Source organism: Vibrio sp. PNB23_22_6 (genome assembly GCF_052877535.1).
The window spans coordinates 1-57,671 of record NZ_JBNFXP010000024.1 but is presented as its reverse complement, the minus strand read 5'-3'; the positions used below and the strand labels follow the sequence as shown (position 1 = coordinate 57,671).

Annotated in this window: 48 protein-coding genes, 1 tRNA gene and 1 pseudogene (1 of these 50 running past the window's edge); 36 read left to right on the top strand and 14 right to left on the bottom strand. The window is 44.1% G+C overall.

Annotated features, from left to right (window positions below; all coding sequences use genetic code 11):
- From ACVA54_RS16430 to ACVA54_RS16395, 8 genes are all read left to right on the top strand, one after another.
- A protein-coding gene (locus tag ACVA54_RS16430; protein ID WP_446645858.1) for a hypothetical protein crosses the window boundary here: on the top strand, positions 1–208 show its end. Its footprint begins 611 nt before the window's first position; the window shows 208 of its 819 coding nt (coding positions 612–819); the start codon falls outside the window, past its left edge; its stop codon occupies positions 206–208.
- Positions 209–543: 335 nt separating this feature from the next.
- A complete protein-coding gene (locus tag ACVA54_RS16425; protein WP_446649758.1) occupies positions 544–3,012 on the top strand; it encodes a DUF3987 domain-containing protein in 2,469 nt (822 codons plus the stop codon).
- 248 nt (positions 3,013–3,260) lie between these two features.
- The gene (locus ACVA54_RS16420; protein WP_446609190.1) at positions 3,261–3,746 is read left to right on the top strand and encodes a hypothetical protein; all 486 of its coding nucleotides are present in this window, start codon (positions 3,261–3,263) and stop codon (positions 3,744–3,746) included.
- 477 nt (positions 3,747–4,223) lie between these two features.
- Positions 4,224–4,463, top strand: a complete 240-nt coding sequence (locus ACVA54_RS16415; RefSeq protein WP_446649757.1) for an HTH-like domain-containing protein — start codon at positions 4,224–4,226, stop codon at positions 4,461–4,463.
- A 31-nt stretch (positions 4,464–4,494) separates the two neighbouring features.
- Positions 4,495–5,457 carry a site-specific DNA-methyltransferase gene (locus tag ACVA54_RS16410; RefSeq protein ID WP_263231500.1) on the top strand — a complete coding sequence of 321 codons (963 nt, stop codon included), beginning with the start codon at positions 4,495–4,497 and terminating at the stop codon, positions 5,455–5,457.
- A 1-nt stretch (position 5,458) separates the two neighbouring features.
- Positions 5,459–7,471, top strand: a complete 2,013-nt coding sequence (locus ACVA54_RS16405; RefSeq protein WP_446649756.1) for an ATP-binding protein — start codon at positions 5,459–5,461, stop codon at positions 7,469–7,471.
- The gene (locus ACVA54_RS16400; RefSeq protein ID WP_446649755.1) at positions 7,471–8,862 is read left to right on the top strand and encodes a hypothetical protein; all 1,392 of its coding nucleotides are present in this window, start codon (positions 7,471–7,473) and stop codon (positions 8,860–8,862) included. The genes ACVA54_RS16405 and ACVA54_RS16400 overlap by 1 nt, the downstream gene beginning before the upstream one ends.
- A gap of 294 nt (positions 8,863–9,156) precedes the next feature.
- Positions 9,157–9,233: transfer RNA gene (locus ACVA54_RS16395), tRNA-Arg, on the top strand.
- A gap of 657 nt (positions 9,234–9,890) precedes the next feature.
- On the opposite strand, the gene ACVA54_RS16390 is transcribed toward ACVA54_RS16395, so the two are convergent.
- Entirely contained in the window at positions 9,891–10,796 is a 906-nt protein-coding gene (locus ACVA54_RS16390; RefSeq protein WP_446649754.1) for a hypothetical protein, read from the bottom strand.
- A gap of 506 nt (positions 10,797–11,302) precedes the next feature.
- Here ACVA54_RS16390 and ACVA54_RS16385 point away from each other — a divergent pair.
- Genes ACVA54_RS16385 through ACVA54_RS16375 form a run of 3 tightly spaced genes read left to right on the top strand, consistent with a single transcriptional unit; the run spans position 11,303 to position 12,726 of the window.
- Positions 11,303–11,890: a hypothetical protein gene (locus tag ACVA54_RS16385; protein ID WP_446619920.1), complete on the top strand. Its 588-nt coding sequence runs from the start codon at positions 11,303–11,305 to the stop codon at positions 11,888–11,890.
- Positions 11,880–12,074: a hypothetical protein gene (locus tag ACVA54_RS16380; RefSeq protein ID WP_446649753.1), complete on the top strand. Its 195-nt coding sequence runs from the start codon at positions 11,880–11,882 to the stop codon at positions 12,072–12,074. The genes ACVA54_RS16385 and ACVA54_RS16380 overlap by 11 nt, the downstream gene beginning before the upstream one ends.
- A complete protein-coding gene (locus tag ACVA54_RS16375) occupies positions 12,067–12,726 on the top strand; it encodes a hypothetical protein (RefSeq protein WP_446580827.1) in 660 nt (219 codons plus the stop codon). Before ACVA54_RS16380 ends, ACVA54_RS16375 begins: the two co-directional genes overlap by 8 nt.
- A gap of 73 nt (positions 12,727–12,799) precedes the next feature.
- Here the strand turns inward: ACVA54_RS16375 and ACVA54_RS16370 are convergent.
- Together ACVA54_RS16370 and ACVA54_RS16365 are read right to left on the bottom strand one after the other, a co-directional pair.
- Positions 12,800–13,597: pseudogene (locus ACVA54_RS16370) on the bottom strand (IS5 family transposase); the annotation flags it as partial.
- 91 nt (positions 13,598–13,688) lie between these two features.
- Positions 13,689–14,729, bottom strand: a complete 1,041-nt coding sequence (locus ACVA54_RS16365; protein ID WP_446580825.1) for a hypothetical protein — start codon at positions 14,727–14,729, stop codon at positions 13,689–13,691.
- A 701-nt stretch (positions 14,730–15,430) separates the two neighbouring features.
- Here ACVA54_RS16365 and ACVA54_RS16360 point away from each other — a divergent pair.
- The gene (locus ACVA54_RS16360; protein ID WP_446649752.1) at positions 15,431–17,122 is read left to right on the top strand and encodes a methyltransferase domain-containing protein; all 1,692 of its coding nucleotides are present in this window, start codon (positions 15,431–15,433) and stop codon (positions 17,120–17,122) included.
- Positions 17,123–17,185: 63 nt separating this feature from the next.
- Here ACVA54_RS16360 and ACVA54_RS16355 read toward each other — a convergent pair whose 3' ends face one another.
- Complete coding sequence (locus ACVA54_RS16355; protein WP_099080343.1) at positions 17,186–18,484, bottom strand: hemolysin family protein; 1,299 nt, start codon at positions 18,482–18,484, stop codon at positions 17,186–17,188.
- 217 nt (positions 18,485–18,701) lie between these two features.
- On the opposite strand from ACVA54_RS16355, the gene ACVA54_RS16350 reads away from it, so the two are divergent.
- The 7 genes from ACVA54_RS16350 to ACVA54_RS16320 all read left to right on the top strand — a co-directional run bounded on the left by ACVA54_RS16350 (position 18,702) and on the right by ACVA54_RS16320 (position 27,359).
- Positions 18,702–19,937: a DEAD/DEAH box helicase gene (locus ACVA54_RS16350; protein WP_099080342.1), complete on the top strand. Its 1,236-nt coding sequence runs from the start codon at positions 18,702–18,704 to the stop codon at positions 19,935–19,937.
- 389 nt (positions 19,938–20,326) lie between these two features.
- Positions 20,327–20,989 (top strand): potassium channel family protein, encoded by a 663-nt coding sequence (locus ACVA54_RS16345; protein WP_119463663.1) that lies wholly within the window; start codon positions 20,327–20,329, stop codon positions 20,987–20,989.
- Positions 20,986–22,353 (top strand): TrkH family potassium uptake protein, encoded by a 1,368-nt coding sequence (locus ACVA54_RS16340; protein WP_446596587.1) that lies wholly within the window; start codon positions 20,986–20,988, stop codon positions 22,351–22,353. The genes ACVA54_RS16345 and ACVA54_RS16340 overlap by 4 nt, the downstream gene beginning before the upstream one ends.
- Positions 22,354–22,562: 209 nt before the next feature.
- A complete protein-coding gene (locus tag ACVA54_RS16335) occupies positions 22,563–24,032 on the top strand; it encodes a protein adenylyltransferase SelO (RefSeq protein ID WP_099080339.1) in 1,470 nt (489 codons plus the stop codon).
- 216 nt (positions 24,033–24,248) lie between these two features.
- On the top strand, positions 24,249–25,247 hold the full coding sequence (locus tag ACVA54_RS16330; protein ID WP_099080338.1) for a TRAP transporter substrate-binding protein: 999 nt from the start codon (positions 24,249–24,251) through the stop codon (positions 25,245–25,247).
- 72 nt (positions 25,248–25,319) lie between these two features.
- A complete protein-coding gene (locus tag ACVA54_RS16325) occupies positions 25,320–25,994 on the top strand; it encodes a TRAP transporter small permease (protein WP_099080337.1) in 675 nt (224 codons plus the stop codon).
- Positions 25,995–25,997: 3 nt separating this feature from the next.
- On the top strand, positions 25,998–27,359 hold the full coding sequence (locus ACVA54_RS16320; RefSeq protein WP_099080336.1) for a TRAP transporter large permease: 1,362 nt from the start codon (positions 25,998–26,000) through the stop codon (positions 27,357–27,359).
- A gap of 37 nt (positions 27,360–27,396) precedes the next feature.
- Here ACVA54_RS16320 and ACVA54_RS16315 read toward each other — a convergent pair whose 3' ends face one another.
- The 3 genes from ACVA54_RS16315 to ACVA54_RS16305 all read right to left on the bottom strand — a co-directional run bounded on the left by ACVA54_RS16315 (position 27,397) and on the right by ACVA54_RS16305 (position 30,803).
- Positions 27,397–27,579, bottom strand: coding sequence for a hypothetical protein (locus ACVA54_RS16315; protein ID WP_099080335.1), 183 nt, complete (start codon positions 27,577–27,579; stop codon positions 27,397–27,399).
- A gap of 76 nt (positions 27,580–27,655) precedes the next feature.
- Complete coding sequence (locus tag ACVA54_RS16310; RefSeq protein ID WP_099080334.1) at positions 27,656–28,993, bottom strand: sigma-54-dependent transcriptional regulator; 1,338 nt, start codon at positions 28,991–28,993, stop codon at positions 27,656–27,658.
- Positions 28,994–28,997: 4 nt separating this feature from the next.
- The gene (locus ACVA54_RS16305) at positions 28,998–30,803 is read right to left on the bottom strand and encodes a sensor histidine kinase (protein ID WP_446641786.1); all 1,806 of its coding nucleotides are present in this window, start codon (positions 30,801–30,803) and stop codon (positions 28,998–29,000) included.
- Positions 30,804–31,326: 523 nt separating this feature from the next.
- On the opposite strand from ACVA54_RS16305, the gene tig reads away from it, so the two are divergent.
- From tig to ACVA54_RS16270, 7 genes are all read left to right on the top strand, one after another.
- Complete coding sequence (gene tig / locus ACVA54_RS16300) at positions 31,327–32,631, top strand: trigger factor (protein ID WP_446641785.1); 1,305 nt, start codon at positions 31,327–31,329, stop codon at positions 32,629–32,631.
- Positions 32,632–32,736: 105 nt separating this feature from the next.
- On the top strand, positions 32,737–33,363 hold the full coding sequence (gene clpP / locus ACVA54_RS16295; RefSeq protein WP_099080331.1) for an ATP-dependent Clp endopeptidase proteolytic subunit ClpP: 627 nt from the start codon (positions 32,737–32,739) through the stop codon (positions 33,361–33,363).
- Between the two features lie 71 nt (positions 33,364–33,434).
- A complete protein-coding gene (clpX, locus tag ACVA54_RS16290) occupies positions 33,435–34,715 on the top strand; it encodes an ATP-dependent protease ATP-binding subunit ClpX (RefSeq protein WP_099080330.1) in 1,281 nt (426 codons plus the stop codon).
- A gap of 130 nt (positions 34,716–34,845) precedes the next feature.
- Positions 34,846–37,197 carry an endopeptidase La gene (gene lon, locus ACVA54_RS16285; protein ID WP_099080329.1) on the top strand — a complete coding sequence of 784 codons (2,352 nt, stop codon included), beginning with the start codon at positions 34,846–34,848 and terminating at the stop codon, positions 37,195–37,197.
- A 190-nt stretch (positions 37,198–37,387) separates the two neighbouring features.
- Complete coding sequence (locus ACVA54_RS16280; RefSeq protein ID WP_099080328.1) at positions 37,388–37,660, top strand: HU family DNA-binding protein; 273 nt, start codon at positions 37,388–37,390, stop codon at positions 37,658–37,660.
- 198 nt (positions 37,661–37,858) lie between these two features.
- On the top strand, positions 37,859–39,718 hold the full coding sequence (ppiD, locus tag ACVA54_RS16275) for a peptidylprolyl isomerase (protein ID WP_099080327.1): 1,860 nt from the start codon (positions 37,859–37,861) through the stop codon (positions 39,716–39,718).
- 147 nt (positions 39,719–39,865) lie between these two features.
- Complete coding sequence (locus tag ACVA54_RS16270) at positions 39,866–40,165, top strand: ComEA family DNA-binding protein (RefSeq protein ID WP_099080326.1); 300 nt, start codon at positions 39,866–39,868, stop codon at positions 40,163–40,165.
- Between the two features lie 127 nt (positions 40,166–40,292).
- On the opposite strand, the gene rrtA is transcribed toward ACVA54_RS16270, so the two are convergent.
- The gene (gene rrtA / locus ACVA54_RS16265; RefSeq protein WP_446617490.1) at positions 40,293–40,844 is read right to left on the bottom strand and encodes a rhombosortase; all 552 of its coding nucleotides are present in this window, start codon (positions 40,842–40,844) and stop codon (positions 40,293–40,295) included.
- A gap of 3 nt (positions 40,845–40,847) precedes the next feature.
- Here rrtA and ACVA54_RS16260 point away from each other — a divergent pair, with 3 nt between their 5' ends.
- Positions 40,848–41,459: a tRNA-uridine aminocarboxypropyltransferase gene (locus tag ACVA54_RS16260; protein WP_099080324.1), complete on the top strand. Its 612-nt coding sequence runs from the start codon at positions 40,848–40,850 to the stop codon at positions 41,457–41,459.
- A gap of 7 nt (positions 41,460–41,466) precedes the next feature.
- Here ACVA54_RS16260 and ACVA54_RS16255 read toward each other — a convergent pair whose 3' ends face one another.
- The 3 genes from ACVA54_RS16255 to ACVA54_RS16245 form a co-directional block, all read right to left on the bottom strand.
- Positions 41,467–42,801: an anti-phage deoxyguanosine triphosphatase gene (locus ACVA54_RS16255; protein WP_446641783.1), complete on the bottom strand. Its 1,335-nt coding sequence runs from the start codon at positions 42,799–42,801 to the stop codon at positions 41,467–41,469.
- Positions 42,802–42,804: 3 nt separating this feature from the next.
- Complete coding sequence (gene yfbR, locus ACVA54_RS16250; RefSeq protein ID WP_099080322.1) at positions 42,805–43,389, bottom strand: 5'-deoxynucleotidase; 585 nt, start codon at positions 43,387–43,389, stop codon at positions 42,805–42,807.
- A gap of 115 nt (positions 43,390–43,504) precedes the next feature.
- Positions 43,505–44,719 carry a pyridoxal phosphate-dependent aminotransferase gene (locus ACVA54_RS16245; RefSeq protein WP_099080321.1) on the bottom strand — a complete coding sequence of 405 codons (1,215 nt, stop codon included), beginning with the start codon at positions 44,717–44,719 and terminating at the stop codon, positions 43,505–43,507.
- Positions 44,720–44,936: 217 nt separating this feature from the next.
- On the opposite strand from ACVA54_RS16245, the gene ACVA54_RS16240 reads away from it, so the two are divergent.
- The 7 genes from ACVA54_RS16240 to ACVA54_RS16210 all read left to right on the top strand — a co-directional run bounded on the left by ACVA54_RS16240 (position 44,937) and on the right by ACVA54_RS16210 (position 52,468).
- The gene (locus ACVA54_RS16240) at positions 44,937–46,244 is read left to right on the top strand and encodes an isochorismate synthase (RefSeq protein WP_446617492.1); all 1,308 of its coding nucleotides are present in this window, start codon (positions 44,937–44,939) and stop codon (positions 46,242–46,244) included.
- Positions 46,241–47,947 carry a 2-succinyl-5-enolpyruvyl-6-hydroxy-3-cyclohexene-1-carboxylic-acid synthase gene (menD, locus tag ACVA54_RS16235; RefSeq protein ID WP_446617493.1) on the top strand — a complete coding sequence of 569 codons (1,707 nt, stop codon included), beginning with the start codon at positions 46,241–46,243 and terminating at the stop codon, positions 47,945–47,947. The genes ACVA54_RS16240 and menD overlap by 4 nt, the downstream gene beginning before the upstream one ends.
- Entirely contained in the window at positions 47,934–48,728 is a 795-nt protein-coding gene (menH, locus tag ACVA54_RS16230) for a 2-succinyl-6-hydroxy-2,4-cyclohexadiene-1-carboxylate synthase (protein ID WP_446644488.1), read from the top strand. The genes menD and menH overlap by 14 nt, the downstream gene beginning before the upstream one ends.
- 26 nt (positions 48,729–48,754) lie before the next feature.
- A complete protein-coding gene (menB, locus tag ACVA54_RS16225; protein ID WP_099080317.1) occupies positions 48,755–49,621 on the top strand; it encodes a 1,4-dihydroxy-2-naphthoyl-CoA synthase in 867 nt (288 codons plus the stop codon).
- A 130-nt stretch (positions 49,622–49,751) separates the two neighbouring features.
- Positions 49,752–50,741 (top strand): o-succinylbenzoate synthase, encoded by a 990-nt coding sequence (menC, locus tag ACVA54_RS16220; protein WP_099080316.1) that lies wholly within the window; start codon positions 49,752–49,754, stop codon positions 50,739–50,741.
- Positions 50,726–52,147, top strand: a complete 1,422-nt coding sequence (gene menE / locus ACVA54_RS16215) for an o-succinylbenzoate--CoA ligase (RefSeq protein WP_446632455.1) — start codon at positions 50,726–50,728, stop codon at positions 52,145–52,147. The genes menC and menE overlap by 16 nt, the downstream gene beginning before the upstream one ends.
- A gap of 120 nt (positions 52,148–52,267) precedes the next feature.
- The gene (locus ACVA54_RS16210) at positions 52,268–52,468 is read left to right on the top strand and encodes a hypothetical protein (protein WP_099080314.1); all 201 of its coding nucleotides are present in this window, start codon (positions 52,268–52,270) and stop codon (positions 52,466–52,468) included.
- Here the strand turns inward: ACVA54_RS16210 and ACVA54_RS16205 are convergent.
- From ACVA54_RS16205 to ACVA54_RS16195, 3 genes are all read right to left on the bottom strand, one after another.
- Positions 52,454–53,359 (bottom strand): YeiH family protein, encoded by a 906-nt coding sequence (locus ACVA54_RS16205; RefSeq protein ID WP_182852604.1) that lies wholly within the window; start codon positions 53,357–53,359, stop codon positions 52,454–52,456. The two genes, ACVA54_RS16210 and ACVA54_RS16205, sit on opposite strands and share 15 nt — an antisense overlap.
- A gap of 160 nt (positions 53,360–53,519) precedes the next feature.
- On the bottom strand, positions 53,520–55,394 hold the full coding sequence (locus ACVA54_RS16200; RefSeq protein ID WP_119463655.1) for an MFS transporter: 1,875 nt from the start codon (positions 55,392–55,394) through the stop codon (positions 53,520–53,522).
- Between the two features lie 14 nt (positions 55,395–55,408).
- A complete protein-coding gene (locus ACVA54_RS16195) occupies positions 55,409–55,999 on the bottom strand; it encodes a TetR/AcrR family transcriptional regulator (RefSeq protein ID WP_099080355.1) in 591 nt (196 codons plus the stop codon).
- 256 nt (positions 56,000–56,255) lie between these two features.
- On the opposite strand from ACVA54_RS16195, the gene ACVA54_RS16190 reads away from it, so the two are divergent.
- Positions 56,256–57,128: a Tim44 domain-containing protein gene (locus ACVA54_RS16190; protein ID WP_099080311.1), complete on the top strand. Its 873-nt coding sequence runs from the start codon at positions 56,256–56,258 to the stop codon at positions 57,126–57,128.
- 272 nt (positions 57,129–57,400) lie between these two features.
- A complete protein-coding gene (locus ACVA54_RS16185) occupies positions 57,401–57,535 on the top strand; it encodes a hypothetical protein (protein ID WP_099080310.1) in 135 nt (44 codons plus the stop codon).
- The last annotated feature ends 136 nt before the right edge of the window (positions 57,536–57,671 follow it).

Here is a 57,671-nt window from a genome sequence, read left to right as displayed (position 1 = left end):
GTTTGGTAAAGAACAGGAAAAAGAAACCACGTACCAGGAGAAGTCACCATTTTACGCAGCCTTAAAAAGTGAGATGCGAAAAGCTGAATTACGGGGTATTGAGACAACAAGCCTTAATGAGTTGGAAGCTCGGATAAAAAATCGTCATCCAGGGCTAAAATCACGTCAGCCGAGAGTAATTGCGCAAACGTTACTAGAGGTTACTTAAACAATATGAATATATGATTTCAAACCCGCCAATTGTGCGGGTTTTTTATTTTTAGGTCATTTTGTATCCATCTCAAGTCATGAGTCAAAGCTCTTGAATTGGTCGATTTTACTTAGAGCTGTCAACAATTGAGCCCATATACGGAAAGGGGTTGAGTGAAGTTGCTAACGCTGGGTTGTCAACAGCTAGTATTGATTGACAATTTCTTTTCTTGTCACTATCTGCCCGTCCGGACAGCACTCTACCGTATTGTAAATATTGAACACATTTAACCAATGCAGTGAACAACGAAATAAATAATTTTGAAACGATGGATCAATAAGAAGGATTCTTTTATGAATTTTAGCTCAGGAAGTACTCTCACGAAGACTAAGGGTTTGAGCGATATGGCTTACGCGGAGCTTTTAGAGCAAGTGCGTAAGCCAGTAAAGTTGACGATGACTTCTCTTCAGTATCAAGAGTTGTCTGTTCAGAACCGTGGTGAGGTGAAGAAAGAACAGCAGTACTTTATTACTAGCCCAGCTCGTTCTCGCAGCGACAATGCAGTAAAGCGTGCTGGCTTGACTGCCATTGTACTGGATTTAGATGCGCCAGAGATGGATATCAACGGTGTGGCAAAGACGTTGCGTGATGTAAATATTCAGTCCTTCTGTATTTACACTTCATTGAGTCACACGGTGCTAAAGCCACGTTTTCGTGTTGTTATTCCATTGTCTGAAATCGCGCAGCCTGAACGTTGGACAATCGTAACCAACTACCTGAACGATGTGCTGTTTCTAGATTCTGATGAATGCAGCAAAACTTTGGCGCAAGCGTGGCTGCTTCCTGTTGTCACCGTAGACGGCGATTATGATCACTTGATTGTGGACGAAGGCACGCCGCTGAAAATTACGGATGAAAGCCACCCGCTCGTTTCTGACGCTGTGGATTTCGATTCATTGAAGCAGGCATCGGAGGCCGCACAACCTGCTTCATCACGAGCCATTCATCTAGGTGAAGGAGAATTGAGCCCGATTGAGGCCTACAATCAAAAGTTTGCTCTACGTGATGTGATGGTGCGCTATGGCTACAAATTTACCTCTAAGTTGCGTGCTATCCATCCTAACAGTCAAAGTGGTTCTGCTGGTGTATACCTGTTCCCTGACAGTGAACGAGCTTTTTCCCATCATGGAAGTGACACGTTACATGGTAAGTCATTTGACGCATTTGACTTGTTTGTGGAGTTTGAACATCAAGGCAATTTTAAGGGGGCGCTTCTGGATGCGAGCAATACCATTTTCACTAGCGAGGGTGTAAGCATTAGTGAGCACAATCGTGCTTTGTTCAAGAGCAAAAAGCAGTACTCCGCGGTACAGAATATTGACTTAGAGTTACTTATTGGTCAACAAACGACAGAGACGCATACTTGTGCTGTATTGCACAACGAAAAATATGATATTGCGCCTCCGCCTGAACACTGTCTGGCGTTTAAAGGCCTTGGTAAGGACATTTTTGATTACATCATGAAAACAGCTATGTACCAACAGCCAACATTCGCTTTAGCTGCAGTACTGATGATTTTCTCTATGCTGAGTGGTGGACGATTGGTGGGAACACAAACGCGTGTTCGCTCAAACATGATGTTTATCTGCGCTGGTGAGACGGGTTGTGGCAAGCAGCACCATATCAACAAAGTTGTAGAGGTACTTGGTTTGACTAATCCTAAATTTAATAAACAGGTACAGAATAAGTTTGCAAGTGGTCCGGCATTTTGGGGGTTCCTAGCTGATTGTCCAGAGGTTCTTCTTCTTGCTGATGAATGTGGTTTCTTATTTGACTCAATTAAGAACAACAAAGGTGACTATATGGCACAGCTCTATGACTGTTTTCTTCAGGGGTATTCTGCAAGTAGTTCGATTATGAAGCCGACGGTTTATGCTGATCGAGAGCGTAACAGTAGCAAGCTGATTGAGCATCCACATATTTGCCTAATGGGTTTTACAACTCCATGTACATTGGGTGGGGCTCTTACACATGAAGATTCTGCTACAGGATTATTACCACGTATTGCACTTTTCCCGGCAGTATTTGATGTACCAGAAAAGCAAATCTACAACCACTTGAAGCTTGACCCACAAGTATTGGAGGGTTTGAAACTGGTGGATAAATTTACGAATTGGCGGGGACATTTACCTTATAGCCGTAAACACCCTCTTCATGTTCCCACAACGGAAGAGGCGGAAGAATTATTGAATCAATTCGGTAAGGAGAATCGAGAAGCTATGCGTGTGGCAGAAAGTATGGAGCGTAGCTTATTGAACCGTGCAGAAGAAAACGCTCGCCGATTTGCTTTGTTGTACTGGATGGACTGTATCCCACCTACAGATGGGGCTGGTAAGTTCGAGCAAGACAACATGATTCAAGTGGAGCATGTTCACAAGGCAATTGACCTTGTTAAGTGGTCGAATGCATACATGTCGGAGTTTATGAGTTCACAGGCAGGTGCAACGGCTACCAGCAAAGAAGTTGACCGTATTGTATCAATGATTAGCCAAGCTAAATACTATGGTGAGACGCGAAAGGGGACCCTCTTTGACCGACACCGTGAGGCTTTGCTTAAAGGCTATATGCCTCATGCTGTTCTCGTTAAATTGGCGAAGAAGTCCTCCAAACATCTCAACGAGATTCTGGAAACGGCAGGCGCGATGGAAGCTATTGGCAAGTTCACCCATCCCGAAACCAAAAAACTTTATTACGGCGATTTGAAAAATGTTCGCACGGGAGAACAAGGAGAACAGAAGGGAACGCTTGTAGCTGAGGCGTGACTAGATTGAACCACTTAGACTCAAAATGTCGAACGTTCCCTTGTTCTCCTTAAACCTATTACCTATTAGTGAGTTAAATGACAATGCTAATCGTTGTTAGATTGAAAATTATCAGGGTATATAGAGAGAACAGGGGAACACAGTATTAAATTGTCCCGTAAGTACCGAGCTTAAAGGGCTCCGGCGTTCTCCCTTTAAGGAGAGAACATTAGGGAACACGAGGAACAACCGTTTCAATGGAAATGAACATGAAAAAATTTGTATTCCGCAACTTGTTGAATGAAAACGTTATCGTCAAAGGAAACTTGATTGCCAAGTACGAGATTAACCTGACAAATATGACGTATGATTATTCCGGGCGCTTGGATGCTGAGGAATTATTTGAATTGTGGTTAGAAGCCGCTCGCAATAAATACCCAGATGGTATGGTGGACATTGTGTGGCTAGTAACTGTTGAGGGACAGCGGTTTAAACCAGAGTTTGTTCCAGGGCAAGAGGGGGTGATAGGAGAGGACTGCTTTCTGTCGTATTTCACTCATCCCGTAAGCGAAGAAACAGGATTACTACTTGATTGGACTAACCTGTCAATAAAGCCCCAAGTTTGGGATGATGACAACCTAGAGGGGCTAGGTTTTATTGAGTACGCTACAGGATGGCAACCGAGTATCTTGCAGGCTCAGGTTAGCATTGATTTCTTAATTGAAGCTGCCAAGAAGAAAGTTGGGGCAGAATAGTAGAACAAAAGCGGCTTGCTGTTATCTAGCTGGCCGCTTTACGACATGAGCATTCGCCATACTAACTCGTATCTGACTCATTTGTGGACAAAACCTCGTTACGAACTTCATATTACAGCGTGAACTCGGATAACCTCAGCTACTATTAAAGTTCTCCAATCACCTACAAAGTCATTGCCAATTTGACTCATCCACTACAGTGAACACAAAGCAAGTTGAGTTAGCCTCAACAGAAGATGAACTAGCACGGACAAAACAAGCTTTGAAGGTTGTTGACCTATCTTCTAAGAAACTGATGGAAAAATAATTGCAAGTGCCTTTATGATCCTACTTGCAAAAAAGCCCCCCAAGAAACACCTACTAAAGAGGTCGATACCTAACCCTTTTCATGTGTGAGTATTGCTTTGACTAAGCTAGCTAATTTATATAAATTAGCTAACTTTATTGGGTTTGAGTGGTATTTTAGAACGGTTGCATATGGGTGAGCGAGAAATATACGAAAAAATTAGAGGTGCGTTGTCAAGCGCGCCAAGAAATCAATATACATCGGAACTTCATTTACAAATGATCAAATACGCTGATGAGTTGAGCAACATAACCGCGAAAGAGTTTTGCGAGGGTGTTGGCATCAAAAGCAGTTTTGGCACAGAGTTCAGTAAGATGAGAAATCTTACACTGAGGCTGAAAGCCGCGGGCCTTGACACGAACCTTATTTAAAAAATTATAAATCAAAGCAGTACACTAAATTATGAAACTATTTTACTCCACAGAACTTGGAAAACTATATTTAGGCGACTCACTTCAAGTCTTAGAGGAAGAAGAGCTTAACCAGTATCGAGGGAAAGTTAACCTTATAGTAACATCTCCTCCCTTTCCTTTGAATAATAAGAAGAAGTACGGAAATGAGATAGGTGAGGCTTACAAGGAGTGGTTTACCAAGTTGACCCCAATATTCAATGAATTATTAGCGGAAGATGGCTCATTAGTTATTGAAATTGGTAATGCCTGGGAACCAGAACGACCAGTTCAATCGACTCTTCATTTAGAATGTTTATTTGAAATGACCAAGCAGGAAGGATCTGATCTACGGCTAATTCAAGAGTTCATATGCTACAACCCAGCAAAATTACCGTCACCAGCGCAATGGGTTACTGTTAATCGGTGGAGAACCGTAGACAGCTATACACATGTATGGTGGTTAGCAAAAACAGACTACCCTAAAGCTGATAATTCTCGTGTACTACGTCCGTATAGCAAGAGTATGCAAAAGTTACTGGAGCGACAGTCGTACAATGCAGGAACAAGACCATCTGAGCATACGATTGGTGAAAAGAGCTTCTTAAAAGACAATGGTGGTAGCATTTCACACAACTTTTTTGAGTTAGAACCTATTGACGACAACCGAGATGTTCGTTTACCACACAATGTAATGTCTTTCTCAAATGTATCGTCAAATGATTTCTTTATTCGAAAGTGTAAAGAATTGGGAGTAAAGCCACATCCAGCAAGAATGAACAAGGGTATAGTGAACTTTTTCATCGATTTTTTAACTGATGACAATGACTTAGTGTTTGATCCATTTGGCGGCAGCAACACCACTGGTTATTGTGCTGAGTTAAAAAATAGAAGATGGTTTGCAGTAGAAGCTGACGAAAAGTATGCAAATCAATCAGAAATTAGATTTTCAGATCCGCAGTTGACAAGGAATTAATATGGATTTAACCAGCTCATTATCAGTAGATATCTTGAAAGAAGGTAGAGATGACGATTTATTTGTCGGACGACCATTTTATCTATCTTATGATGTTGCTCGTATATTGGTGAGTGACGCATGGAAAGCTCAAGTTAAAGGTATTCCTTCAGGAGCTTTTTTGTTGGCATTTTATGATGGCGAAGATGGTGTTGAAGAGGCTGTGTTGTTGCGAGCTTTAAACCAGACGAAGTTACCTACAGATAATGATGTTATCTCATCAATGATTGAGTACTACAAAGATAATTTAGATATCTCTGGCAGAGCTGGTAGTAAGAAAAAAGGAAAACTAGATGAGTTTACTAGATATGAGTTTAGTTTTTCTGGTTTAGAGTGTCGTGTGCTAGGTGTTTTTTATCGCAATCAGGGTGGTCAAATTGAGTTCGGTGCAGATTTAGAAAATTTTTACTCAGCCAATAACTATAGCGTATACAAAGCATCAAATGATGTATTGGAATGTATTGTAAACCAAAGAGACGATGGTGGAGTTGCTGGGCAAAATTCATTCAAGATTGGTGATGTGCGATACTCTTCTAGCAAGCGCCATCAGCAAGAGGGCGGTGAGCAAGTACCTGTTTGGGTAAACCCAAAAGATTTTTTAGGTAAGCGTTCAGCTATGTTTGGTATGACACGTACAGGTAAGTCTAACACCGTTAAGAAGGTTATTGAAGCTACAGAAGAGATATCTCAAAAGGCAAAAACAAGACTTAGCTCCGCCCATGAAAATAGCAATGAGTACGATGCCGATGGCAATCCGTCTTTTCCTGTTGGACAGATTATTTTTGATGTAAACGGTGAGTATGCCAATGCCAACAGGCAGGACTCAGGAACTGCAATTTACGACCTTTACAAAAGTAAAGTAGAGCGTTATAGCGTGCTTGATAAAGAAGGCTTCAAGGTCATGAAGATCAATTTTTATCGAGAAGTTCAAACTGGCTTTGGGTTGATTTGTAGTTACTTTCAAGAGCAGTCGATATCGGGAGACTACGTAAATAACTTTGCTGCGGTAAACTTTGAAGAACCAGAAGATACAAATAAACATGGTTCTGCTTGGACTAGGTATAATCGGTTAAAAGCCGCATACCAGTGTTGTCTTAAGAAAGCAGGTTTTAAACCTGGGAGTTTAAAAACCATTTATTTCGAAGGAAATCAAGCTATTAACGGTTCAATCATTAAAGGTAAAGTGATAGATCCTAGTAAAGGTATTAGTTTAGATGAAGCTTGTTTATGGTTTGAAAAAATGTGGGAGCAGTATGACTCTCTAGTGTTCTTTAATGAATACTTAGCAAAAAAGGGTTATGAATGGGCTAATGATGATTTGAAATCAATGCTTGTTTTTTTAAGCAAGTTTAAGAATCCAGGCAAAAAAAATGAAGTCAGTGGGTACAAAAAACTTAATGTAAGACAGTTATTGAATTTGCATACAGAAGTTCTTGATGAGTCTTTTGAAACAGAAATACCTAAACTTCTGCGTAAAGGTAGTATCGTAATAGTTGATCTGTCTCAAGGTGATCCTGTTGTACAAAGATTGTTTTCTGAGCGTATTTGTCGTTCAACTTTCAACCAGTCAATGCAGCGCTTTATCCAGAACCTACCGAATAATTTTATACAGTTTTATTTCGAGGAAGCCCATAACTTGTTCCCTAAAAAGGACGACAAAGACTTAAGCCAGATCTACAACAGGGTTGCTAAAGAAGGTGCCAAGCTTCAAATCGGTATGATTTACGCAACTCAAGAAGTGAGTTCGATTAGCTCCAACATTCTGAAAAATACTCAAAACTGGTTTATTGCTCACTTGAATAATGTGGATGAGACAAAAGAGTTAGAAAAGTATTATGATTTCAAAGACTTTACAGCCTCATTGATTCGCTTCTCAGCTGGGAATGATAAAGGTTTTGTGCGAATGAAGACTTATTCAAATCCATTTGTTGTTCCTGTTCAGATTGACCGATTTTTGGCGAATAAGGGGTTGTAATGGGGTACGGTGCAAAACGGAATAGACCATATGAATGGGCTAGTAAGGCTCAGCACAGTCACGTAATAAACGATCCTGTGGTTAAAGCAGTGATGGAGCGCTGCAAGTTCCCTTCTTCTAACGAGGAAGCAGTTAGTGATGTACGAGATCTTTCATTCGAGTTACTAACTGGTGTATCCGCTGATATTTCGACAATAATCGCTGTTGATGGTGGATATTCAGAGGTTATTGTTAAAAAGAACTACCCAACATCAAAAGTTGCCTTTTTTCAGTTTGGTGGGCTGGAATTTAGTGTAAAAGACTTGGAAAAGCTTGGTGAAAGTCCATTTATCCACCCTAGAGAAATGGAAAAGTTCAAAAAGCTTGAACGTTTCAAGCTTGCTTTACCAACTAAAGCTGCATCTTTAGACGGTTTGTCGATTTTAGACTCTGTTAGAACAGCAATTATAGAGTTTCTGAATGCACCTAGAGGAGCATCCAGTTATATGGATACTTTGAAGTGGCTGATTTTTCATGAGTTTAAAAATGAAGGAGTCGATAAGGACGGATCTTTAGCGAGTAAAAAATTCACAAACTTACCTTCAAGAAGTGGTAAGGAATATAGTGGAGTTGTAATCAATAAAGCCTCTATTGATTCGAGTGGTTACTTTGAACATGATGGTGAAGTCTTTAATATAGTTGATGTTTTTCGCTTTCATGAAGTGGTTGATGATGAATTAGGCGCTAGTGGCATATTGGGATATCTCACAAACGTCATAGAACATCTAATTATTTTACACTGTATTCGACAAATTGTTGCAAAACGACCAAGTGTGCTAAAGCGCTACTTATTTATCAAAGATGGCCCTTTAGGTCTGTTTGGCCAAACAGCAAGGCTGCATGCTGATATGAGAGAGCTGTGCTGTTATATGATCCCTAAATATGGTTTGAAACTCGTTGGTTTAGAGAAATCTGGCTCTTTTGTTGAACATGCGGAAGAGATAACTATGGGAGAAAGTGCTGCTCTAGAATTAGGTCAAGTACTTCCTCTTCAAAATAACTATATCTACAAGCATATTTTACCAGGTCCATCCACTGAAGAAGAGTTGAATAAGCTCCGTCCTTATTCTGACACATCATACTACAGCGGTAAGCTTATCTATCGAAGTCAAAGCGATCGTACTTGGGTTATGACTTTACCTACAGCTAAAGCAGAAGATTATTATGATCTAAGTAGAAGCTCATTTAGTAACCTAGACGAGATATTAAGCACCGTTGATAAGCTGAAATGTGACATGTACGACAATGCAATTATTCCTATAGCATTGGCTAATCAGCTAGTTTCTCTGGCGAATCACCCAAGCTCTAGAATGCTAGAGAAATTCGCTAGTAACACGATGACGAAGGAATAGATGTTAGATTAATTAGTGCAACAGCTTGTTGCACTAATTAATCTAATGATGGTTTCTTGCCTTCTAAACACGTCTTGGGGCAAAGGTAAGCTATCACGCAAGTTGCGTGACGCAGCCTGCGTGATGGATTTGTAACGCTAAATGGGGCAAATCTGAGTTGGGCTAGTTAAGTCCTGCGTGTGTCACACCAAGCGATATTACTATGCAAACCTAAGAAACAAATCTTATGGCGAGTTGAAAACTCAGGCACAGTCTTGTACGATTCGTACCGCGTGACTGTGCTCACGGTAGAAAGCGCCCTTAGCTCAGCTGGATAGAGCACGTCCCTTCTAAGGATGTGGTCGCAGGTTCGAATCCTGCAGGGCGTGCCATTTATTTAGAAACCCCGATAGCTCAATGAGTTATCGGGGTTTTGTCGTTTTTGGCAATCATAGTCACGTTTATAGTCTAGTAAGCAATTTACTCAAACGTGCCTCAACTTAGTTGTGACAGAAACTAAGTTGTGTGATGTCACCCCTCCTTACCCTGAGCGATAGCACAATCGTTTTTCTATCATCTTGTTAGGCACTTCATGAATGGACCTAGATTCAGTTCTGTATGTTAATGAATTGCGTTAATGGTTATGCCGACTTCTCCTTGATATTGATTAACTTACATTGAATACCAACAGAATCTTCTCTATCAAATCGACGTTAGGGGCAAAATACTCTTATACAGAAGTAAAACGATCAAAACCTGTAAATGATACAAGTTGATACGGTACGTATTCATGGATAACTTTTGTTGTATAAAAATAGATGCATATCACATTTTGTGAAGTCACTTGAAAAAACAGAGAAATGTTTAAATTTGAGTGAAATTCTTCAAAGCTTGGATAGAAATTAAGGCTTTAGGTGCACATTATAGCTAGTGACGGTTGGGTAGCGCTTTATCTTTTTCTGAATTTTTAATTCAAATCTACAAGGAGGAAGTAGTGGTAAGTAAAGTAGTACTTTTAAAAATTGAAGACATTCTTCAAATGCTCAACGTTAGTCGCACGACATTTTGGCGTATACGCAAAGAGAACGACTTTCCTGAACTTCATCATGTGCTTGATCCACTTCGTCATCATTCACACAAAAACTGCCTTCAGGCATGACAGTGTCTAAAAACTGAATGGAGACATTGGAATAGGTAAGATAATCTACTAAATCATGTGGATTTGCAGAGTAAGTAAACCGCTCTGTCTCTAAACGCACATAGTTACGCAGAAATATCCGTGACGTAACCCACCCCTCATCGGATTTAGGATCAAAACGCCCAAAGCGGTTGAACGGGTCATACTCATGAAAAATATTAAAAAAGTACTGAGTACAACCTGTATTGTCACGACTAGGTTTCACCTTGCTTAACAATGGGTTTAAGCTTGTTCCTAGAAGATTACGGTTAACCAAATAGAGAAGGTGACTCTCATTCGATATCATCCATAAAGAATCGAGCCTTAATTCATTTTGTGTGAAACTATAAGATTTATCCGTGTCCTCATCAGTAATTCCTTTATCATAAAGGCTTGCTAACATGTCATGCATAGCCGCTGTACTTAAGGAATGGGCCAATACATGGACTTTCTGTTCACTGCTGCGTGTTGCTATAGCTTCTGTAAATTCTTTTGCTAGCTTTAATCTAACTCTTGGTCCATGCAGACCAGCATAAAGAAGAACATCCAAAATATGGGTAGTGAAAAATGTGTCTTTATCAATACGTGATTCAAGGGAGGCCATTTGCTGTATAAAAGAAGCGGGTAAATGTGCGTGGGTTTTAAAGTATGCACTGATTGGTTCATTTGCCTTTTTAATGCGTTCTTTTTCTGCATTAAAAATTTCGTCATAACCTATAGCAATAACCTTAACATGGTCTTCAAAATTGAGATCTTTCGCTGAGGGATAACGACTCAAAGCTATATTAGCTGCTTTTATAACTTTGTTTTTTGTGGCGCATAGCAGTATGCGTTCCCATACCGTGAGTTACTATGAGAATAGGATTGTTCATACATTCCTCCAGTCAAGTCAACAGAGTTGATGCTGTCGCTGGGAATGTGATTACTAATTCTGTTATCTATACACCAACGATGCATAAAGTTTAATATAGCATCAAACTTATAATGGGTAGGTATTTTTTGAAAATTAGTTGAGAAATACTCTCTCTACAAATATTAAAATTGGCTAAACGATTGAATAATATGGTAAATAATCGACTAAAATGATGGAAGACAATGAAAATAAAGTTGAAATTGTCTAGTGGCTTTTACTGGTATTGATTTTTATCAGTAAGTTATGGACGTGTCTTAATGTAACGATTTTTTGTGACAATGTTCTGAATGTAACTTTAAAACTCAAATTTTTGCACATCTGTCTGACTGTGCTATTTATTAATGATTAGTTGATTCAAGTACAGGCGCTGTATGTACAGAAGAGTTTCCTCGAAGAAATATCACCCTATCTACGACTTTATTAACTCAAACTTTTTTGTAACAGTTGTAGGAGGGTTTTTTCTATGGTTAGTATCAACTGGTTGGCAAGAAAATATTGAGGAACAAAAAGAAAAATCATTGAAATTACAACAAATATATCAACAAAGAATGATATTTATTGAAGATTTTTCTCAGAATTTTATTTATAAGGTTACCTTATTGCGAGATTATAAAGTTAGAGAGGCTTGGATATCGAAAAATGTTAAAAAAAATGAAAAATTTCATGACGGAAGAAGTTATAACGAAACGGTAAAATTATATGAGAAGTATCTAGATGCCTATCTAAAACAAACGTCAATGTCATCTTATAACGCTAAAATAATGGCCTTGTATTCAAACTCTAAGGTGGTTTCTCAGATGAAGTTGCTTGGCGATTACATTGATGAAATAATTTCAGCACATCCTGATGTTGCTGATAAAATTATAAAGAAAAATGTGAATGAAATTGAAATTATATATGGAGATATTTTGGGTGATATTATTTATATTACTTTAAAAGGAGAAATGGATGATAAGTAAGATTATTTACATTATATTAGTGTTTTTTCTTAGTTTTACTTTTATTGGATGTGGCACTTTTGGTGAAAAGGTTCCTCTTTACCCATATGAAGTCAGTTCTGATAATTCTGATAATTCTGATAATTCTGATGATTCTGATAATTCTGATAATTCTGATGAAATTAAGGAAGATATTTATGAATAAAAAATTTCATCTGATAGATAATAATTATGAATTCGACTGTTCAAAAAGAAAGGTAATGTTAGGATTTTTATCAACTTTTGGAATTACAGCTTGCAGTGGTCATAAATTTATCAGTTTTACAGCATTGATAGATCCTTACAAATGTACTTTTGGCAATATTCATACGCAAAGTAGAATAAATTATCGCTTTGAGAGGTTAGATTTAAAAGAGCAGCAAGGTCGAGAGCTATGCTGGGCGGCAGCGGTACAGTCCGTTTATTTATTTAAAGGAAAAAGAATTTCTCAAAAAAATGTGGTGACAAAAGTTAGAGGGACTGTTAATGAAAGAGGGTATGGAGCTGCATCCTTATCTGAAATATTAGATGCTTTTGGGGGGAATACATATTCATGGCATGTTAGTAATGGTGTTAGTGAAAGTATTGTATCAGACTTGATGTCAGGGAATGTATTATTGCTGGGGCTTCGTGGTGACGAATACTATGATGGTCATATTATTGTGGTCTATGGAGCAGAATACGCTTTTGGCTATGATGGTAGGGTGTATATTGAAGGTCTATGGATTTGGGACCCATCCGATGGGTTCTATGTGCTTAATGGGTGTAGTATTCTGGAAAATATAGAGTTTTCCTTACACCCTATAATAGCAGGTTAGTGTAATATAATTAAAGTGTCCATATATGATCAAATCAGCTTGAGGGTCAACGACGCCATAATTTGACTAATCGTTAGTTTCTAACAGGCATATCTAGTCCTATGACTTTATTTATAGCTTTGACATTTGCCATGATTTCTCCCACTTCAGCGTTGTAACATCTCAAGCTCAATTTACCGCAGGATAGTCCTTTATATCGAGACATTGCAGTCTCAGATATTGAGCGATAGTGGTAATCAGACTCAGATTTCCAGTCCGTTATTGTGCCGTTTTTAAGAGCCTCTACAGCTTCATTTCTGGGATGCCCATCTTCCCAAAGCGCCGCATTCTTTCGAGGCGGTATCAACGGAGTACAACCCTTATTTTTAAGAGTCTCATGGCAATTATTTGTATCATATGCTCCATCAGCAGATACGGTATGGATCTTTCTACGTAAAGGGTTGAGTAATGTTGGCAGCACTTCGCTATCGCCAACACTTACAAGACTAACTTCTGCACTAATGGCTTCATGAGTTTCTACATCAACTGCTAAGTGCAGTTTGCGCCAAGTTCTGCGTTTTTCGGCGCCGTGCTTTTTCACCTTCCATTCGCCCTCGCTAAAAACTTTGAGACCAGTCGAGTCAATGGCTATATGACGAATAGCTCCTCTGGATTTATTGCGATATTTGACCTGAACTGTCTTCGAGCGTTTGCTGGTACAGGTGTAGTCAGGGGACGTTAGTGGAACATCCAATAGCTCAAAGATAGAGTCGATAAAACCTTGAAGAGCACGCAATGGTAGAGAGAATATCCCCTTAATCATCAAGGCAGTTTCAATCGCTGTATCAGAATACTGGAAGCCTCTACCACGCTCACCATGATGGGTTTTGCATCGAGATAGCGTTTTGGTTCATCCTGCCTCCCATATAATGTGATATTAATGATGATGTTGGAATTATTAATTTTATCTTTGTTTAGAGAAATTACTTTTCTAACTTATTCACTAATTGACCATGCGCATGGGTAAAGTCTTCGGTGCCATAACTAATATCTGTATAATTGAAAACATCTTGATCAAAAGTGATATTAGCCCATCCATAGTCTGATGTTTCAATTATTTCCCCTGTCTCATGATTGATATGCTCGTTATCGAACCAAGTTACATCCAAATAGAGTCTGCGACCATCTACGAGAGTGATAACATTCCAGCTATGATTTGGCGAAGCCCACTCTTCTACTGAAGACACGTACTCAAGCTCTAGTACTTTTGCCATCACCTCACTTGAGTAACCTGAACAAACCGCATACCGTTTTCCTGGTGTGCGTGAAGGCTTAGCACCTTGATAGGCGCTGAAATTAGTCCAATCATACTCAATCTCATTACTTAGTTGCTTAGCAAAATTTATGACCTCAGCGTAAGCTGGGTCGTTTTCCAACAAATATTCAGCGAGTAACTTCATGTCATAACTGCTCTTAAAAGATCTATAGTTAGAATGAGTGCCACTGCCGGAGAGCTGTCCACCTGAATAGTAAGCGTTTTTACCCCATGTTTTACGCTGTCCTGCCCCTTGGTAACCTTGAGCAACGGTATAACTCGCTTCAAAACGTACCACGTTGCCATCTTCACTCCACCATGCTTTAAGGTGAGGTTCAAGTGCCCATAGAGGTTCCATACGTGATGGGGAGAATTGTTTGTTTGTTATCCAGTCACGTACTTCTTGAGGAAACTGACCAATATTGGCTCCGTAGTAAATAATTTCAGGCGGACTAATATCCCCCAACGCTGGTGTTTCTGCGACTTCGGCATCGGGTTCTTCAAACCGAGAGTTTTGTTCTGGAGAGTCAGGATCAATGTTGTAGGTCTCATTTTGTTGTGGTTGCGATATATAAGCCGGACCAACAGTTAGATCTTCACTAGAATCCAGATGTGTAGAAGGAGTTTGAGAAGGCAGCATAGTCACCATTTGTTGTGAGCAAGCAGTTAATCCAAATATATATAGTAGTGATGTAAATCTTTTTTTCATTACCAAAATCTCTAATAAAATAGGTGAACTTACCGTTCAGAATTGCAAAACGACTCACTCAATTTTCCTCTTGTTGATTTAATTGTAGGTAAAGGCAAATTATACGATGTCTTAATTTCAAGAGATTCAGTGAGAACCCGCCTAATACTGATACCCGCAGATTGCAGCGCATTGCGAAAAGTGCAGTCGGTATCCCAATAACAGATGACGCAAGTTTCGCGCACTTTATGCCGAGCTAAATGACAACGATAGCCAACTTGGCCTCTTGCTAAATATGCTCTCAGACTCTGAAATTATATCTACGATGGCAGAACTGCACTTAGAAGAATAAGGCAACAAGTGGCGTAGTCTATTAAGGGGAAACTTGGTTACGCCTTAGTGACATTAACGAGCGAAAACTCGGTATAAATTGAGTAGACAGTATCAACTGTAGTAATTTAAATTTTGATCATTTGTTATTGATTTTTAACGATAAGTTAGCCAGAGTTTAGCTTTGAGTAAGGTGATGAATAGGCGTTAGGAATCCTGCAGGGCGTGCCATTTATTTAGAAGCCCCGATAGCTCAATGAGCTATCGGGGTTTTGTCGTTTTTGGTCACCATACTTTTTAGCGTAACGTTCCCTACAACTTTTGCACTACCTTCTAGTCTTTGCAATCAATAGCACTTACTATGTGTTTAGTTTAATTGCAGTCTTACCTTTATGTCCTCAACTTCTAGTTTCTATAACCAAAATGCGAGCTCATTAGCGGAGCAATACAACTCGACAACATTCGAAAAAGTGCATGCGGAATGGTCAGCCTTTTGGCCTCATTCTGGCGACCGTGTCCTAGATGTTGGGGCGGGTTCTGGCCGAGATGCTAAGTGGATGTCAGTGCAAGGCTGTGAAGTCATTGCTATTGAGCCAGCCGCGGCTTTGCTGCAGCAAGGAAAGTCTTTGACGGGAGATGCTGTTACTTGGCTAGATGATGCGTTACCAGTACTTGAGAAGACGACGAATCTGGGACTGCGTTTTGACCTGATTTTGGTTAGCGCAGTCTGGATGCATCTTACAACCTCTCATCGTGAGCGTGCCTTTCGTAAGCTCTCCAACTTGCTAGCGCCCAACGGACGGTTGGTGATTAGTCTTCGTCATGGCGAGTTTACTGATGGGCGAAAAGCTTACCCAGTCTCCGTTCAAGAGTTAGAACAACTTTCAAAGAACAGTGCTCTTATGGTGAGGCACATATCTGACAGTGACGATCAGCTCAAACGAGATAATGTGTACTGGCAAACTGTCGTGATGTCTTTACCTGATGATGGCTCAGGTGACCTAAACAAAGTGCGTCATATCATTGTTAATGATTCAAAATCCGCCACTTATAAGTTAGCGTTACTGAGAACCTTATTGCGTATTGCTGACGCACACTCAGGAGCAGTGATTGATCGGACTGATGGCAGGGTTGCGATTCCTCTTGGGTTGGTTGGTCTGTATTGGATTCGTCAGTTTAAGCGTCTCATCGACAAAGAAAATATTCAGCAAAGTTCCAATGCATCAAAAGGGCTTGGTTTTATTAAGCCTGATGGTTGGGGGAAGCTTTTTCACTTGAGCCCTGATGATTTAGCGATTGGTACTGCTTTCTTTGGGGATGATGTAGTGGCTTTAGACAAAGCGATCAAAGACAGCTTAAAAACCATAAAAGACGGGCCAGTGACTTACACTTATCAAGGTGATAAATCGAACCCGTATTTCGAAATGGTTCGTTCCTCGAAGAAGCATAAAGACTCGATCGTTATTGATGGGACTTTTCTTGAAAGCTATGGCCAATTTGTTCTTGATGAGAGTTTGTGGGATTGCTTTAGGCTCTATCACTCTTGGATTGAGCCGCTGGTGGTTAACCAATGGATTCTTGAAATGCAGCGTTTCAGCTCAAACCAAGAACGAGGAATCACACTACAAACGTATCACGATTGTTTGGTTTGGATTGATAAAGACCACGACACTCGCACCGTGCGCAAGAGGGTAGAAGAATTGCGCTCTAGTCAATCTGAGATAATCAGTGTTTGGAGCGGTCGTAAGTTACGCAATGAATATCACGTCGATCATTGTTTGCCTTTTGCATATTGGCCGAACAATGATAAATGGAATCTTCTACCAACCTCTAAAACGGAAAATTTAAACAAGCGTGATCGGCTTCCTGCAGTGTCTCGATTGAATACCTCAAAGCAACGCATTTTGGATTGGTGGGAGTTGGCATGGGGTGAATCAGGCACCCTAAACCAGTCGTTTTTTACTGAAGCATCGTTGTCTTTACCTAACATCCCAGCCTCTTGTCAGGATTTTGAACAGGTATTTGAGGCTATGGGATTACAAATTCGTGGTGTGAAAAGCCGACTTTGTATTGCCGAGTGGTGATTGTTTAGCCGAAATATGTTCTTCCTCGATAATAGAATAGCCTCCAGTACGGAGGCTATTCTATCAGTGCTCAAGCTCCGCCTCTTTCACTGGCTCAGTTTCGGTTACTCTTACCTGTATGATGCGGTGGTTTCGTACGTGCAGTACCTCAAAGCGCCACTCTTGGTATACGACTATCTCTCCTTGTTTGGGTACTCGGCCAAGCAACCAGGTAAGCAAACCATTAAGTGTCTGGAAGCCTTCACTTTCTTCCCCTTCAATGTGACTAAGCGCGAGCTTGTGCTTCAGTTCATTGAGAGGGATTAATGCGTCCATTAGCCAACTGCCGTCTTTTTGTTTCTTCGCCCAAATTTGCTGGGGTGCCATGCCCAGTTCTCCCGCGATGGATTTCAGCAAATCATAGTGGGTCACCAAGCCTTGTACATCCCCATACTCATCAACGATAAAGACCATTTCGGTGCTGGTTTGCTGCATATGATTAAGCAATGGTAGGCCTTTCATGGATTCAGGGACAAAAAGTGGCCTTTTGACGAGCTTACCCAGACGAGTGATGGAGAGGTGATCGTATTCATCCAGCAGGGCTTTGGAGGAAATGGTGCCAATGATTTTGTCGAGCCCACCTTTGCATACCGGCCAAACGGAGTGTTGAGTTTGGCGCAAATGTTTGAGAATAGAGTCTATCGGTTGATCCACATCGAGAAAGTGAATGTCACATCTTGGTGTCATCAACGATAGAGCGAGGCGGTCATTCAGTAGCAGTAAATTTCTTATCATCAGTTGTTCTTGAGGCTCAATCGCACCGGATTCTGATCCTTCGCTGACTACGGCAAAGATATCTTCTTCTGTTACCGCCTCACTATTGCCATTTTGACCGAATAACATGAGCAAGGCGTCGGTGGAACGGGTCAGAAGTATCACAAATGGGGTGGTGAGCTTGGCTAGCCAATGAATAGGGTAGGCAACGATAATGGCGATGTGCTCAGCGTTGTTTTGGGCAAAGCGCTTCGGAACCAGCTCGCCAATGACAATCGCAAAGTAGGTAATGAGGATAACAACCGTAGAGGTGGCAAGCACGGTCGCGATTTCGCTCTCCAGCCCTTGGGCAACGAGCCAGTGCTCAAAAGGAACAGATAATGTGGCTTCTCCAAAGATCCCGCTAAGAATGCCTATCACAGTGATGCCGATTTGAATCGTAGAGAGAAATAGCGTTGGATTGTTTTTTAGTTGCAGGGCGAGACGAGCAGGCGAGCTGTGTTCAGCAATCTTTTTTAGGCGGCCACTTTTGGCGGTGACTAACGCAATTTCAGACATGGCAAACACGCCATTGAGCGCGATCAATCCAACGAGTAGTAAAATGTCCATGATTTTTCCAGTAATCTACACCTCATCAGCATAGCGAGGTTCGGGAATCAGAAACGTGAAGTCGCGAATACATCATCACGCTGCAACAATAGAATGCCTTATTAATAGGATAGAATTTGTTTATTGAATGTGGGGGATGAAGTGCAGAGGAATGGTTCTGTTACTTAGTACGGATTCTGATACACTACGCGCCCATTTCCTCTGTTGAGACGTTTCTATGCCATTTTCTAAGCTTGGTTTAAGCACACCAATCACTGATGCAGTGTTGGCGCTGGGTTATGAAAAACCGACTTCTATCCAACAAAAAGCCATTCCAATTGTTCTGCGTGGTAGCAATCTGATTGCGGCAGCGCAAACGGGCACCGGTAAAACGGCGAGCTTTGTATTGCCGATTTTAGAAAAACTCAGTAAAGGGGAAACGCAACGTAAAAAGCGTGCACGCGCGATCATCTTAACCCCAACGCGTGAGCTCGCACTTCAGGTTCATCAGAGCATTGAAGCGTACGGTAAGAACTTACCACTTCGTTCAATGGCGATGTTTGGTGGTGTGGATTACGCCCCGCAAAAACAAGCACTGATTGAAGGCGTTGATATTGTCGTAAGTACACCTGGTCGTTTGATTGACCTTTATGGCCAGCGCGCCATTCACTTTGATGAAGTGGAAATGCTGGTGCTGGATGAAGCGGACAAGATGCTGGATATGGGCTTCATCGATGCGATTGATAAGATCGTTGATTGTTTGCCTGAGGACGTGCAAAGTCTGCTGTTTTCTGCAACGTTATCGAATCCAGTTCGCGATTTGGCCAAGAACGCGATTGTCGACCCAGAAGAAATCACGATTGCTAAGCACAGCGCATCGAAATCAAACATCAAGCAATGGATCACCACCGTCGATAAAGACATGAAATCGTCGTTATTGAGCCACATGCTGACTCAGAACAACTGGTCGCAAGTGTTGGTGTTTATCGAAACTAAACACGGTGCGGCGAAGCTGGTTACTCAGCTAGAAAAGCGTGGCATTGTGGCAGAAGCCTTCCACAGTGGTCGCAACCAACGTGTTCGCCAAGAGTTGATTGAGCAATTTAAAGCGGGTGAAATTCAATACCTAGTGGCAACAGGCGTGGCGGCGCGCGGTATTGATATTGATAACTTACCAGTGGTCATCAACTACGATTTGCCTTTCCCTGCGGATGAATATGTACACCGTATTGGTCGTACCGGACGTGCTGGTGCGCAAGGTGAAGCCATTTCATTGGTATCAAAAGACGATTTCAAAAATCTATGCATGATTGAAAGCCGCCTTGGCCACCTGCTAGAGCGTGTGGAAATCGAAGGCTTTGCACCAAGAAAACCAGTACCGATTTCGATCCTGAACTACGTACCGAAGAACAAACGCAAGCCACAAGATCAGCGTTCTCGTCGCGACAACGATGAAAAGCCTAACGCGAACTAGTTCCGTGTGAATCCCTTTCGTTGAGATCTCAAATAAAAACAAGCCGCATTTCGATGCGGTTTTTTTATTTGCAATCTATCCCTTACTCTTAGCAATGGTTGCTGCGTAACAAGCTGGGAGCTTACGTATCCGAATTAACACCAATTTATGTGCGGACTTTTCGGTCACATTGATGAGTTCGGCAACGGTCTAACTGTGAGGCGACTGGGTATTTTGTTGATTTAGCAGCGGTTAACTATGAAAAAATTGTCATTGTGTCTTACGCTGTAGAAAGAATGTGCGGAAAGTTTGAGTTAATCTTTTGTCAATTTCTTGTCGTCTTGTTTGCCGATGATAGGGAATAGGCACAGACTTTCGCGCCTGCTATTAAACGCATAAACGAGGCATGAATGAAAACGGGTTATAAGCAATTTGCGGTAATAGGTCTGGGGCGTTTCGGCTTGGCTGTATGTAAAGAACTGCAAGATTCCGGCTCTCAAGTTTTAGCAGTAGACATTAACGAAGATCGAGTGAAAGAAGCCGCCAGTTTTGTGAGCCAAGCGCTCGTGGCTAACTGTACTCATGAAGAGACGGTTGCGGAACTAAAGCTGGATGATTATGACATGGTTATGATCGCCATTGGTGCTGATGTTAATGCCAGCATCCTCGCCACCTTGATTGCCAAAGAGGCAGGGGTGAAATCGGTTTGGGTGAAAGCCAATGATCGCTTTCAAGCCCGCGTTTTGCAGAAGATTGGCGCAGATCACATCATTATGCCAGAGCGTGATATGGGTATTCGAGTTGCGCGTAAAATGCTTGATCAACGTGTATTGGAATTTCACCCACTAGGCAGTGGACTCGCCATGACAGAGTTTGTGATTGGCTCACGGTGGATGGGAAAAACGTTAGGCGAATTGGCGCTGTTTAAAGAGGAAGGTGTACAGGTGCTGGGCTTTAAACGTGGTCCAGAAATTACCAAAGCGCCAGAATTGAGTACGATGCTTGAAATCGGCGACTTGATCATCGTGGTTGGCCCACAAGACAAATTAGCGAGCAAGCTGCGATCATTATGAAGCACTTTTATCAGAGAGGTGTCTTTTACGTCCCAGAGAGCAAACGAGATAAAGCGAAAGGCAGCGAGCCGCGCATTATATTGCTGAGTTTTCTTGGTGTGCTATTACCATCGGCGGTGCTGTTGACATTGCCCGTATTCTCCGTGACTGGGTTGTCCATGACGGATGCGCTATTTACCGCAACCTCTGCGATCAGTGTGACGGGGTTAGGTGTTGTCGATACGGGACAGCACTTTACGTTGGCGGGCAAAATTTTGCTAATGTGCTTGATGCAAATTGGTGGATTGGGCCAAATGACGTTATCTGCGGTTTTGCTCTATATGTTTGGAGTACGTCTAAGTTTGCGTCAACAAGGTCTGGCGAAAGAAGCGTTAGGGCAAGATCGCCAAGTTAACTTACGTCGATTGGTAAAAAGTATCGTTACCTTTGCTTTGGTGGCTGAGATGATAGGCTTCCTCTTTCTTTCATTCCGCTGGGTTCCAGAAATGGGATGGCAGACGGGGATGTTCTACGCGCTTTTCCACTCTATCTCGGCGTTTAACAATGCAGGGTTTGCACTGTTTTCTGACAATATGATGAGCTTTGTGAATGACCCTGTGGTTATCTTCACACTTGCGGGGCTGTTTATCTTCGGTGGCTTAGGCTTTACCGTTATTGGTGATTTGTGGCTGCATTGGCGTCGTGGCTTTCACTTTTTGCAATTACACACAAAGATTATGCTGATCGCGACACCAGTGCTGCTTATTGTTGGTACGCTATTGTTCTGGCTTCTGGAAAGACATAATCCCAACACGATGGAATCTCTACCGATAGCAGGGAAATGGTTAGCGGCGTTTTTTCAATCAGCAAGTGCACGTACTGCGGGCTTTAATAGCGTAGATCTTGCACAGTTCACTCAACCAGCCTTGCTGGTGATGATTGTGCTCATGTTGATTGGCGCAGGCTCAACCTCAACCGGCGGTGGTATCAAGGTCTCTACTTTTGCTGTTGCGTTTATAGCGACGTGGGCATTTCTTCGCCAGAAGAAACACGTGGTGATCTTCAAACGTACCGTGAACTGGTCAACGGTGACTAAATCGCTGGCGATCATTGTTGTCAGTGGCGCGATTCTTACCACCGCGATGTTTTTGCTGATGATCACCGAAAAGGCCGCTTTTGATAAAGTGATGTTTGAAACTATATCGGCATTTGCCACAGTAGGGTTAACGGCGGGGTTAACTGCAGAGTTGTCGGAGCCCGGTAAATACATCATGATTGTGGTGATGATCATCGGACGTATCGGGCCTCTCACGCTTGCTTACATGCTAGCTCGTCCTGAACCGACGTTGATCAAGTACCCAGAGGACAATGTGCTAACTGGTTAATCTTTTTAACAACACAATGATCTTTTATTAGTAATGCGAGTTTCTCTACGCGTAAAGAGTAGAGAAACTCGCATTGTCATTATTTATCATTACGTTTCTTATCTACTTCTATGCAAAAAATACGCAATACCCATGAACAATTCATGGCTGAAAGTGGCGTTATACACGGCGTATACTCATAAACAGGAAGTTGTGCTTAAGGAATCATTATGTCCATCTGGGAAGGGGTCAATTTCACCCATCGCTTCAGTGAGCTGCCGTCTGCATTTTTTACTCGCGTTGCGCCACAGCCTTTAGACAATCCGCGTTGGGTCGTTTGGAATCGTGATTTGGCTTTGCAGTTTGGTTTGCCAAGACAAGCCGATGATGAATTGTTGAATGTGTTTGCCGGGCAAAGAGAATTTGGATCTTTTGCTCCGCTAGCCATGAAATATGCAGGCCATCAATTTGGCGTTTACAACCCAGATTTGGGCGATGGGCGCGGTTTGCTTTTGGCTGAAATTCAGCACCAAGATGGCACTTGGTTTGATATTCATTTAAAAGGGGCAGGGCTGACGCCGTATTCCCGCATGGGTGATGGTCGGGCGGTGCTACGCTCTACTATTCGTGAATATTTGTGTAGCGAGGCCATGGCGGGTTTGAGTATTCCGACCACCAGAGCGCTCGGTATGATGGACAGTAACACGCCGGTTTATCGTGAGAAGATGGAATACGGCGCTCTGTTGATCCGCATAGCAGAAACGCATATCCGCTTTGGTCATTTCGAGCATTTTTTCTATACCAATCAATTGGCCGAGCAAAAACTGTTGGCTGACAAAGTCATTGAGTGGTATTTCCCAGAGTGCGTTCAAACCGAAAAGCCGTATGCAGCGATGTTTGAGGCTATCGTGGATAAAACCGCTGTAATGATTGCGTTTTGGCAAGCCTACGGTTTTGCTCATGGCGTCATGAATACCGATAACATGTCGATTCTCGGGCAAACCTTTGATTATGGTCCGTTTGGTTTCCTTGACGATTACGATCCAAACTACATTTGTAACCATTCAGATTACCAAGGACGTTACGCATTTGATCAACAGCCGAGAGTTGCACTTTGGAATCTGTCCGCATTGGCGCATGCGTTATCTCCGCTAGTGGAGCGAGAAGATCTAGAAGCCGCATTGGGGCAATTTGAAGTTCGTTTAAGTCAGAAGTTCAGCGAACTGATGCGCGCCAAACTTGGGCTTCATACCAAGGTGGATGAAGATGGACGTTTGTTTGAGGCGATGTTTGAACTCTTAAATCAAAACAAGACCGACTACACTCGTTTTTTCCGCGAGCTTTCTTATCTTGATACCCAAGCGCCCCAAGCGGTGGTCGATTTATGTATTGATCGAGATGCGGCGAGCGCATGGGTAGATTTGTACCTTGCACGTTGTGAGTTGGAAGTGGATCAGCAAGGTGAAGTGGTAACAAGTGAGCAGCGCTGTGAGCGAATGCGTCGGGTCAATCCGAAATACATTCTGCGTAACTACTTGGCTCAGTTGGCTATCGACAAAGCAGAAATTGGGGACTTCACCGAAATAAATCGCCTCGCGGAGATTTTAAAGCACCCTTTCGATGAACACCCAGAGTTTGATGATTACGCCAAGTTGCCACCAGAATGGGGCAAGAAAATGGAAATCAGCTGCTCTTCTTAAATGGGTCATTTTCCACCCATCACTCAGGTTTGTATGGGTGGGTTTTACCCCTCTGAATTCCCATTCTTTATCTCTATGAATATAAGTGCATGATATTTATGATTTAAATGAATTGGTCTGTTACTTGCTCCTTGTCATACATCCGTACCCATCACCCTCTACCCATTTTAGGTACTCATGGAAAGGATGGGATGTGATTCAACAAGGAGAATAATAATGTTTAAGCCTCTAACCCTTTTGTCTGTATCCGCTCTTGCTGTCACCAGTTTTAACGCTGCTGCAAACTGTGATCCGGGTGAAACCGTGATTAAGTTCAGTCACGTAACCAACACCGACAAACACCCGAAAGGCATTGCTGCTTCGCTACTGGAAAAACGTGTTAACGAAGAGATGAACGGCAAAGTTTGTATGCAGGTTTTTCCAAACTCGACCCTTTACGATGACAACAAAGTGCTGGAAGCGCTGCTTAATGGGGATGTTCAACTCGCTGCCCCTTCTCTTTCTAAGTTTGAGAAATTCACCAAGAAGTACCGCATCTTTGACCTTCCATTCCTGTTTGAAGATGTGGCAGCGGTCGACCGTTTCCAAAACTCAGAATCAGGTGAAAAGCTAAAGAACGCGATGAAACGTCGTGGATTGCAGGGCTTGGCGTTCTGGCATAACGGCATGAAGCAGATGTCAGCAAACAAACCGTTGATGTTGCCAAGTGACGCAGAAGGCTTGAAGTTCCGCGTGCAAGCATCGGACGTTTTGGTTGCCCAGTTCGAGCAGCTTGGCGCAAACCCACAAAAAATGTCGTTTAAAGAAGTGTATGGCGGCTTGCAAACCAAGGTTATCGATGGTCAGGAGAACACTTGGTCAAACATCTACGGTAAGAAGTTCTTCGAAGTGCAAGACGGCATTACAGAAACTAACCACGGCATTCTCGATTATCTAGTCGTAACATCGAACGATTTCTGGAAAAAACTACCAGACGATCAACGTGAGCAACTCAATACCATCATTCAAGAAGTCACCGCGCAACGTAATGCGGAATCGACCGAAGTTAACCTTGCTAATAAGAACAACATCATTGAAGCGGGGGGTGTGGTTCGTACTCTGACACCTGAGCAACGCCAAGAGTGGGTGACGGCCCTTCAACCGGTATGGAAGAAGTTTGAGAAAGACATTGGTACGGATCTTATTGATGCCGCTTTAGCATCTAACCAACAGTAACAACATTATTGGCCCTCACGTACTTCGAGATGGGAGAGGGCCATTCTTTCCCAATAATGATGTGATGTAATTATGGAACAGACTTTTTTTGCCAAGGCAGGGCGAATCACGGATGCCATTGAAGAAACGCTGATTGCTTTCTTTCTTGGTGCGATGACGCTGCTCACTTTTGCCAATGTAATTTTTCGTTATGTCTTCAACGACAATATTCTATGGGCGTTAGAACTTACCGTATTCATGTTTGCGTGGATGGTGTTGGTGGGGGCATCTTACGGTGTGAAAAAACATTTTCATATTGGTGTTGATGTGATCATCAATATGGTGTCGGAGCGTAAACGTAAGATTTTTGCACTTCTAGCCGCTGCTTGCTGTTTGGCGTTTTCCGTTCTACTTCTGATTGGTTCTTGGAACTATTGGTATCCGTTTGCAACAGAACGCGCATGGTATGAAACCGACGATATTCCAATGCCAGAGATGTTTCAGTTCTTAGCAGATTGGCTCAATGAAGGCGAACGCTATGAGAAACTGCCACGCTTTATCCCTTATTTTGCGCTGCCACTTGGCATGGCGCTACTAACGTTCCGTTTTGTGCAAATTACTTGGCAAATCGCCACGGGCAAACTCGACCGTTTGATTGCTGGCCATGAAGCGGAAGAAGAGCTGGAAACGCTGAAAGAAGCACTTAGCGAAGCCGCCGATCCGATGCCAAGCGGTTCGTCTTCAAAATCCAACAGTAAGGAGCAATAAATCATGGATATTCTGTTGTTATTCTTGATGGTTATTGGCTTCATGCTGATTGGTGTGCCAATTGCCGTCTCGCTGGGCCTTGCCAGTATTCTTTTCCTGTTGATGCACTCGGACGCCTCTTTGGCTTCGGTGGCCCAAACGTTGTTTAATGCCTTTGCTGGTCACTACACGCTGTTAGCGATCCCTTTCTTTATTTTGGCTTCAAGCTTCATGTCTACTGGTGGCGTTGCGAAGCGCATCATCCGTTTCGCCATCGCTATTGTTGGTTGGTTCCGTGGCGGTCTGGCGATGGCATCTGTGGTGGCGTGTATGATGTTCGCTGCGCTGTCAGGTTCGTCTCCGGCAACGGTGGTGGCAATCGGTAGTATCGTTATCGCAGGGATGATCAAAAACGGTTATTCCAAAGAGTTTGCGGCAGGCGTGATTTGTAATGCGGGGACGTTGGGTATTTTGATCCCCCCTTCCATTGTCATGGTGGTTTACGCAGCAGCAACTGACGTATCGGTAGGACGGATGTTTTTAGGAGGCGTGATTCCTGGGCTACTGGCAGGAGTGATGCTGATGATTGCCATCTACATCGCAGCGCGTATTAAGAATCTGCCTAAGCAACCGTTTGTCGGTTGGCAAGAAACTTTCGATGCCGCTAAAGACGCGAGCTGGGGCTTATTGCTGGTGGTGATCATTCTTGGCGGTATCTACGGTGGTATTTTTACTCCGACGGAAGCTGCTGCCGTTGCGGCGGTATACTCGTTCTTTATCGCTAACTTTGTCTACAAAGACATGGGGCCATTTGCTGATAAGAAAAATACCAAACCCGCGCTGGTTAAAATCTTCCAAACCTTCGTGCATAAAGACACCAAACACACGTTATACGAAGCGGGCAAGTTGACTATCATGCTGCTGTTCATCATTGCCAACGCGTTGATTTTGAAACACGTACTGACTGAAGAACGCATTCCGCAAATGATCACGGAGTCGATGCTTTCAGCGGGTCTTGGTCCGATTACTTTCCTAATTGTGGTCAACGTTTTGTTACTGATTGGTGGCCAGTTTATGGAGCCATCTGGCCTGCTGATTATCGTAGCGCCTTTGGTGTTCCCGATTGCGATTGCTTTGGGCATCGACCCAATTCACCTCGGTATCATGATGGTAGTGAACATGGAGATTGGCATGATAACCCCACCCGTCGGACTCAACTTATTTGTGACTGCCGGGGTGGCGAAGATGTCGATGATGCAGGTAGTGAAAGCGGCGCTGCCATGGGTAGGGGTAATGTTCCTCTTCTTAATCATAGTGACGTACGTACCTTGGGTATCAACGTGGTTGCCAACCACCTTAATGGGGCCAGAAATCATCACTAAGTAACAGCAACTTTTCTCCAAAATACAAGAGGTGTGAATCTTCACACCTCTTCGTAAATTGACTTGCGAGCCTGTAATCGTGGATCAGCGGCTACCCTTCGCTCATACCCCGTCCACTTTTTTCGGATTTTACGTCGATCTTCTCTTGAACGTCGCTCTTCTTGATAGTGCCCATCGACCATCACAGTATCAGTAATGATAGGTATCTTAGTTTTTTCACCCATACCAATATGACCTCGCCTGCTTATTTGGCAAAAGTATGGCTCAAGCTAAAGATAACCACAAATGACGTGGTGCATTTTATTTATACAGGCCCTTATCTAGTTGATAGCGTTGCATTTTGTCATAGAGAGTTTTTCGAGGGACATTCAATTGCTCCATGGTCTGCTTGATGCTGCCGCTGTTTTCCAGTAATGCACTTTCGATGGCCGCTTTCTCAAACTCAGCGACTTGCTCCGCGAGGCTTAGGGCGGTGCTTTCAGTGGGTGTAGTTTGACCGAGTTGCATCAGCTTACCTAATAAAACAAAACGCTCGGCAGCATTACGAAGTTCACGGACATTGCCCGGCCAATCATGAGCCATAAGCTGTGCGAGATCTTGAGAAGAGAGGCTAGGGGAGGTTTTGCCGTAGCGTGAAGCAGCAACCAACAGAAAATGGTGGAACAGTGCGGGGATGTCTTCTTTGCGCTCCTGTAGTGGGGGTAAGTCTAAGGTCACGACGTTTAGACGATAGTAAAGGTCTTGACGAAATGTGCCTTCTTCAGCCGCTTGTCTTAGGTCAACTTTGGTGGCTGCGATAACACGAATATCGAGCGGTAACAGTTCATTCGAACCAACGCGCTCAATCACTCGCTCTTGCAACACTCTAAGTAATCGAATTTGCGCCTGAATCGGCATTGACTCGATTTCGTCCAAAAACAGGGTGCCACCTTGAGCAAATTCAAACTTGCCTATTCGGCGACGATCTGCTCCGGTAAATGCGCCTTTTTCGTGACCATAAAGTTCGCTCTCGATGAGATTTTCAGGTACGGCACCACAGTTCACCGCGACAAAGTTTTGGTTACGACGAGAGCTTTGTTCGTGTAGGGAGCGGGCAATCAGTTCCTTACCTGTCCCTGTTTCGCCAAACAACAAAATATCCGCATCTGTGTCAGCAATGTGAGTGATGGTATCACGTAGCATCTGGATACTTGTGGTTTCTCCAATAATACGCGGACCAAGGGTTTGACTGGCTTTCAGGGATTGACGTAGTTTTTCGTTTTCATTGGTTAACTGGCGTTTCTCAATGGCACGTTTAACGGTTTCAACTAAGTGCTCCGGCGCAAAGGGCTTCTCGATAAAGTCGTATGCGCCTTGATGGAGTGCGTGAACCGCCATGGTAATATCACCATGTCCAGTAATCATGATCACTGGTAGATTCACATCGCGTTGGGTCAGCGTAGTAAGCAAATCCATGCCAGAAATACCCGGCAAGCAAATGTCAGTGACCACTACGCCAACTTCTTCGTCTTGTTGTATGGCAATTAAAGCGGACTCTGCATCCGGAAAAAATTTGGCTTCGATGTCGGCCAGTTCGAAGGTTTGCTCAATGGCTAGCCTGAGATCAACTTCGTCATCGATAAAAAACACCTGGCACATGGTCTTATCCTTCTGGTTGTTCGGCGAGTGGTGAAACAATAGGTAAGCAAAGAGAGAATCGAGCCCCACCTTGTTCTCTATTCTGTGCGCTTAATTTCCCGTTCATACCGGCCAAGATTTGTTGTGAGATAGAAAGCCCCAAACCTAAACCATTTTGTTTGGTGGTTAAGAAAGGTTCGCACAACTCAGTAAGCGTAAAATCGCCAAACCCTGCGCCGTTATCGTCGATATGGATCCAAACACGCTCGAATTCGCTGTCCCGTTTCACAGACAATCGCACTTGTTTATCTTCTTGATCTTTGAGTGCCTCTATCGCATTGGTCAGCAAATTGACCAACACTTGCTCGAGTTGAATGGTATTGATGTACACATCGATATCTTGTCCTAACACGTCCGTTTCTAACGTTACTTGTGCTGATTTGAATGCTGGCTTCATCAGTTCTTTTGCAGAAGCGATAACAGGAAAGAGGCGAGTATGGACGAGCTCGTTACCACTGGTTTTTTTGGCAAAGGAGCGCAATTGTTGGCTGATCTTTGCCATTCTATCAGTGAGGGCAGAGATTCGGGTTAGATTGTCTTTCACCCGATCAAGCTTTTCTTGGTGCAAGAATCGCTTACCGTTTTCTGCAAAGCTACGGATTGCCGCCAGTGGGTTATTTAACTCATGACTGATGCTCGCAGACATTTGCCCCAATACTGCGAGTTTGGCGGCTTGAACCAGTTCATCTTGAGTGATGCGCAAGGTTTGTTCTGTTTCTGTTCGCTGTGCAATTTCGGCCTGTAATTCAGCAGTTCGAGCCATGACTTGATACTCGAGCTGTTGATTGGCTTTCTGTTGTATTCGCTCAAAATGTAAACGGCGTTGTTGACGGTGATAAACGAGTTGCCCGATTAAGAACAATATCGTAAAGGTAAGCGTGAGTATCAGTAGATAGCCTAACGTTAACCAAACAACGCTCTGTTTGGGAGACAGGACGCGAATCGTCAGTTTAAGCTCAGGCAAAGACAACGAAGAGACCACCAGAGTGCCTTTATTATAAGGGTAACCTTGTTTTACCTCTGAGTGGGGGGCATCCAAGCTGCCGATAAAATTCAGTGATTTAACGGAAGTATCTAGATATTGTCGATTAGCCCACAGTTCTGCTTTTTGGATATCGTTGAGCGGCTGTAAGCTTTTAAATAGCCAGTCATTGCGACTGCTCATAAAGACAATCCCGTATGGATCATTGGCAACAAAAATACTTTTTGGATGCTGCCAGTTATCTTCAATTTTGTCTAAATCCATTTTGACCACGATGACCCCAATGACCCCTCCAGCGTAGGCGATAGGGTAGGAGTAGTAATAGCCTCGCTTACCAGAGGTTGAACCTAGGGCGTAATATTGGCTGCTCTCGCCGATGACGGCTTGTTTAAAGTAGGGGCGAAATGCAAAGTTTCGACCAATAAACGAACGTGTTTTACGCCAGTTACTCGCGGCGATAGTCGTCCCCCATTTATCAATAAGGTAAGTATCAGCGGCTTCAATGACATGGTTCACGGACTCAAGGTAACGGTTAGTGATTTCCAACTGGGCAGTGTTGGTTGGGTTAAGCAGAGCTTCAATCAGTGGTTCATCTTTGGAAAGCAGTTGCGGAATATGGGCGTATTTATCGAGTTTGTTCTGTATATGGTTGGAAAACCGCTCGAGTTGAGCTTGATGTTTGTCGAGTAGAGATTGGTAACTGCTGTACCACACCCAGCGACCACCAACGAGTGCAAAAAAGAGATAGAAGGCGAAAAAAATCAGTAGAATACAATTTCGCTGTGCCATCCTTTTGCTCCTTGACCTGTTTTTTGGTTTACGTAACGAAATGTTAATGTTTTGTAGGAGAGAATGGGGGGTTAGTTTTCAACTCTGTGGAGTAAAACAAGAGCAAGATCTCTTTTTACGCTTTTCAATAAAAAAAGCAGTCGATTCTCTTGAAAAAGTCGCTATTGTCCCCATTCTAGATATGCTGGCTCGGGTAAAGCGGTGTTGAAATGACATTTTTCGCAGATATTTGAGTCGGTATTCGAGAATTTAGCGCAGACAATGTCCACATAGTGGCTATTGGCTCGACAGGGTAGCGACAGATCGCTAGAATGTCGCGTCTAAAATTCTGTCCTGAGGCTAATAGGAGATACCTTTGGCGTTTCGTTGAAGATATCACTGATTAGTCAGGTGTTGATTTACAACATCGATACTCGTTTTAAATTAGGTGTTCGGACGGAACACTACACAAGGATGAAGCGTGAACTCAAAGATTCTCGCTCATACGCTCGAAAAACCGAGCCACTTTAGAGGTTTATATATAATGCAAGTTACTGTTGAAACGCTAGAAGGCCTAGAGCGCCGTCTAAACATTACTGTTCCAGCCGCAAACATCGAAGACGCTGTAACAGCTGAACTACGCAACATCGCTAAAAACCGTCGTTTCGATGGCTTCCGTAAGGGTAAAGTGCCTCTAAAAATGGTTGCTAAGATGTACGGCAAAGCAGTACGTCAAGACGTTCTTGGTGAAGTTATGCAACGTCACTTCATCGAAGCGATCGTAAAAGAGAAAATCAACCCAGCTGGCGCACCAACTTTCGCACCTGTTGAAAACAACGAAGGCGCAGATCTAGTATTCACTGCAACTTTCGAAGTTTACCCAGAAGTTGAGCTTAAAGGCCTAGAAAGCATCACTGTTGAAAAACCAACAACAGAAGTTAAAGATGCAGACGTAGAAGAGATGATCGAAACTTTACGTAAGCAACAAGCGACTTGGACTGAAGTTGAAGAAGCAGCAGAAGCTGGTAAGCGCGTAAGCATCGATTTCGTTGGCTCTATCGACGGTGAAGAGTTCGAAGGCGGTAAAGCTGAGAACTTCCCTCTAGAAATGGGCGCAGGTCGTATGATCCCAGGTTTCGAAGACGGTATCGAAGGTAAAACTAAAGGTATGGAATTCGAAATCGACGTAAACTTCCCAGAAGATTACCACGCTGAAAACCTAAAAGGCAAAGCAGCTAAGTTCGCAATCAAAGTGAACAAAGTTGAAGCACGTGAACTTCCAGAACTAAACGACGAGTTCGTTGCTAAGTTTGGTGTTGTTGAAGGTGGTGTTGACGCTCTTAAAGCTGAAGTTCGCAAGAACATGGAGCGCGAGCTTAAGCAAGCTGTTAAGAACCGCATCAAAGAGCAAGCAATCGACGGTCTAGTTGAGCAAAACGACATCGACGTTCCTGCTGCACTTATCGACCAAGAGATCCACGTTCTACGTCAACAAGCTGCACAACGCTTCGGCGGTAACCCAGAAGCTGCTGCACAGCTTCCACGTGAACTATTCGAAGAGCAAGCTAAACGTCGCGTAGTGGTTGGCCTTCTACTAGGTGAAGTGATCAAGTCTGAAGAGCTAAAAGCGGATGACGAGAAAGTGAAAGCGCTAATCGAAGAAATGGCGACTGCATACGAAGATCCATCAGAAGTTGTTGCTTACTACGAGCAAAACGAGCAAATGATGAACAACATGCGTAACGTTGCTCTAGAAGAGCAAGCTATCGACGCGATCATCGCTAAAGCACAGGTTACTGAGAAAGAAGTAGGCTTCAACGAGCTACTTAACCAACAGCCTGCAGCTTAATAAGCAATATCTTGCGTAGAAGGTTGACTTATCGTTAACTATTCTGCTAACAATGGTCCGTATGATACCCATCATCCGGGCCATTTATTTTAGGGACATAAGAATATGAGCTACCAAGAAAAAAATGCAATGTCGCCAATTATTGACGCGCTAGTACCAATGGTGGTTGAACAAACTTCCCGTGGTGAACGCTCTTACGACATCTACTCACGCTTACTTAAAGAGCGCGTGATTTTTTTAACGGGTCAAGTGGAAGACCACATGGCAAACCTTGTCGTGGCTCAACTACTTTTCCTAGAATCTGAAAATCCAGATAAAGATATTTTCCTATACATCAACTCTCCAGGCGGTAGCGTGACAGCAGGTATGTCTATTTACGACACTATGCAGTTCATCAAGCCAAATGTAAGCACTGTATGTATGGGTCAAGCTTGCTCAATGGGTGCATTCCTGCTTGCAGGTGGTGCGCCAGGTAAGCGTTATGTTCTGCCTAACTCACGTGTGATGATCCACCAACCACTTGGTGGCTTCCAAGGTCAGGCTTCTGATATCCAAATTCATGCACAAGAAATTTTGACCATCAAGCATAAGCTAAATAATCTATTAGCGGAGCACACTGGCCAACCTCTTGAAGTGATTGAACGTGATACAGATCGTGACAACTTCATGTCGTCAGATCAAGCGGTAGAATACGGTATTGTGGATGCAGTGTTGAGCCATCGCGGCGAATAATTTAGCCAGCGCATTTTGGCTAAATTTGATATACACTGATTCATAAAGAGTAAAGGCTAAGAGGTTAGCGAATGACAGATAAAAGCAAAGAAAGTGGCAGCGGCAAATTGCTGTATTGCTCTTTCTGTGGCAAAAGTCAGCACGAAGTTCGCAAGCTAATCGCAGGTCCGTCAGTTTACATTTGTGACGAGTGTGTCGACTTATGTAACGATATTATTCGCGAAGAAATCAAGGATGTTCTCCCTAAGAAAGAATCTGAAGCGTTACCAACGCCAAAACAGATCCGTGAACACCTTGATGACTATGTGATCGGACAAGATTACGCGAAAAAAGTGCTCGCAGTTGCGGTATATAACCACTACAAGCGTTTACGCAATGGTGATACAACGAGCGAAGGTGTGGAGCTTGGTAAGAGTAACATCCTTCTAATTGGTCCAACGGGTAGTGGTAAAACGCTTCTTGCTGAGACGCTAGCTCGTTTCTTGGATGTGCCATTTACTATGGCTGATGCAACCACATTAACCGAAGCGGGTTATGTGGGCGAAGATGTGGAAAACATCATCCAGAAGCTTCTGCAAAAATGTGATTACGATGTAGCGAAGGCTGAACGCGGCATTGTGTACATTGATGAAATTGACAAGATTTCTCGTAAAGCTGAAAACCCATCAATTACGCGTGACGTATCTGGTGAAGGTGTTCAGCAGGCACTACTGAAACTTATCGAAGGTACGGTTGCATCGGTTCCACCACAAGGTGGTCGTAAGCATCCGCAGCAAGAATTCCTACAAGTGGACACGTCTAAGATCCTGTTCATCTGTGGCGGTGCATTTGCTGGCCTAGATAAAGTGATTGAACAGCGTGTAGCGACAGGTGCAGGTATCGGTTTTGGCGCAGAAGTGCGTTCTAAAAACGAAACCAAAACCGTCGGTGAGTTGTTCATGCAAGTTGAGCCAGAAGATCTAGTGAAGTATGGTTTGATTCCTGAATTCATTGGTCGTTTACCAGTAACAACAACGTTGACTGAGCTTGATGAAGAAGCGCTAATTCAGATCCTATGTGAACCGAAGAATGCACTGACCAAGCAATATGCAGCATTGTTTGAGCTAGAAAATGCCGAGCTTGAATTCCGTGAAGACGCACTGCGTGCTATTGCTAAGAAAGCAATGGAGCGTAAAACCGGTGCTCGTGGTTTACGTTCAATTCTTGAAAGTGTACTACTGGAAACCATGTACGAACTGCCATCTGCGACAGATGTGAGTAAAGTTGTGATTGATGAATCCGTGATTAACGGAGAGTCAGAACCATTGCTTATTTACAGTAATGCCGACAGCCAGGCCGCTGGCGCAGAATAAAAACAGCGATGAATAAAAAGGAGGTAAGTAATTACCTCCTTTTTTTATTTCTGTTATTGAATCCAAGCAATTAGCCCCCATATACTGCCTTAAGTAATACGTTAAACGTGAAAGCGGAAGAGAGAATTATATGAACTTGGAACGTTCCGAGCGTATCGAGATCCCGGTACTACCTCTACGTGACGTAGTGGTTTACCCGCACATGGTTATTCCATTGTTTGTTGGTCGCGAGAAATCGATTAGCTGTTTAGAAACGGCAATGGAAACCAACAAACAAGTTCTGCTTGTGGCACAAAAGCAAGCGGATACTGACGAACCGACGGTTGATGACCTATTTGAAGTAGGTACAGTGGCAACCATTCTCCAACTGCTGAAGCTACCAGATGGCACAGTAAAAGTACTGGTCGAAGGTCAGCAGCGTGCGAAGATTAATCATTTCAAAGAGAGCGAGTTTTTCTTGGCTGAGGCGGAATTTATCGTTACGCCTGAGCTGGATGAACGAGAGCAAGAAGTGGTTGTACGCAGTGCGATCAATCAGTTTGAAGGCTTTATCAAACTCAATAAAAAGATCCCACCTGAAGTACTGACTTCGTTAAACGGCATCGACGAAGCGGCACGCCTGGCTGATACCATTGCAGCGCATATGCCTCTAAAATTGGTTGATAAGCAGCAAGTGCTTGAAACGACAGATATCTCTGAGCGTCTTGAGTTCTTGATGGGGCAGATGGAATCAGAGATTGACCTACTGCAAGTGGAGAAACGCATCCGTGGCCGCGTGAAAAAGCAGATGGAAAAATCTCAGCGCGAGTACTACCTGAATGAGCAAATGAAAGCCATTCAGAAAGAACTGGGTGAGATGGAAGATGCGCCGGATGAGTTCGAAACTCTGAAGCAGAAGATTGAAGAATCAAAAATGCCTCAGGAAGCACGTGAGAAGACTGAACAAGAGTTGCAAAAGCTTAAGATGATGTCTCCAATGTCTGCCGAAGCGACAGTGGTGCGTAGCTACATCGACTGGATGGTGAGCGTGCCTTGGAATAAGCGTTCTAAAGTGAAGAAGAACTTAGCGAAAGCAGAAGAGATTCTAAACGAAGACCATTACGGTCTAGAACGCGTGAAAGAACGTATCCTCGAATACTTGGCGGTACAAAACCGTATTAACAAGCTAAAAGGTCCGATCCTTTGCCTTGTTGGTCCTCCAGGTGTGGGTAAAACATCACTAGGTCGCTCTATTGCGGCTGCGACAGGTCGTAAATATACTCGCATGGCTCTAGGTGGCGTGCGTGATGAAGCGGAAATTCGTGGTCACCGTCGTACTTATATCGGTTCGTTGCCAGGTAAACTCATTCAGAAAATGTCGAAAGTTGGCGTGAAAAACCCACTTTTCCTTTTAGATGAAATCGACAAGATGTCGTCAGATATGCGTGGCGATCCGTCTTCTGCACTGCTTGAAGTCCTAGACCCAGAGCAAAACAATGCGTTCAACGATCACTATCTAGAAGTGGATTACGATCTGTCTGACGTGATGTTTGTTGCAACGTCGAACTCGATGGATATTCCTGGTCCACTACTAGACCGTATGGAAGTGATTCGCCTATCTGGTTACACAGAAGACGAGAAGCTAAATATCGCGAAACGCCACCTTGTTGATAAGCAAGTTCAGCGTAATGGTCTGAAGGCAAACGAAATTATTATCGAAGATTCTGCAATCATCGGCATTATTCGTTACTACACGCGTGAAGCGGGTGTACGTAATCTAGAGCGTGAGATTTCCAAGATCTGCCGTAAAGCAGTGAAGAATATCCTGCTTGATAGCAGCTTGAAGTCAGTAACCGTAACGATGGACAACCTAAAAGAATACTTAGGCGTACAACGTCATGATTTCGGTAAAGCAGACGACAGCAATCGTATCGGTCAAGTTACGGGTCTAGCTTGGACACAAGTTGGCGGTGATCTGCTGACGATTGAAACCGAATCGATGCCAGGTAAAGGTAAGTTGACGCAAACAGGTTCACTTGGCGATGTCATGAAAGAGTCGATCCAAGCGGCAATGACGGTTGTACGTTCACGTGCCGAAAAACTAGGCATTAACTCAGACTTCTACGAGAAGCGTGATATTCACGTACACGTTCCTGAGGGCGCAACACCAAAAGATGGCCCAAGTGCCGGTATTGCAATGTGTACTGCACTGGTTTCTAGCTTGACGGGGAATCCGGTTAAAGCCGAAGTGGGTATGACAGGGGAAATCACGCTACGTGGTGAAGTTTTACCGATTGGTGGCCTGAAAGAGAAGTTACTTGCGGCACATCGTGGTGGCATCAAAACTGTGTTGATTCCGAAAGACAACGAGCGTGATTTGGAAGAGATTCCAGAAAATGTTATCGCAGATCTGAAGGTTATCCCGGTACAGTGGATTGACGAAGTTTTGAAAGTTGCACTAGAGCGAGACCCGACTGGCGTTGAGTTTGACGCGAAAAAATAGTGATATGCAGCAAAAATAAGTAAAAGTTTACGCTGATAGGCCCGAAAAGGCTTGTCAGCGTTTTTTTTGGAAGCTAACTTAGGCTCGATAGCTGCCAGCCCTTGAAATACAAGGGGTGACAACTTTTTCTTTATTATGGAACGAAAGTCATCACAAAAATAATCACAGATGACGTTAAGGGGAAATCACAGTGAATAAAACTCAATTAGTAGAACAAATTGCAGAAAACGCAGACATCTCTAAAGCATCAGCTGGCCGTGCTCTAGACGCATTCATCGAAGCAGTAAGTGGTACGCTTCAATCTGGTGACCAAGTTGCTCTAGTTGGCTTCGGTACATTCAGCCTTCGCACTCGTGCAGCACGTACTGGCCGCAACCCAAAAACGGGTGAAGAAATCCAAATCGCAGAAGCTAAAGTTCCTGCTTTCAAAGCAGGTAAAGCTCTAAAAGACGCTTGTAACTAATCCTAAGCGGATAGAAGCGTCGGCATTTGCATGACTTTTGCTCAAACAGTCCGTTTGGAACAAAAATTTACAAACTCGTCGCCGAACTTTTTTAAAATATGCGCATCCTACTGATGCGCATTTCTTTTTCTGATATTATCGCGTCATTACATTTTCTAGTAGAAGCAGTTGGCTTCAATTGTGGAGAGCAGTTAAATTATGATGGATCGACTACGCGAAGGCGTGAATAGCATCGCGGTCAAAATTATCCTTGGACTTATCATCCTTTCTTTCGTCTTTGCAGGTGTAGGTAGCTACATCGTTGGCGGTAGTAACAACGTCGCCGCTAAAGTAGGGAATACCGAAATTGCTCGTGGTGAGTTCGAGATGGCCTACCAAAATGAGCGTAATCGCATGCAATCTCAATTGGGTGATTACTTCTCTCAAATGCTGGCAGACCCTGCATACGTTGAATCTTTCCGAAAATCCGTTCTCGATCGCATGATTAATGACGTATTGCTTGACCAACAAGCAGAAGCGCTTGGTCTACGTATTAGTGATGCGCAAGTTCGTAGCATGATTCTAGAAATGCCTCAGTTCCAATCTAACGGCAAGTTCGATCAAGAGATCTACCAAGCGTCTCTGCGTCGTGCTGGTTTCTCTCCAGACTCTTTTGCAGAGTACATGCGTCGTGAATTGGTTCGTGAGCAATTATTGAACGCATTGCAAACCAGTGAATTCACACTACCTGGCGAAGTTCAGGCAGAAGGTAAGCTGTTTACTCAAACTCGTGATATTCGTACCGTAACGATCGATTTGGCTGAGTTTGCAAAACATGTCAATCTAACTGATGAAGAAATTCAAGCGTACTACAAAGCAAACCCAGATAACTTTACTCGTCCAGAGCAGGTTAAAGTTGCTTATATCGAACTTTCTGCTCAAGAGTTGAAAAAGCAAATCCAAGTTTCTGACGAAGAAGTTAAGAAATACTACGATGAGCATCAAAATAAGTACTCTTCTGAAGAGCAACGCCGCGTAGCACACATCCTAGTGGAAGGTGATGACGAAGCGAAAGCACAAGCGATTCTTGATGAGCTAAACGCTGGTGCAGACTTTGCCGCTGTTGCTCAAGAAAAATCGGACGACTTCGGTAGCGCTGAAAACGGCGGTGACCTAGGTTGGATTGAGCGTGATGTGATGGACCCTGCATTTGAAAATGCCGCCTTCGCACTTAAGAACCCAGGCGATATGTCAGGTCTAGTTAAGTCTGATTTCGGTTACCACATCATCAAGCTTGAAGAGCTAAAAGATTCCGTTGCGAAGCCTTTCTCTGAAGTCGCAGCAGAAATCAAACAAGAAATGGTTGACCAGAAAGCGGTCGATCAATTCTACGAGCTACAAAACGAGCTTGAGAAAGTGGCGTTTGAATACCCTGATTCTCTAGACGATGCTTCTAAAGCCGTTGGTCAGAAAGTGAAGACAACCGACTTCATCTCTCAAGTTGATGCTCCTGAAGTTCTTAAGAACCAAGCGGTAATGCAAGCAATCTTGAGCCCTGAAGTGAAAGAAGACGGTCTGAACTCTGAAGCTATCGAGGTAGCACCAGAGCACATTATCGTGGTTCGTGTTGAAGGCGCTCGCAACGAGACAGTACTTCCTCTTGCTGAAGTGAAAGACCAAGCGGTTGCTGAGCTATCTCGCGTTAAGGGCGAGCAGGGTGCGATGGAACTGGCGACTAAGGTTGTTGCAGCCCTTAAAGAAGGTAACACAGCCGTTCTTGCGGAAAACAATCTAGAGTTTGGTGAGCAAGAATCCATTGACCGCCGTTCACCGCTTGCGACAACGGTATTTGCAATGGCAAAACCAGTGGACGGCAAGCCAGTGTATGCTCAGTCTAAAGACCTTGAAGGCGACATCGTAGTTATCGAGCTAGATGGTGTGCATGCAGCGCTAGATAGCTCTCTAGAAGAGCAAGTCGCAATGCAAATGCAACGAGTATCATCACAGCAAGATCTGACTTCTGTTCTTGCAGTATTACGTGAAAATACGGAAATCGAATACTTTGTTGTGAGCAACTAAGCACAATACATGTAATTTGTATGTTAACAAAAACGGGTCGCATTAGCGGCCCGTTTTATTTTTCTCGGTCGTGCCTTCAATGTCATCGGCGTATTTTCTAGAGTAGTGGTAATTTTTAATCACAATAACTCAGGAGAAAATGGAATAATGAAATGGATGTTAACTTTGTGCCTAATGTTGTTGGCCCCAATGGGCTGGGCGGCAGATAGTAAAGTCGCGAACGGTAAAGCAGAAAAATACGAAGGTATTGAAATCACCGTCAATGTGAACACGGCTTCAGCGGAAGAAATCGCCACTTTACTGAAGGGGATTGGTGAGAAGAAAGCCAAAGATATTGTTGAATATCGCAATGAGCACGGTCCATTTAAAACTGCAGCGGATCTGAGCAAAGTGAAAGGCATCGGAGAGGCGACGGTGAAGAAGAACGAAGCACGTATTTTGTTGTAATCAATGTTCTACCATTGAGAAGCTAAGTTTGTTGTGTCCGAACCTTACTTTCCCGAACCAGCACTTTTTACTGGTTCGGGATTTTATTCATTGTTTTAACGCTAAAGTATTTTTTACCCAAAGAGGCTTAGCCAAAGAGACGGCGATGCATTAATTTTTCTACCCCTGCCATCCCTAAGCCGCCAATTGCACCAAGCAGGTGAGCATCAACCGCAACGCGTGCGCCAATCATAGCCGAAGTACTGGGCGATGGCCCGTAGAATTGCTCCCAAGCGATTTTAGCGACAAGCCCGGCCACCAGTAGCAAGCTGCTTCTTCTACCCTCGAATACTTCTCTCAGCGCCCAAAAGCCAAATAGTCCATGTAACACACCAGACAGACCGACATAAATCGACATATTGGTGAATAAGTTCATCGCACCAATGAAGGTACACAGAATAAGAAATACGATGGAGAAGTTACGAACGCTCGGCCGAAAGATAAAACTGATGACCCACAAACCCGCTAAGTTCATACCAAGATGAGCAAAGTTGGTATGCGTTAGATTTCCTGTTACGATTCGCCACCATTCTCCATGGCGAATATTGTAGGCGTGCCATTCGGCAAGGCTGGCCATTGGTTCGAATTGCAGTACTAAGCAGATAATGCTGATGATTGTCAGCAATGTATAAAGGTTCACTCAATGTCTCGTTATTGTTCTCAGTGTGGAAAGTCGCGTAAAGCTTGTATTTGCCAATGGATAGTACCGTTAGCAAGTGAGGCTGAACTTATCATTCTTCAGCACATCAGTGAAGTGCACCGTCCTCTTGGTACGGCACGGATTCTCAAATTGAGTTTAAATTACTGTACTTGTTTGATCGGGGAAGACTTTTCTGAGAACTCAACATTAAACGAACTGCTTGCGGATGAGGCGTATTGTCACGTGATTTTGTACCCGTCAGAGCACTCGTTGTGTTTGTCAGCTTTCGGTTGTGAACAACATGATGATAAGAAAGTGCGCTTGATATTATTGGATGGGACTTGGAAGAAAGCGTATAAAATGTGGCAACTGTCTACCAATCTACATGGCTTGCCAACCGTGAAACTCCCGGAAAACTTGCAAGGCCATTACACCATTCGTAAAGCGCCCTCAGAAAACAGCTTATCAACGGTTGAGGCTGGCTACCATGCGCTCAGCCTACTTGAGCCAGAAAAAGACTTTACGCCTTTGCTGAATGTGTTCGAGAAAATGATTGAATTTCAAATCGCCCAGATGCCTCCAGGCGTATTTGAGAAGAACTATTTGAAAGATTAGCCCCGCGCTAAAGAACGATGGAAGAAAACAATTGGCGATGCAGTTTTTGGGCGTGGCCGTCTGTCATGGAGGAAATGTAGTCGGCAATTACTCGCATTTGTGCTCTTTCATCACTTGCGTTACGCCAAACTTCTTGGGTGTGCCTTGGTAGTAAACGTTCTGGAGCCGCGCTTAATGCTTCAAACAAGTCCATGATAATCTGTTGACCCTTGTACTCAACGATCTGTACTTGTGGAACTTGGATAACGTACTGGCTGACGAAGTTTTTTAGCACATCGAGTGTCTTTGCCATGTGTGGATCGAGACACGCATTCCAGGCCAATAATGGGTTATTGAAAGGCTCATCGACGACCTTGATAGAAATACTGGTGAGTAGCGCATTCACCATGCCACCAATGGCATCTTTACGTTGATGGTGTTTACCGCTAAACAGCATTTCTCCAATGAAAACAATGTGCTGTTCAAACCACGGGTCACCGCAATCGGCAAGCTGACTTGCCGCGCCTTCTTGCCATTCTTGGCGAGTCACCATGCCAAGCACAATCGCATCTTCCAAATCGTGCACGCCATAAGCAATATCATCTGCCAGCTCCATAATGGAGCAATCCAGCGATTTGAAGCGCGTTTTTCTGTGTTCGAAATCGGATTCTGGCGAGTGTCGCATTTGGCTAAGTAGTGTTTTGTCGTTATCCGTCAGCGGTGCGACTACCCAGTCAAACAAATCTTTATCGCAATCGTAAATTCCTTTGGCGGGGCTCCATTCTTGAGCCTTAAGTTTACGCTGATGCTCAACAGGATCTGGTAAATAGACGGATCGGCTTTGACTGATGAGAGCCGGGTATTTGATGAGACCAAGTAAGGTACGGCGAGACAAGTTCATGCCGAAGTGCTCGGTATACGGCTCTAATTTGGTGACAATGCGAAAGGTTTGCGCATTGCCTTCAAAGCCACCGTGCTCACGCATCATGTAATTTAATGCGACTTCACCGCCATGGCCATAGGGCGGGTGACCGATATCGTGTGCCAAACAGAGTGAATCAATCAAGCTATCTGAGGGTAGTAAATCGCGAAATTCCGGTTGTTTCTTCTTTAGCTGGGCAACGATCCCCGTTCCAAGCTGAGCCGCCTCTAAAGAGTGAGTCAGGCGGGTGCGGTGAAAATCTTCCAAGCTGTTGCCATGGACTTGAGTCTTAGCTTGTAGACGCCGAAATGCAGCAGAATGAAGAATGCGAGCACGGTCTCGCTGGTAAGGGCTGCGGTGATCATCGCGGCGGATCTTGTGTTCATCATCATGGCGCTCTTGCCATTGAGTAGGTAGTTCAAACGACACGGCTCTCTCCATCAACTAGCTGATTTCATCCAGCGATAATTCAAAACTTGGGGCAAAAGTATGTAGGAAGTATTCCATTTCTGGTGTTTTTCGTTCTTGCAATGTGATGTCTAGGCGTTTTTTCGCGAGGGCAAATTCGTGGTTGCCAGCACTAAGCTCTTCCAGACATTTTAGGTAGGCACAGATTGAGTCGGCTTGTTTAACGATTTGTGCATCGTCTTCATGTGCTGAATGAGAAAGTAAGTAAGGTGCGAAATCGTCGTGGAATTCTTCAGGTAGCATGGACAGTAGTTTTTGCTCGGCAGCTGCTTCTATCTTTTTATATTCTTTTGCGATTTCTGGGTTGTAGTATTTTACGGGCGTTGGCAAATCACCCGTAAGCACTTCACTTGAGTCGTGGTACATCGCGAGAATGGCAATGCGTTCAGGGTTGAGGTTACCGTCGAATTTTTTGTTTTTTATTAGGGCTAGGGCATGAGCGACAAAAGCAACTTGTAAGCTGTGCTCAGAGACGTTCTCTGGTGAGACCGATCGCATCAAAGGCCAGCGTTGGATTAGCTTCATCCGTGCTAAATGGGCGAAAAAATGGCTTTCTTTCATTGCTCTCTCCTGTATACCAACTTCACTAACTATTGCGTTAGTGGTATTGATACCTGATACGAAAAAGGAGCTCACGTGGAGCTCCTCTAAGCATATGAGAGTTCAGCGGTAATTACTACTGGCTGTAAGTCGATAGGAATCGTTCAAAGCGTCCAATCGCGGTTTCGAGATCCTCTATGTGCGGTAGTGTCACGATACGGAAGTGGTCAGGCTTCGGCCAGTTGAAGCCAGAACCTTGTACTAGCAGTACTTTTTCTTGCTTCAAGAAATCCAACACCATTTGCTGATCGTTTTTGATGTTGTACATCTTAGTGTCAATTTTTGGGAATAGGTACATTGCCCCTTTTGGTTTAACGCAGGATACACCAGGCACTTGGTTAATCAGCTCCCAAGCACGGTTGCGTTGTTCAAGGAGGCGGCCACCTGGCAGGATCAACTCATTAATGCTCTGGTAACCGCCCAGTGCCGTTTGGATCGCGTGCTGCATTGGCACGTTGGCACACAAACGCATGGACGAAAGCAATTCAAGACCGTTGATGTAACCTTGAGCTAGGTGTTTAGGGCCTGTTAGGAACATCCAACCACCACGAAAACCACAAACGCGGTACGCTTTAGATAGACCGTTGAAAGTCATCACCAATACGTCATCTGTTAGCGTGGCTACAGAAGTATGTGTCGCGCCGTCGTAAAGCACTTTGTCGTAGATTTCGTCTGCAAAAATGATCAGTTTGTGCTGGCGAGCGATTTCGATCACTTCAAGTAGGAAATCACGGCTGTATACCGCACCTGTCGGGTTGTTCGGGTTGATCAGCACGATACCACGCGTTTTTGGCGTGATCTTCTTTTTGATGTCATCTAGGTCAGGGTACCAATCTGCACTTTCGTCGCACATGTAATGCACTGGTTTGCCACCCGACAACGCAACGGATGCGGTCCACAATGGGTAGTCTGGTGATGGGATCAGCATTTCATCGCCGTTGTTTAGCAGCGCTTGCATTGCCATCACGATCAGTTCGGATACACCATTACCGATGTATACGTCTTCTACATCGAGAGAGCGGATGCCTTTACGTTGATAGTGCTGCACAACCGCTTTACGCGCGGAGTAAATACCTTTGGAATCACAGTAACCTTGAGATGTTGGTAGATTGCGGATGACATCTACTAGAATCTCATCAGGAGCGTCAAAGCCAAATGGGGCAGGGTTACCAATGTTTAGTTTTAGGATTTTATGCCCTTCCTCCTCCATGCGTTTAGCATGTTTGAGTACAGGTCCCCTAATGTCGTAGCAGACATTGTCGAGTTTTGACGACATCCCGATATTTTGCATTGTGTGATTCCTAAAAAATCGTTAATTTCTTTATTAAAGTACAATAATTTGTTTTTTATTAGAATAAAAATCTGTAAATTATCTGTTTGCTGACTAACTTTTGTACGGCGTTTGTCACAGGATTTTGCAAAAGTTAGCATATGACCTTGATTTGCTTTGGGTCTAAACTTAGAGTACCCGTCAGTTATCCCTTATCCTCACGTACTTCGAGGTTGATTTGTCACAGTTCCACCAAGCCGTAAAGAGAATTATCGAGAGAGTTCAGCAAACGGAAGGCAATCAAACACGTTTAGTCGAGCCCCTCAATGCGAAGCCTAATTTCGCTTTTATTGATTGGCTTGAAGCCCAACCACTTTTTCCCAAGTTTTACTGGCAGTCCCGTGATACTCGTGAAGAAGTTGTTGCCCTTGGACAGCTCCATACTTTTGTCGAACCAGGCCCTGCCTATACGATACTGGGTGAAGGCCAGCGTGTATGGGGTGGACGCTCATTTGATGGTCAGCACGAGAAAAATCGTCGCTGTATGCCATCTTTCTTCTTCCTTCCACAAATTGAGTTAATTCGTTTCGATCAGACGTGGTCGCTCGCGGTGAATATCTCACAAGATAAAGCAAGCACGTTAGCCGGTTTACACAAATTAGTGTGTGATGTACCCGCATTGTCGCCAGTTTCTTCACATATTCGATCGATTGAGCATACGCCATCCGAGCCACAGTGGCATGAGTTGGTGAATAAAGTGCTGTCTGGGATCGCAAGTGATGACTTCAAGAAAGTGGTATTAGCACGTAAGTCATCCATCTATTTAGATTCGCCTCTCAGTGCAGCGCAGCTATTGAAAGCCAGTTATTTGAGTAATCATCACAGCTTCCACTTCTTGTTTAGCTTGGACAGTAAGCACAGTTTTATGGGCTCAACACCTGAGCGTTTGTATTTGCGTGTGGGGCATGAGCTGCATACCGAAGCGTTAGCGGGTACGATTGGTCGTGGCGATAATGCAACGCAAGACATGGAGCTGGCGAATTGGCTGTCTACTGACACAAAAAATCTCAACGAGAACCAATATGTCGTGGATGACATCATTGAGCGTTTGCTGCCTTATTCAGAAAGCGTGGAAGTCGACCAAGAGGCGAGTTTAGTTCGTCTGAGAAAAGTACAGCATCTTAAACGCCATATTCACGCGCACCTCCAGTCGGGGATCAATGGTGTTCAGCTACTTTCTGCCTTGCAGCCAACGGCAGCCGTAGCTGGTTTGCCGCGTAAGGAATCGATGCAGTTTATTTTGGATAATGAGCCGTTTGCACGCGGTTGGTACGCGGGTTCGATGGGTTACATTAGTCATGAGCGAGCTGAGTTCTGTGTCGCAATCAGAAGTGCGTTGGTTTTAGGTGATCAAGTCCAGTTGTTTGCAGGGGCAGGCATCGTCCCGGGCTCTGTTGCAGAGCACGAGTGGGTCGAACTTGATAAAAAGATGTCTACTCTGTTATCCCTGATTTCTGATCATCCCCCGCTTGGAGTGGCGTTATGAGCACAGATCAAGCTGTGTTAAATCGTATCTGGTCTGAAGCCATCTTATTAGAACTGAGTCGATTTGGGGTAAAGCATGTTTGTATTGCACCAGGCTCACGTTCAACACCGTTAACGTTAGAAGCTGCAGAGAACCCACACTTTACCATTCACACCCATTTCGATGAGCGTGGATTGGGCTTTATGGCGCTGGGGCTTGCAAAGGCAAGTAAAGAGCCAGTGATCGTGATTGTGACCTCTGGTACGGCAGCCGCGAACTTGTTGCCTGCCATCGCAGAAGCAAAGCTCACTGGCGAAAAGCTGGTGGTGCTCACGGCTGACCGTCCGGTTGAATTGGTGGGCTGCGGCGCAAACCAAGCCATCCACCAGATTGGTATTTTCTCTCAGCACGTTTGTGACAGCTTGAATCTACCAAGTCCTTCGCTTGCAACACCACTCAACTGGCTACTGACGTCGGTTGATGAAGTGATGTTCACCCAGCGTTTGAAAGGCAGTGCTGTTCATATTAACTGTGCATTTCCTGAGCCTTTATACTCCAATGGTGAGAAGAGCATTTATCAAAGCTATCTCGATATGGTGGGATCTTGGCATGAGAGTGCGGACACGTATTGTCGCCGCTTTATCTCGCTGACGAATGGCGAGCGTCCTAAATGCGATGATAAGAAAGGCTTGGTGATCATCGGCAGTTTACCGTTAGAGCAAGCACAAGCCGCTAAACAGTTTGCTAGGCAGATGGGTTGGCCTATTTTGGCTGATCCACAAAGCGGTGTGAGTTCTGATTGGGCTTACTATGACTTATGGTTGCAACATTCGACGTTTGCGGAGCAAATAGAATGCTGTGATCTCATTGTTCAGTTTGGTAGCCGTATTATCTCTAAACGCTTAAATCAGTGGTTGGAAAAACAGGTGTCGTGCTCACAAGCTGGCTATTGGTTGATTTCACCGCGTTTAGAACGTGATAATCAAAGTCATCTTCCGCAATCTCATTGGGTTGAAGAGCCTTCCGAATGGATCGCTCAATCGCCCCGTTGCGAGTCTTATCATACGGGGTGGGCAGAGAAACTGGCAAAAGATATTGCGTTGGTAAGCCAAAAGTCGAAAGTGTTGTTTGCTTCTGATCCTCAAAGTGAGCTTAATGAGATTGCCTTGGCCATTGATGTCGCAAAACGAGCACAAGGTGTTGACCTGTTCATGGGCAACAGCTTGTTTGTTCGTTTGGTTGATATGTTTGGTAAATTGGATAATACAGAGATATTCACTAACCGTGGCGCGTCTGGCATTGATGGTCTGTTTGCGACAGCGAATGGTGTTCAACGTGCACGCAACAATCCTATTTTGATGTACATAGGTGACACCTCGGCACTTTATGATACGAACTCTCTCGCTTTGTTTACGCATACTCAGCAGCCGACCGTGATTGTGATTACCAACAATGATGGGGGGGCGATTTTTGATATGCTGCCAGTACCTGTCTCACATCGAGAAAAATTCTATCAAATGCCGCATGGCTATGAGTTTGAACATGCTGCGAAGCAATTCGGTTTGCAATACTGTAAGCCCGAGACGTTGGTTGAGTATCAAGCTGTGGTCACTGAACATTTTACGGCGGGTAAGGGGACTTTGGTGGTGGAAGTACAAACACCACCAAACCAAGCGACCGAGCATTTAAGAGCCTTCAATAAGAATCTGCATGCTTTATTCTGAACACTTTCCTGCTACTGAAAAACACCAAAGTGGCACGGTGCCAACTTTGGTGTTTTTGCATGGTTTGCTTGGCAGCGGCACGGATTGGAAAGAATGCATAAAGGTATTGCCTCAGTATGAACGAGTGACCATCGACCTTCCCGGACATGGTGCTAGCCACTCTATTTTTTGCCACGATCTCAGTGATTGCTGCAAACAGCTCAATTCCACACTATCTTTACTATTTCATTCTCAACAACCGCTTATCCTTATTGCTTACTCAATGGGTGGACGCATTGCTATGCATGGCCTTGCTCACCAGTGTTTCCCTGATCTCAATATTCGTGCTGCCATTGTTGAAGGGGGAAACTTTGGGCTGCAAAGCGAGTCAGAAAAGCAAGCACGATTAGATAATGACTTGCGCTGGGTACAGCGTTTCAAAACGGAGTCTCTTGCCTGTGTTTTGAACGATTGGTACCAACAGTTGGTCTTTTCTTCAATAAACCATGAGCAAAGACAAACATTGATTGCAAAACGAAGTGCTAATCTTGGTTCTGCGGTTGCGGACATGCTGCTTGCAACATCACTGGCAAAGCAATCTTACTTGTTGCCAGCACTGCAACAACAAGCGGTTCCGCTGTATTACATCTGTGGCAAAAAAGACAAAAAATTTAGTCAACTGGCTGAAAGTAGCGGGTTGGCTTATCGACAAGTTGAGGATGCGGGACATAATGTCCACCAAGAGCAACCCCATCAATTTGCGATGCACATTAATCAAATAATTCATTCTCACTTCAAGTGAGAGCAACGAGAACAATGGGAATCACCATGGCTAAAACAGTAGGCATTTCTGAAGAAGAACTTTACGCTCCGGTTCAATGGAAAGATTGCGGCGAGAAATACGAGGATATCCATTACCACAAGTCTGAAGATGGTATCGCGAAAATTACGATTGCACGCCCTCAAGTGCGTAACGCGTTCCGTCCTCAAACGGTAAAAGAGATGATTGATGCGTTAGCTGATGCACGTTATGACTCAGGTGTTGGCGTAATCATTCTGACTGGTCTAGGTGAAGACGCATTCTGTTCTGGCGGTGACCAGAAGATCCGTGGCGACTACGGCGGCTACAAAGACGATCAAGGTACGCACCACCTAAACGTATTGGATTTCCAACGTGATATCCGCACATGTCCAAAACCTGTGATCGCATCGGTAGCTGGCTGGGCGGTTGGTGGCGGTCATGTTCTACACATGATGTGTGACCTAACGATTGCTGCTGACAATGCTCAGTTTGGTCAAACAGGTCCTAAAGTCGGCTCTTTTGACGGTGGTTGGGGCGCATCTTACATGGCTCGCATCGTAGGTCAGAAGAAAGCACGTGAAATCTGGTTCTTATGCCGTTTCTACAATGCGCAAGAAGCAGTAGACATGGGGCTAGTCAACACAGTGGTGCCACTAGACGATCTAGAGAAAGAAACCGTTCGTTGGTGTCGTGAAGTTCTCCAACACAGCCCTATGGCACTACGTTGCTTGAAAGCCGCCTTGAACGCGGACTGTGATGGTCAAGCGGGCCTACAAGAGCTTGCTGGTAACGCAACCATGATGTTCTACATGACAGATGAAGGCCAGGAAGGTCGTAACGCATTTAACGAGAAACGTCGCCCAGACTTCGATAAGTTCCCTCGTAACCCATAATCCGTATAAGAAAGGGAGCCATTGTGCTCCTCGGTTTCGTTTTTTGTCCTGAGTGTCTCGCTCTCTAGGAGGCTAACGGGTCCTCTCGTTAAAGAGCTCAGAATATACGGCATTACATAGGATTCGAATTATGCGTAAAGCGAAGATTTACCGCTACTGCCTACCAATGGACAGTGGTGTTATACTGCGTGATAACAAGCTGACGGAACGTACAGGTTACATTATTGAGTTGTCAGAAGGTGATAAGGTGGGTCGTGGAGAAGTGGCCCCTCTGATTGGTTTTAGCCTCGAAGACACTGAAGATGCGGGCATTCAACTGCAAGCACAAGTTGAACGCTGGGTGGCAAATTTCCCCTTGGATTACAACCATATGTACTCATCGGTAGCATTTGGTTTATCGATGGCTCAACTTGAGCTTAAAGGCGGCTTACCTGCACAAGGCAAGTACCAAGTTGCTCCGTTGTGTAACGGTGATCCAGACGACCTCATCCCTAAACTTAACGAGATGGAAGGTGAGAAAGTTGCGAAAGTAAAAGTGGGTTTGTATGAGCCGATTCGCGACGGTATGCTAGTGAACTTGTTCCTAGAATCGATCCCACAGCTTACCCTTCGTCTTGATGCAAATCGTGCTTGGACATCAGAGAAAGCGCATCAGTTTGCTAAGTATATTGCACCGTCACTGCGTCAGCGTATCACTTTCTTGGAAGAGCCATGTCGCTCTCCGGGTGACAGTTTGTCTTTTGCGATCAATACCGGCATTGCGATTGCTTGGGATGAAACATTGCAAGACGCGGTTCGCCGTGAAGACTTCAGCCTAGAAGATCTCACGGGTGTGAAAACCATCATCATCAAGCCAACGCTGATTGGTTCGGTGGATTTCTGTATTAAGCTGATTGAAAAGGCGAAGACGCTTGGCATCAAAGCGGTGATAAGCTCAAGCATTGAATCAAGCCTTGGTCTAAACCAGCTTGCGCGCTTAGCACAATGGCAGTTGCCTAATGAGATCCCTGGTTTGGATACCATTGGTCTGTTTAAAGTGCAGCTAGAGCAAGGTTGGCCTAATTGTGAACTTCCAATTATTCCGCTATCAGAGCAGGAGTTAGTGTGGCATTCAGCATAGATGATACTGCGATTGCACCATGGAAATATTGGGCTCAAGTGAGCCCTTTTTCTATTGCGCTTGAAACCAACAATGAATCGCTGAGTTGGCAGCAATTAACCGCTCACATTGACCGGTATGCTCACGACCTGCAACAACAAGGGGTGAAGAGCGGTGATCTGCTCACTCTCGTCGGTAAAAATCAAGCCGAGACACTATTGTTTTACCTTGCCGCGCAGCAGTTGGGTTCCATTACAGCGTTAACCATGCCGCAACCTCTTGAGGCATTACAAGGTAAGCTAAACACCTTGTATAAGCCAAACCAGTCGCGCTTTGTTTGGTTAGCTGATGGTATGGAGAGTGCGTACTCGGAGCCGCAATTAGCACAACTGGATGTTACCTTACTCTCATTTCCGGTAGTGGCAAACACGGAGGCCATCGCTTCAACAGAAGTTTATGAACACGATGCGCTAGCCTCAATTGTGTTTACCTCTGGCTCAACAGGATCCCCTAAAGCGGTGGCTCATAGTCACAGGCAGCACCTTGCTTCTGCTCAAGGCTTGTTGGGTGAATTTCAGTTCAATCAACAAGATACTTGGTTGCTCTCTCTGCCGCTTTACCATGTATCAGGCCTCGCGATTGTGTATCGATGGCTGTTTGCTGGTGCAACACTCAAAGTTGGGACAGGGAACTTAGCTGAAGACATTGTTGGCGTCTCTCATGCGTCTTTGGTTGCAACACAGCTCAAGCGGTTATTGGATGAACAAGTGACGTTGTCTCTGACTCATGTACTGCTCGGTGGTAGCCATGTCGCGCATGAGTTGGCATTACGCGCAACTTCGCAAGGCATTGAAACTTGGCTAGGTTACGGCATGACAGAAGCGGCCTCTACGGTTACCGCAAAGCAAATCGACAGGGTGAGCAATGCAGGGCATCTACTGCCAAATCGCGATATTAAGCTGTTGAACGAAAGAATTTATATTGGTGGACAAACGCTTGCGTCTGGCTACTTTCAGCAAGGAAGTTTGACCAAGCTGGTGGATGAAAATGGTTGGTTTGACAGTAAAGACCTAGGTGTGTGGCAAGGCAATGAACTTAAGATCATTGGTCGAGCGGATAACCAGTTTATTTCTGGCGGTGAGAACGTTCACTGTGAAGAAATTGAAGCGGTACTAAACCAAATCGAGAGTATTTCGCAGAGTATTGTGGTGCCAATAGAAGATGTGGCATTCGGACATCGCCCAGTCGCGGTGATTCAAACAGAATCCTTACTGAGTAAAGCGCAATATGAGCAGCATCTGCAAACCAAGTTGGAAAAATTCAAATGGCCAGTAGCTTACCACTTAATGCCTCAAAGCTTATTAGGAGGAGGGATTAAAGTGTCACGCAAGGCGGTTAAAGACTGGCTATTCTCCATACTTAACTGATCTACATTCAGGTTAACTAGTCAATTTTGCTATCAATTAGTCGAAAAGGGAATTTCGTATCCTTATAACTCTGAATCATAATCATGCTCAAAGATTAAGGAATAAGGCATAAGTTTCAGAATGATCAAATTAGCGTTAGCGGTGGCGGTATTACTGCAAATCGGTGTTGCTATCAGCAGTGAGGGCTTAATGCGTTCATTGGCTGAGTTAACCGCTTTTCTGGTCGCTTTGGCTTTAGTGTTAGTACACAAAAGCCAAAGCGTTCGAAAAGCTGAGTCAGTTCAGCCAAAGAAAATCAATCGAAGCTTAGCTGAGAAGTAGCCAACCCAGTGATATTGTTGAAATCAGCACCCAAAGCGTCACACCAAACATTAACGGCTTTGCCCCTGCCGATTTCAGTTTTGATACTGAGATACTACAGCCAATCAAGAACAAACATACCACAAGCGCCTGTTTAGCAATCGTAAAGATACCTTGATATACCATTTCAAACTGTGGGAAGAAGTCGCTGAATGCGATGGCAGCACAGTACCAAAAGATGAAGTAAGGAATTACTAGCTTACTCTTACCTTCTTCGCCATTCCCACGAGAGAAAATTATCGCGCTGATTAGTGCAACAGGAATGATCCACAACGCGCGAGCGAGTTTTAATGTTGTTGCGGTTGTGAGTGCTTCCTCACCGTAAGCCGATGCAGCACCGACGACTGAAGAAGTATCATGAATGGCAATCGCTGCCCATGTACCAAATGTGTGCTGATCCAAACCAAGAGCATGACCAAGCACCGGAAAAATAAAGAGCGCTAAAGAGTTAAGGACAAACACAGTCGCTAAGGCTAAGCCAATTTGCTCATCCTTCGCTTTGATGGCGGGGGCAACAGCGGCAATGGCACTGCCACCACAAATCGCAGTACCAGAAGCGATCAAATAAGCGGTAGTGCGTTCGAGTTTAATGACTTTCGCGATCATCATACCAATTACTAGCGTACCCACGATGGTTGTGATGATCAGACCAATACCGTCAGAAGTGACGGCCAGTGCTTGCTCAAAATGAATACCAAAGCCCAAGCCAATAATGGAGTAAGAAAGCAACTTCTTGGTAAACGAAGCAATAGGAAGCTCTGTCGGTACTAGGCTAAAGCTCGCCAATAGAAAACCAATCATAAGCGCAATAGGAGAGGACGCAAAAGGGGTGAAGCAAAACAGCAGTGCCAGTCCAAAGGGAATATTCTTTGTATTCAAGGATGTCGTTCGTTGTAATGAATTAAAGCGTCAAGTATACAGTAACATTTTTGGTCAGAAAGTCTTAATGAATTGAACAAGCGTTCAGAAAAACTAAACGTATGTATAAGAGCCAGAAATACTTCGATTAAACTCAGCGCCAGTTACCGCGCAGCGCTTTTACTTTCTCAAACATGGCGCTTGCAGTGGCTTCTTTGGGCTCGACAGGTGTACCCGCCTCGATTTCTAATTTAGACCAAAAACGCGTCGGCATGCCTTTACAAGCTCGACCTTTTGCACGACTGAAGTAGCTGCCCCAGAGTCCTTTTAGTGCCATTGGGATGACTGGTACAGGGCTACGACGAAGAATAATATCGATACCACGCATAAACTTATTCATCTCACCATCTGCAGTGAGTCGACCTTCAGGGAAGATACAGACGATGTGGCCGTCGTTCAGTGCTTGTTCAACATCATTGAAGGCACGACGAATGGATGTTCGGTTGCTTGCCGAGATCGGGATCACGCCAGCACGGCGTAAGAAGCGTCGTAGCGGCGGAAGGTTGGCATAATCCTCTTCCATGACAAAGCGGATCAAACGGGGGCATACTGCGCTCAGCAATAGTGCATCCATGTAGCTGACGTGGTTACAGACGATCAGCGCACCACCATGATCTGGCAAATAGTGCAAGTTCTTGTGTTTCACACGGTAAATAGTGTGGGTCAGTACCCACATAATAAAACGCACAACAAAGATAGGGATCTGCAAAAAGATATAAGTCGCGACGAGAAAATTCATTATGGCTAATAGTGCGAACAACTGAGGGATTGTCATCTCTATCACGCTGAGACAAACAATGCCGAGGATGGCGCTACCAACCATAAACAGGGAATTGAAAATGTTTAACCCTGCAATCACCTGAGCGCGTTCCGTCTCTTTGGCTCGAAGTTGCATCAGAGCGTACAGCGGTACAATAAATAGCCCCCCTGATGCGCCAATCATTAATAAGTAGAAGAACAGTGGCCAAAATGCTTCGTAGCTAATGAAGTCCGCTAAGGTATGGAATCTTGGCAATTCGGAAGGGATAGAGGTGGTCATCAGGTAACCGAATAGAGTGATACCAAGCGCACCAATGGGTACGATCCCTATTTCGATACGGTGGTTGGAAAACCAGTTACACGCTAACGAGCCTAATGCAATCCCAATGGAAAATAGAGCCAGTAAGAAGGAAACGGCACTTTCAGTGCCGTTCAAATATTCTTTGGTAAAGTTTGGAAATTGAGTTAAGTACGCAGCACCTAAGAACCAGAACCAACTAATGGCCATAATACACTCAAATACGATACGATCAGATTTAGCAATCGAAAGTGTGTGCTTGGTTTGTTTATAAGGTTGCCAGCGGAATTGAATGTTCGGAGCGCTTGAAGCCGCGAACGGAATAAACCGACTGGATAAATAGCCAAGCAAAGCGAAGATAACCACGCAGAACGCGGCTAAGTATTTTGCGTTGTCTGCAGAGGCAATCAGCCCTGCACCAATAGTACCAATGAGAATGGCGATGAAGGTTCCGGCTTCTACGAGTGCGTTACCTGGAATAAGCTCTTTTTCGTTGAGTTGCTGAGGTAAAAGTGCGTATTTAACCGGGCCAAAGAAAGCGGACTGAGTTCCCATGAGGAATAATAATAGCAGCAAGATACCGTAGCTTTCGGTAATAAAGCCTATCGCACCGAGCAGCATGATGCCGATTTCGCACAGCTTTACGTTACGGATAAACCATGATTTTTCGTATTTGTCGGCCAGAACACCTGCTGATGCAGAAAACAAAAAGAAGGGCAGAATGAATAAGCCAGCGGCTAAGTTGATGAATAGATTGCTTGATATAGGTAAGGCGCTCGAACCAGCAAAGGCCACAAACAGCAACAGCACATTCTTGAAAATATTGTCATTGAAAGCCCCCAAAAACTGGGTCACAAAGTAGGGAAAGAACTTTCTTTGAGTAAGTAGAGATGGCTGACTGTCAGATGGCATGAATAATCCCTTTATTACCAGTTGACGAGATAGTTAGAGAGCAGGTTATTAATCAGCTGTTTACCATCAATAGGTTCACTCGAGAAAAACTTATCATCGACGCTAAGAAGAGTAATACCATGCACGCCTGACCATAAAACACGACTCGCTTGTAGTACTTCGGATTCTGTTCGATGAGGGGAAATTTGAGCAAGTAATGATTCCAACATAGATGTCATGCCATCAATACGTTTAGCGTGCCACTCTGGTAATTCAGCACCGTTCATGTTGTGCTCAAACACAAGCTGCCAACGGTTAGGGTGCTGTTTTGCGAAGTCGTGATAGCAGTAGGCTAGTTCAAACAAGGCTTGATGGGGATCTTCACAATTGTGAGTTGCTTTTAGCGCTTCTTGCTGTAGCTCGTCCAGTGTTTGTGCTACAACGTGTAACAACAGTAAATTGTAGTTTCCAAAAATGTTGACCAATGTGCTAGGCACGTAACCGATCATATTTGCAATCTTACGAAGACTGAGTTCGTGGTAAGAATTTTCATCTAAAAAGTGCTTGACCGTCATTAAGGCCAAATTCACTAACTCTTCCCGAGTATGATCGTTTCTGCGCGCCATAGTCCCAAACCACATATTGAACAATGTTCAATATGATAGTCAGCTCGTGAATATGCGTCAATAAGACAAAGAAGTCATAAGCCTATAAGTTTGGCAATATTCTGATACATGTCTTCTATTGTGGAGTGTTTCATTGTTGAATGTGACGGAGTATGATGGTCATATCTCATATTTAGCGTGCTACTGACATTAGATGCTTGTTCGTCGCACAGTCCGCAGCATGATTAAGTACTTATCGTCAATTTTAAGGATAACGATGAAACGTTTATTTTCGATTGTCGCCCTACTGATGTTTACTGTTGCTGTAACGCCTATCGCGGAAGCGAAGAAGTTTGGTGGTGGTAAATCTTTCGGTAAGAGTTATAAAACCGCGCCTGCGCCAAAACAGCAGCAGCAAAATACAAATACGATCGGTAAAGAGCAAACGACTAAGTCTTCAAGCAAGAAAGGCTTGATGGGAGGTTTACTTGGTGGTCTTCTTGCCGGTGGGTTACTAGCCGCATTCTTTGGTGGTTCGTTCGAAGGCATCCAGTTTATGGATATCTTAATCATTGGTTTGATTGCTTTTGTCATCTTCAAGCTAATGCGAGGTCTGCTTGGAGCTAAGCAGGGCAGTATGAACCAGCATCGTCAGCAGCCTGCATTTGGTGGTAATCACTCTAAGTTCGAACAACCAAACATGCAGAACTTTGAACAGCAGCCAAATACAAACACAGGTGGCTTTGGTGGTTTCGGCAATCAAGCGGATATCCCACATAACTACCCTCCGGGCTTTGACCAAGCAGCATTCATTAATGGTTCTCGTGAACACTACCGAATCCTGCAAGGTGCTTGGAATCACAATCAACTAGACACGATTGAAGAGTATGTTTCTCAGAGCTTATTTGAAGACCTGAAGGCAGAGCGCGCGAAGCTAGAAGGCGAGCAACATACAGATGTGATGTACGTTGATGCGGAGATTGTTCGTGCGGATTACGATGCGAATAAAGCACAGCTTAGCCTACAGTTCAGCGGTCGCTACCGTGATGCTGCTGAAAATATCGAAGAAGATATCAAAGATATCTGGCATCTTGAGCGTGATCTAACTGTGCCAAATGCACCTTGGTTGATCGTTGGTATTCAAGGTTAATCGCCAAACATTCGATTTCGTTTTAATAAAATCCCGTTTCTAAGCGGGATTTTTTATGTCTGGAATCTGAAGCTAAGTATGTTCTGGGTTGTGTTCTTAGGTGGAGTATCAAAGAGCGCTAATAGTTTAAGAGCATCAATCGATTATTGTCGATTATTCACTTAGCGTAACTCAATGCAGTATTGGTTCTGTAGCTATCAGCCAATCTATTCTTGTGCTTTGGCTTTTAATGGTTGTTGATGTATTAATGAATACAAGTCAGGGGTAACTCGATGGGAACGATATTAGGTCTTTTGCTGCTCGTGTTATTAGATTACATGTTGTTTAAGAAGGCAGGCATGCATTTTCCCAAATGGGTAGAGAAGCAATACGCTGATCATTTAGAAAAAAGCAAAGACGAGCGCTAAGCGTTAGTCTGTTTTGTGTGTAATAGAACGAAAAAAGCCAGCTCAATGAGCTGGCTTTTCAATATGGTGGAGGGGGACGGATTCGAACCATCGAAGGCGGAGCCGGCAGATTTACAGTCTGCTCCCTTTGGCCACT

What these genes read in the sequence shown, in the direction of transcription:
- ACVA54_RS16260 (WP_099080324.1), top strand. Translation starts at nt 40,848, where the DNA reads ATGTCTCGTTATTGTTCTCAGTGTGGAAAGTCGCGTAAAGCTTGTATT.
- menH (WP_446644488.1), top strand. Translation starts at nt 47,934, where the DNA reads ATGCTTTATTCTGAACACTTTCCTGCTACTGAAAAACACCAAAGTGGC.
- yfbR (WP_099080322.1), bottom strand. Translation starts at nt 43,389, where the DNA reads ATGAAAGAAAGCCATTTTTTCGCCCATTTAGCACGGATGAAGCTAATC.
- ACVA54_RS16415 (WP_446649757.1), top strand. Translation starts at nt 4,224, where the DNA reads ATGGGTGAGCGAGAAATATACGAAAAAATTAGAGGTGCGTTGTCAAGC.
- ACVA54_RS16360 (WP_446649752.1), top strand. Translation starts at nt 15,431, where the DNA reads ATGTCCTCAACTTCTAGTTTCTATAACCAAAATGCGAGCTCATTAGCG.
- ACVA54_RS16385 (WP_446619920.1), top strand. Translation starts at nt 11,303, where the DNA reads ATGTACAGAAGAGTTTCCTCGAAGAAATATCACCCTATCTACGACTTT.
- ACVA54_RS16195 (WP_099080355.1), bottom strand. Translation starts at nt 55,999, where the DNA reads ATGGCGCGCAGAAACGATCATACTCGGGAAGAGTTAGTGAATTTGGCC.
- ACVA54_RS16255 (WP_446641783.1), bottom strand. Translation starts at nt 42,801, where the DNA reads ATGGAGAGAGCCGTGTCGTTTGAACTACCTACTCAATGGCAAGAGCGC.
- ACVA54_RS16380 (WP_446649753.1), top strand. Translation starts at nt 11,880, where the DNA reads ATGATAAGTAAGATTATTTACATTATATTAGTGTTTTTTCTTAGTTTT.
- ACVA54_RS16245 (WP_099080321.1), bottom strand. Translation starts at nt 44,719, where the DNA reads ATGCAAAATATCGGGATGTCGTCAAAACTCGACAATGTCTGCTACGAC.
- ACVA54_RS16310 (WP_099080334.1), bottom strand. Translation starts at nt 28,993, where the DNA reads ATGTGCCAGGTGTTTTTTATCGATGACGAAGTTGATCTCAGGCTAGCC.
- menC (WP_099080316.1), top strand. Translation starts at nt 49,752, where the DNA reads ATGCGTAAAGCGAAGATTTACCGCTACTGCCTACCAATGGACAGTGGT.
- ACVA54_RS16345 (WP_119463663.1), top strand. Translation starts at nt 20,327, where the DNA reads ATGAAAACGGGTTATAAGCAATTTGCGGTAATAGGTCTGGGGCGTTTC.
- ACVA54_RS16270 (WP_099080326.1), top strand. Translation starts at nt 39,866, where the DNA reads ATGAAATGGATGTTAACTTTGTGCCTAATGTTGTTGGCCCCAATGGGC.
- lon (WP_099080329.1), top strand. Translation starts at nt 34,846, where the DNA reads ATGAACTTGGAACGTTCCGAGCGTATCGAGATCCCGGTACTACCTCTA.
- ACVA54_RS16325 (WP_099080337.1), top strand. Translation starts at nt 25,320, where the DNA reads ATGGAACAGACTTTTTTTGCCAAGGCAGGGCGAATCACGGATGCCATT.
- ACVA54_RS16355 (WP_099080343.1), bottom strand. Translation starts at nt 18,484, where the DNA reads ATGGACATTTTACTACTCGTTGGATTGATCGCGCTCAATGGCGTGTTT.
- ACVA54_RS16190 (WP_099080311.1), top strand. Translation starts at nt 56,256, where the DNA reads ATGAAACGTTTATTTTCGATTGTCGCCCTACTGATGTTTACTGTTGCT.
- ACVA54_RS16185 (WP_099080310.1), top strand. Translation starts at nt 57,401, where the DNA reads ATGGGAACGATATTAGGTCTTTTGCTGCTCGTGTTATTAGATTACATG.
- clpX (WP_099080330.1), top strand. Translation starts at nt 33,435, where the DNA reads ATGACAGATAAAAGCAAAGAAAGTGGCAGCGGCAAATTGCTGTATTGC.
- ACVA54_RS16320 (WP_099080336.1), top strand. Translation starts at nt 25,998, where the DNA reads ATGGATATTCTGTTGTTATTCTTGATGGTTATTGGCTTCATGCTGATT.
- menD (WP_446617493.1), top strand. Translation starts at nt 46,241, where the DNA reads ATGAGCACAGATCAAGCTGTGTTAAATCGTATCTGGTCTGAAGCCATC.
- ACVA54_RS16365 (WP_446580825.1), bottom strand. Translation starts at nt 14,729, where the DNA reads ATGAAAAAAAGATTTACATCACTACTATATATATTTGGATTAACTGCT.
- clpP (WP_099080331.1), top strand. Translation starts at nt 32,737, where the DNA reads ATGAGCTACCAAGAAAAAAATGCAATGTCGCCAATTATTGACGCGCTA.
- ACVA54_RS16305 (WP_446641786.1), bottom strand. Translation starts at nt 30,803, where the DNA reads ATGGCACAGCGAAATTGTATTCTACTGATTTTTTTCGCCTTCTATCTC.
- tig (WP_446641785.1), top strand. Translation starts at nt 31,327, where the DNA reads ATGCAAGTTACTGTTGAAACGCTAGAAGGCCTAGAGCGCCGTCTAAAC.
- ACVA54_RS16315 (WP_099080335.1), bottom strand. Translation starts at nt 27,579, where the DNA reads ATGGGTGAAAAAACTAAGATACCTATCATTACTGATACTGTGATGGTC.
- ACVA54_RS16410 (WP_263231500.1), top strand. Translation starts at nt 4,495, where the DNA reads ATGAAACTATTTTACTCCACAGAACTTGGAAAACTATATTTAGGCGAC.
- ACVA54_RS16200 (WP_119463655.1), bottom strand. Translation starts at nt 55,394, where the DNA reads ATGCCATCTGACAGTCAGCCATCTCTACTTACTCAAAGAAAGTTCTTT.
- ACVA54_RS16400 (WP_446649755.1), top strand. Translation starts at nt 7,471, where the DNA reads ATGGGGTACGGTGCAAAACGGAATAGACCATATGAATGGGCTAGTAAG.
- ACVA54_RS16425 (WP_446649758.1), top strand. Translation starts at nt 544, where the DNA reads ATGAATTTTAGCTCAGGAAGTACTCTCACGAAGACTAAGGGTTTGAGC.
- ACVA54_RS16405 (WP_446649756.1), top strand. Translation starts at nt 5,459, where the DNA reads ATGGATTTAACCAGCTCATTATCAGTAGATATCTTGAAAGAAGGTAGA.
- ACVA54_RS16350 (WP_099080342.1), top strand. Translation starts at nt 18,702, where the DNA reads ATGCCATTTTCTAAGCTTGGTTTAAGCACACCAATCACTGATGCAGTG.
- ACVA54_RS16340 (WP_446596587.1), top strand. Translation starts at nt 20,986, where the DNA reads ATGAAGCACTTTTATCAGAGAGGTGTCTTTTACGTCCCAGAGAGCAAA.
- ACVA54_RS16335 (WP_099080339.1), top strand. Translation starts at nt 22,563, where the DNA reads ATGTCCATCTGGGAAGGGGTCAATTTCACCCATCGCTTCAGTGAGCTG.
- ACVA54_RS16210 (WP_099080314.1), top strand. Translation starts at nt 52,268, where the DNA reads ATGATCAAATTAGCGTTAGCGGTGGCGGTATTACTGCAAATCGGTGTT.
- ppiD (WP_099080327.1), top strand. Translation starts at nt 37,859, where the DNA reads ATGATGGATCGACTACGCGAAGGCGTGAATAGCATCGCGGTCAAAATT.
- ACVA54_RS16375 (WP_446580827.1), top strand. Translation starts at nt 12,067, where the DNA reads ATGAATAAAAAATTTCATCTGATAGATAATAATTATGAATTCGACTGT.
- ACVA54_RS16420 (WP_446609190.1), top strand. Translation starts at nt 3,261, where the DNA reads ATGAAAAAATTTGTATTCCGCAACTTGTTGAATGAAAACGTTATCGTC.
- ACVA54_RS16330 (WP_099080338.1), top strand. Translation starts at nt 24,249, where the DNA reads ATGTTTAAGCCTCTAACCCTTTTGTCTGTATCCGCTCTTGCTGTCACC.
- menB (WP_099080317.1), top strand. Translation starts at nt 48,755, where the DNA reads ATGGCTAAAACAGTAGGCATTTCTGAAGAAGAACTTTACGCTCCGGTT.